Genomic DNA, 40954 nt, shown 5'->3' on the forward strand with positions numbered 1-40954 from the left:
GCCGTCACAAACACATCGATCCGTCGCAAAAGATGATTCTGCGGAATGCGATCATCGAGGCGGAACTCATAGAATAGCTTGCCCTGGTCCCGCCTCTGCCGACCCATCATCGCCCAGTCCTCCGTCGCCAACCCTCAGCAGACGGAATCACCGTTCGGCGCCACTCTCAACGCCTTTATCGACAGCATCGGTCATTAGCAGACATGGCAGCGAGCATGACGAATGTCTGCTCCTGGACTGAATCCAGAACAACTCGGCCAGCCCGTGTTTGCAATTGGTTTGCAATCCGCTGTAGGAGCGGCCTTATGCCAGCCCGGCAGAAGAGTCCCTGCCGTTCAGAAATCGCTTGGAACGCAAGAAATTCTTGGCGGAGAGGGAGGGATTCGAACCCTCGGAACGCTTGCGCGCTCAACGGTTTTCGAGACCGTCCCGTTCAACCACTCCGGCACCTCTCCAAGGGGGCTCATGTAGCTTGCCCCGAAGCCGGCGGCAACCCGTGACCATCCCTCCCTATCCCCGCCATACCGGCGAGCCGCTATCCAGAAACGGGTCCACAGGCGTGTTTTCCTGGAGTCCGGCTTGCACCGGAATCACGCTAGACGGCGAACTTATGCCCGCCCTCGAAACTCGGCGTACAATGCGATCACCTCGTCCTTTCGAAGGGGCGTTCTCGCGAGGCGTTCAAGAGAGCGGGACGAGGTGCGGCGCCTGCGGGTCTCTTCCGCAATGAGACCTCCGGGCGGCGCCGGAGCCACCCCCCGGGGCTACTACGAGCCCCCGCGAGAAGCTCGCTGGGATTTGCTCTCGCGCGACTAGCCGCTCGGCCGAAGCGCACATCACGCTCAAGTAGGCCGGAGGCCGGTAGCGCAGAGATCAATGAGAAGCGGGGCCCGGCGCCGTAACCGTCGCAAAATAGCATGCGCGAGGGTTCGCGGATTGGGCGCATTTTAGATGCGCTATCGCTTCGCTACTTGAGCGCGTGTGGCGCGCCGGAAGGCGCCTGCGCATCCTTTGGATGCGACACCTGTTACGGACTGCGCTTTTCGGCGCGCCATCCCCTTCATGCCTCGCGGGCTTGGGCCCGGCGAGACATCTTGGCGTGCCCTAAGAGGGGAGCCGTCTAGAGAGGAAATGGGTGGGAACAGGAGCAGGCGGTGACAAGTCCGCGAGAAACGGCCGGTTTCAGGGTCCTAGGGCGGCCCGCAAGGAATTGACTTATCGGCTTTCGCCTCTATATTGCGCCGCTTATCGCTCCTTTAGAGGCTCTGTCTGCGCGCCTAGTCGCTGGCAATTCAAGCCGCAAGAGACGGATTAAAAGACATGTTCGCGGTCATTCGCACGGGCGGCAAGCAATATCGCGTGGCGCCGAACGACATTATCGAGATTGAGAAAATCGCGGGCGAGCCCGGCGATATCGTCCAGCTTGGCGATGTTCTGCTGCTCGGCGGCGAGGGTGACCCCAAGGCGGGCAGCCCCGTGGCCGGCGCGACCGTGGCCGCCGAGGTCCTGGAGCAGAAGCGCGCCGACAAGATCATCGTCTTCAAGAAGAAGCGCCGCCAAGGTTATCGCCGGACCAGGGGGCATCGGCAGATGCTGACGGCGCTGCGCATCACCGAAATCCTGACCGACGGCAAGAAGCCGTCCAAGGCAGCGGCCAAGCCGGCCCCGGTGAAGACCGAGACGAAGGCGGCGGATAAGCCGGCCGAGACAAAGGCCGAGACGAAGAAGGCGGAGACAGGAACAGCGGCCAAGAAGGCTGAGACGAAGCCCGCCGCCAAGAAGCCCGCCGCCAAGACCGCGGCGAAGAAGGCTCCGGCCAAGGCTGCCGAGAAGGCGCCTGCGAAGAAGGCAGCGGCTAAGAAAGCGCCGGCCAAGAAGGCCACGGCGAAGAAGAAGAGCTAAAGGAAGACCACCATGGCACATAAGAAAGCAGGCGGCTCCTCGCGTAACGGCCGCGACTCAGCTGGACGGCGTCTCGGCGTCAAAAAGGCCGGCGGTCAGAGCGTCATTCCGGGCAACATCATCATTCGCCAGCGCGGCACCAAGTGGCACCCGGGCGACGGTGTTGGCATCGGTAAGGATCACACGATCTTTGCCGTCCGTGACGGTCAGGTCGAGTTCGCGACCAAGCACAAGGGCCGGGTCTACGTATCCGTGAAGTCGAACGAGGCGTAAGCCCGCCTCCCTCACCCTTCGTCCAAACCGACTCCCCGCGCGCGCTATGGCGCGTGTAGCCTCTCATCCCGTGCAGATCAGAACGCAAAGGCTCATCTTGCGGCCGCCGGCCCTCGCCGACGCGGCGCGCGTCAGCTTGCTCGCCGGCGATTACGACGTGGCGTGCATGACCGGCACGATTCCGCATCCTTATAGCGAGCAGATGGCGGGCGAATGGCTCGCAGGCGCGCGCGCGGGGGAGGAGGGTGTGGTGTTCATGATCCAGCGCGACGGCACGCTGATCGGCTGCACCGGCTACCGGGCCTTCGACGCCGATCATGCCGAACTCGGCTACTGGATCGGCAAGCCCTATTGGGGCAACGGCTACGCGACCGAGGCTGTGCGGGCCTTGATCGCGCACGCCTTCGACGCGGATGGGTTCGCCTATCTCAAGGCCGGACATTTCGCCGATAACCCACGCTCCGAGCGCATTCTCCGCAAACTCGGCTTCTCGGCGCTCGGGCGCGATCTTCGGGAGTGCGCCGCCCGGGGCACGTCGACCGACTGTCTCACCTACTGGCTCGACCGGGCCGAGGCGCTCGCCAATCTCCGATGGCCGTAGGCCGGTTCTCAAGGCTCGTTGCCGTGGCTAGTGCAACGGTAAGACCTCTGGTGCTAAGCACGTCCCATGCAGTTCCTCGATGAAGCCAAGGTCTTTGTTCGTTCCGGCAACGGCGGCAACGGGTGCGTCAGCTTCCGGCGGGAGAAGTTCATCGAGTTCGGCGGCCCGAACGGCGGCGATGGCGGCAAGGGCGGTGACGTCATCGTCGAGTGTGTGGCGAACCTCAACACGCTGCTCGACTTTCGCTATCAGCAGCACTTCAAAGCCAAGAAGGGCGGCAACGGCATGGGCCAGAACCGCACCGGGGCGGGCGGGGCCGACGTGGTGCTGAAAGTGCCGCCGGGAACGCAAATTCTCGACGAGGACGGGGAAACGATGATCGCCGATCTGACCGAACCCGGCCAGCGCATCGTGCTGCTGGAGGGAGGGAACGGCGGCTTCGGCAATGTCAAATTCAAAACCTCTACGAACCGGGCGCCCCGCCGCGCCAATCCCGGTCAGCCGGGCGAGGAGATGTATATCTGGCTGCGGCTGAAGCTGATCGGTGACGCCGGAATCATCGGCCTCCCCAACGCCGGGAAGTCGACGTTCCTGGCGACGGTCAGTGCGGCCAAGCCCAAGATCGCCGACTATCCCTTCACCACGCTCATTCCCAATCTCGGCGTGGTGCGCATCGATGGCTTCGACTTCGTGCTTGCCGATATCCCTGGGCTGATCGAAGGGGCGCATGAAGGCGCCGGCATCGGCGACCGCTTCCTCGGCCACGTGGAGCGCACGGCCGTGTTGCTGCATCTGGTGGATGCGACCGGCGAAGATCCGGTGGAGGCCTATGAGATCGTGCGCGGAGAGGTCGAGGCCTACGGCGCGGGGCTCGACGAGAAGCCCGAGGTACTCGTGCTGTCGAAGGCCGACGCGGTCCCGAGGGATGAGATCAAGAAGAAGGCGCGCGCTTTGAAGAAGGCGTCGGGAGTCACGCCGCTGATCGTCTCCGCCGCGACCGGCGAAGGCGTGCAGGAGGTGCTGCGCGCGCTGGCGACGGAGATCCAAGAGGAGCGGGCGCGAGAAAAAGCGGCGCCGGTAACCGCGGCGGGGTGGCGGCCATGAGATCCGAATGGACGGACGCCCGCCGCATCGTCGTGAAGATCGGCTCGTCGCTCTTGGTTGACAGCGCCGCCGGTGCCTTGCGCCGGGAGTGGCTCAGTGCCCTGTGCGAGGACATCGCGGATTTGCGGGCGCAGGGCAAAGAGGTGATCGTCGTTTCCTCCGGCGCCATCGCGCTTGGCCGCAATGTGCTCAAGCTGCCGAAGGGACCGCTCAAACTCGAAGACAGCCAGGCAGCCGCGGCCGTCGGTCAGATCGATTTGGCGCATGCTTACGAGGATGCCTTCCGTGCGCGCGGGCTCGTAGCGGCGCAAGTTTTGGTGACGCTCGGCGACACCGAAGAGCGCCGCCGCTACCTCAATGCGCGCAGCACCATCACGACGCTGCTCAAGCTCGGTGCGGTGCCGGTCGTGAACGAGAACGACACGGTGGCGACGAACGAGATCCGCTATGGCGACAACGACCGGCTCGCGGCGCGTGTCGCCTCGATGATGAGCGCCGATTGTCTCGTGCTCTTGTCCGACGTGGAGGGTTTCTTCACGGCGCCGCCCGGCTCGTCGTCGGACGCGCGGCGTCTCGACGAGGTGCCGGAGATCACGCCTGAGATCGAGGCGATGGCCGGCGACGTGGGCTCGGAACTGTCACGCGGCGGTATGGTCACCAAAATCGAGGCGGCCAAGATCGCCGTGCAGGCGGGAACCGACATGGTGATCGCCAGCGGCAAGGTGATGAACCCCTTGCGGGCTCTCGCGACCACCGGCGTCTGCACCTGGTTCCTGGCGCGCTCGGACCCCACCACGGCGCGCAAGCGCTGGATCGGCGGCACGCTCGAGCCACGGGGCGCGGTGGTCGTGGATAGCGGCGCCGCGGCGGCGCTCGGCTCGGGCAAGAGCCTCTTGCCGGCCGGCGTCACGCGCATCGAAGGTCATTTCGAACGCGGCGACGCCGTCGTCATCCGGAACGGCGAGGGCGTAGAGATCGGCCGCGGCCTCACGGCCTATGGGCATGCCGAAGCGGAGGCCCTCATCGGCCGCAAGAGCAGTGAAATCGCCGCCATTCTCGGTTACCTTGGCCGCCCGGAATTGATCCATCGCGACGACATGACCCTCCACCGGAAAGGCCAGTAAACGTGCCCCTTCCTGCCCAAGACCCGGCCGTCAGCCTGGAGCCGATGATGCTCTATATGGGCCGGCTCGCGCGCGAGGCGGCGGCGGCGCTGGCGGTCGCCTCGACCGAGACGAAGAACGCGGCTCTCGGTCGCATGGCAGCGCGACTCGAAGCGGGCACCGAGACCATTCTCGAAGCCAACCGGCAAGACTTGGAAGCGGCCGAGAAAAAGGGACGCGATGCCGCCTTTCTCGATCGGCTGCGGCTGGACGGTCAGCGTGTCGCTGCCATGGCCAGGGGCTTGCACGAGATCGCCGCGCTACCCGACCCCGTGGGCTCGACCATCGCATCGTGGACGCGGCCGAACGGGCTCGAGATCGCCCGCGTCCGGGTGCCGCTGGGCGTCATCGGCATGATCTATGAGAGCCGCCCCAACGTGACAGCGGACGCGTCCGGCCTGTGCCTGAAGGCCGGGAATGCCGTGATCTTGCGCTCGGGCTCCGAGAGCTTTCTCACCTCGCTGGTCATCGCCAACCTTCTCACCGAGGCGGTCACGGCGGCCGGCTTGCCGGCTTCAGTGATCCAGCTCGTGCCGACCGTGGATCGCTCGGCGGTTGGCTTCATGCTCGGCGGCCTCGAGGGCGCGATCGACGTGATCGTGCCGCGCGGCGGCCGGAGCCTCGTGGAACGCGTGCAGGAAGAGGCGCGCGTGCCGGTGTTCGCGCATCTCGAGGGTGTCTGCCATGTCTATGTGGATGAGAACGCCGATCTCGATATGGCGCGGAATGTGGTCGTGAATGCCAAGATGCGGCGCACGGGAATTTGTGGCGCGGCGGAAACATTGCTCGTTTCCCATGCCGCCGTGCCGACGCACCTCACGCCGATCGTCGATGCACTGATCGAGGCAGGCTGCGAAGTGCGCGGCGACCCGGAGACACAGCGCACCGATAGCCGCGTCAAGCCTGCCACCGACGAGGATTGGGGCGTGGAGTATCTCGCGCCGATCATCGCCGTGAGGGTGGTCGGCGGGCTCGACGAGGCGATCGCGCATATCGCCGAGTACGGCTCGCAGCATACGGACGCGATCGTTACGAACGATCAGGCCGCCGCCGACGCCTTTCTCGGGCGCGTCGACAGCGCGATTGTTTTGCACAACGCCTCGACCCAGTTTGCCGATGGCGGCGAGTTCGGCATGGGGGCTGAGATCGGCATCGCCACGGGGCGCTTTCATGCGCGTGGGCCGGTCGGCGTCGAGCAACTCACCACGTTCAAATATGTGGTGCGCGGGCAGGGCCAGACCCGGCCTTGAGCGCAAGCGGTCCTTCGCATTTCAGCGTCCCGATGGCCGCACCCGGCATGCGCATCGGGTTGCTCGGCGGCTCGTTCGACCCGGCCCATGAGGCCCATCGCGAGATTAGCCTCACGGCACTGAAGCGGTTGGGGCTCGATCAGGTCTGGTGGCTGGTGACACCGGGCAATCCGCTCAAAGACGTCTCGCGGCTGCCCGGCGTGGCGGACCGTATGGCGGACGCCGAGAAAATCGCGCGGCATCCGCGGATCAAGGTCACCGGCTTCGACGGCGGAACCGGCTCGGGTTACACGGTGGATTTGCTGCTTGCGCTGAAGCGGCGCTTTCCCGGCGTCCACTTCGTCTGGCTGATGGGGGCGGACAATCTCGCGGGCCTTCACCGCTGGAGAGCCTGGCCCGAGATCTTCGGCCTGGTGCCCATTGCCGTCCTGGACCGTCCTGGATATCGGCTCAAGGCCCGCGCGGGCCAAGCAGCGCAACGCTTTGCGCCCTATTACGTGGACGAGACCGATGCGGCGGGGCTTCCTCTCCTGGAGCCGCCGGCCTGGACCATTCTCAGCCGCAAGCTGTCGGGGCTCTCTTCCACGGCTGTTCGCAAAACTGTCTCGAAATCAGGCTAGACCGCTAGATAAGAGCAAGAAGACGCGAGCGAATACTACCTATTGAAACAAAGCCAGACGGCACTTATCCTAAAGGAGCGAAGCGGCGACCTAGGGGCTCTCTCAAGCATTGTGCGCGAGACATTGCCAGTCCGCTTCCGGGAGCAATGACAGAAGGATACCCACGCAAACATGCGCTCACCTAGAGAGGCTACCGATCACGGTGCGCCTCTGACCGGATTAGCGTCATTTCGCGCCGATTCGGGGAGACTGCTCAAGATCGTGCTCGACACGCTCGACGGCTCAAAGGCCGAAGATGTTGTCGCCATCGATTTGAAAGGAAAGACCTCAATTGGCGATCACATGGTTGTCGCCTCGGGTCGTTCTCAGCGGCATGTCGGCGCCGTCGCCGACCACCTCATCAAAAAACTGAAGGATGAAGGCTATGGCCGCGCCCGCATCGAAGGACTGCCCCAGGGCGACTGGGTGCTGATCGATGCCGGCGATGTCATCGTCCATCTCTTCCGTCCCGAGGTTCGCGAGTTCTACAACCTCGAGAAGATGTGGTCCGCCGACCGGCCCATGGAGCGAATGGTGGTCTGAGAGACGGCTGACCGCCACCGGCGGCGTTTGCGGCAAAGGTGAGCCATGCGGCTCCTGATCGCCGCCGTCGGAAAGCTGAAACAGGGACCTGAGCGAGAGCTCTGCGCCCACTATCTCGCCCGCGCCGAGGCGCTCGGCCGGAGTTTGAGCCTGTCACCCCTCGCGGCCGTGGAGCTGGCGGAAGCGAAGGCCGCCGAGGCGAACGCCCGGCGGGTGGCCGAAGCCGAAACCCTTCTCGCCAAGGTCCCCTCCAACCACACGCTGATCTCCCTGGACCCGGCCGGCGAGATGCTGCCGAGCGAGGATTTCGCCGGGATCCTGGCCAAGACGCGCGATGAAGGCGCGGGCGGCCTCGCCTTCCTCATTGGCGGCGCGGATGGTCTCGGTCAGGCGGCCTTGGAAAAGGCGAATTTGTCGCTGTCTCTGGGGCCTATGACGCTGCCACACGGGCTCGCACGGATCGTGCTGGCCGAGCAAATCTACCGGGCCATGACCATCCTTGCCGGTCATCCTTATCACCGGGCCTGACGCGGACTCCTAAGGTTAAGGATTCGTAAGCGTTTTGCCTTGATTCTGCCGCTTCCCTCCGGTGCCATCGACTGAACGGCCAGAGCGTATGGCGCAACCTGATCGATTGGCTTTCACCAGACGAAGATTTCGGTTCGCGCTGCTTCTTGCCGGGCTGCTCGCTGTTCCCATAGGGCACGTCCTCGCCGAGGACGACCTGTCCCGGGATGAGGCGAAGAAGCGTCTCGATGCGACCGAGCAGGAACTGAAGTCGAGCCGGGTCAAAGCGGAGGGCCTCACCAAGGATCTCGCCGCCCTGGCAGAAGAGCGAGCGCGGCTCAATAGCGAGCTGATCGAGGCCGGTGAGCACGTGCAGGCGAGCGAAGCAAAGCTGTCGGAGACCGAAGGCAAGCTCGCCGAGCTGACCGAGCAGGTCACGGTGATCCGGACCTCCATCACCGAGCGGAAGACCGCCATCGTGAAAATGCTAAGCGCCATGCAGAGGATCGGCCGCACGCCGCCGCCAGCCATCGTGACGCGGCGCGACGACGCGCTTGCCGTGGTGCGCGGCGCGATGCTGCTCGCCGAAGTATTCCCGGAGCTCAAATACCAGGCCGACAATCTTTCAGAGAGCCTCCAAGGGCTCGTGACGATCGAGAACAAGATTCGCGCGCAGCGCGACGAGCAAAAGCGCGAGGCCGACAAGCTCGCAGGCGAGCAGGCACGGCTCGACCGGTTGCTCGCGGAGAAGAGATCGAAGCAGGCGCAAGGCGAGGTGGAACTCACCCAGCTCGATCAATCCGCGACGCAGCTCGCGGCCGAGGTCACCAATCTGAGCGACCTGATCGCGCGCCTCGACGTCAAGATCTCCAAGGCGGAAGTAGCCCAATACGACGCCGAGATCGCCGCCGAAAAGGCCTTGAGAGCCCGGCTCCAGCAGGAGGTCATGGCGACCCCGGCCAATGAGAACGTCATCGAGATCAAGCCGGAATCGACCAAAGTGGCGTTCGCCAGCCCGGACCGGCTGAAACCCGCCATGCCGTTCGAGCAGGCCAAGGGCACACTCAGGCTGCCGGCCCAAGGACGCCAAACCCACGGATTTGGCGAGGACGACGCTACCGGGACCGCGCTCCAGGGCGTTTCCCTGGAAACCCGCGAAGAAGCGCGGATTACCGCGCCCGCGGACGGCTGGGTGGTCTATTCTGGGCCCTTCCGGTCCTATGGCCAACTCTTGATCATCAATGCGGGCGGGGGCTATCATATCTTGCTTGCGGGAATGAACCGCATTGACGTGAGCCTCGGCCAATTCGTTCTTGCTGGCGAGCCCATCGCCGTGATGGGTAGCTTGGAAGCGTCGAGCATCAGCGGCGACGAAAATTTACGCCCCGTCCTCTATGTGGAATTCAGGAAGGACGGCAGGCCAATAGACCCCGGCCCATGGTGGGCCGAGACATCCGGGAAGGTGCAAGGATGATGCGGAGATCCGAATACGCGCTCTGGGCGCTTCTGGTGCTGGCTGTGCTCGCTGCCGGTTCGACGATGGTGAGCTTGGCCCGAAGCCAGTCGGCTTCCGCGGCGAACTCGGAAATATATAAGCAGCTCGACCTCTTCGGCGAGGTGCTGGAGCGGGTGCGCGCCGACTATGTCGAGGAGCCCGAGGATGCCAAGCTGATCGAGTCTGCGATCAACGGCATGTTGACCGCGCTCGACCCGCACTCGGCCTATCTCAATCCGAAGCACTTCCGCGACATGCAAGTACAGACCCGCGGCGAGTTCGGTGGGCTCGGTATCGAGGTCACCATGGAGGACGGCGTGGTCAAAGTCGTGGCACCCATCGAAGACACGCCCGCCGACCGCGCCGGATTGATGAGCGGTGACTTAATCACCCATCTGGACAAGGAGCAGATTCTCGGGCTCACGCTGCAAGAGGCCGTGGAAAAGATGCGGGGGCCGGTCAATTCGCCGATCGGGCTCACGATCGTGCGCAAGGGCGTCGAAGATCCCTTCGAAGTGAAGGTCGTCCGCGACATGATCCACATCAACCCGGTGAAGTACAACGCCGAGGGTGAGGATGTGGGCTATATCCGGGTGACGACGTTCAACGAGCAGACCACCGAGAACCTGCAGCAGGCCGTCGACGATCTGAAGAAAAAGCTCGGGCCCAATCTCAAGGGCTACATCATCGACTTGCGCAACAACCCGGGCGGCTTGCTCGACCAGGCCATCTCGGTGTCGGATGCCTTCCTCGACCAGGGTGCCATCGTGCTGACGCGCGGCCGCAATCTCGAGGAGACACAGCGCTCAAATGCGCGGCTGGGCGACATCACTGACGGCAAGAAGATCGTGGTCTTGATCAACGGCGGCTCGGCTTCGGCTTCGGAGATCGTCGCCGGTGCGCTCCAGGATCACGAGCGCGCGACGGTCGTCGGCACCCGTTCCTTCGGCAAGGGCTCCGTGCAGACCATTATCCCGCTCGGTTCCAACGGCGCGCTGCGGCTCACCACGGCGCGCTACTACACGCCTTCGGGCCGCTCGATCCAGGCCAAGGGCATCGATCCCCAGATCGTGGTTGAAGAAGAGCTCCCGGAGGAGCTCAAGAAGAAGCAGGATGTCCAGGGCACGCGCGGTGAGTCCAATTTGCGCGGCCACCTGAGGGGCGAGCTCGAAGATGATGAGGAGGAATCCGGAAGCTCGTCCTACGTGCCTCAGGACAAGGAGAAGGACACGCAGCTCAATTACGCCCTCGATCTGTTGAGAGGCATCAAGTCGGTCGACACGGATTCCAAGAAGAAGGCGGAAGCCAACTAGATCTGTCGGCTCTGAACGCGGTGGCCTCGAGGCGGTGGCGCTAGCCCCAGACTACGGCCGGGAAGCGGGGAGGACAATGAGATGAAGGCGCTGGCCGTCGCTGCGGGAATCGTGTTCTGGACCTTGGTGCTCGGCGTTGCCGTGCTGATGTTCTTTCCTGCCGGCGAGGAAGGCGAGCCTGTCGCGGTTCTCCAGGTCGACGCTGCGCCTCCGGCACCGGCAGCCCCTTCGGGGGCCGTGGGAGTCGATCTTCCTCCAGGCTTTTCCGTCACGGGGCCCTCCATGGCACCCAATGCACCGCCGCCGCGCCCAGCCGCGCCGGTGCTGGCGCCTCCCGGCCAGGGCACGACCATGATGCCTGTCACGCCCAACGCGCCCCCATTGGCGCCACCAGGGCCTAGCGGGGCGCTGGAGACCCCTGAGCGGCATGGTGCCGCGCCCGGGGGAGACAGTGGCACCAAAATGGCTGCCTCCGAGCTGACGGCCGGCATCGACCAGACCGGTTCGGTGCCGCTTGCACCGGTGCCGGTACCGGCGTTGATCGAGGAATCGCCCTATGGGCCGCTGCCGAAGATCGCCATCGATGGGCGCCGCCCGGCCGAGGTTTACGCTCGCCCATCGAATTACGCGAAGGTGGCGGGAGGGCCGCCGCGGGTCGCGGTGCTGCTCAACGGGCTCGGCGTGCCCGGCGCGCCAGACGGAGACATCATCAAGGGTCTTCCGCCACCGATCAGTATCGCTTACGGCGCCTACGGGCGCAGCCTCCAGGAGCGGGTAACCCAAGCCCGCGCGGAGGGCCACGAGGTTCTCCTCGCGATCCCCCTGGAGCCGAACGACTACCCGGCCGAAGACCCCGGCCCACACACTCTCCTCACCACCCTCCCCACAACCGACAACATCAAGCGGCTTCATTGGCTGATGTCGCGCTACACCGGCTATGTCGGCGTGACGAATTACATGGGCGCGAAGTTCGAGACGACGTCGGCTTCGCTCAAGCCGGTCCTCGAAGAAGTGAAGCGCCGCGGCCTCATCTATTTCGATGACGGCAGCGTCGAAGGCTCGACCGCCGGCCAGATCGCCAAGGATTTGGAGCTCGAATATTCCACGGCGCAGGTCCGGCTCGATGCCGCCACCTTGGACAAGGCGCTGGCCGAGTTGGAAGCCGCCGCCAAAGCGCAAGGCGCGGCCATCGGCGTCGCCAAGGCAGAGCCGGCGACAGCCAAGCGGATCGCCGATTGGGCCGGCTCGCTGGAAGAAAAAGGCCTCGTGCTCGTGCCCGTCAGCACCGCCATGCGGTCTCCGCGGCAAAGTTGATCTCCGCTTCATGATGGATCCATCCTCGCTGCCCTACCGGCCTTGCGTCGGCGTGATGCTGCTCAACACCGAAGGTTTGGCGTTTGTCGGCCGACGCTCGGAGCGCGAAGGCGCCTCCGAAGGAGCAGGCCATTGGTGGCAAATGCCCCAAGGCGGTGTGGACCCGGGCGAGACGGCAGAGGAGGCGGCACGGCGCGAACTCTGGGAGGAGACGGGCGTCCGCCGCGCGGAATTCATCGCCCAAACGGAGGATTGGCTGCTTTACGACCTGCCGCCTGAATTGGTCGGCGTTGCCTGGCAGGGGCGCTTTCGCGGGCAAAAACAGATGTGGTTCGCCGCACGCTTCGAGGGCACGGAAAGCGAGGTCAACCTTCGGCCGCGGCCCGACCATAAGGCGGAGTTCGACGCGTGGCGCTGGGTGCCGGTGGCGGGACTGCCGGACCTGGTGGTGCCGTTCAAGCGTGAGGTCTACACCGCTATCGTCGCGGCATTCGCCCCTCTGATCGAAAAGAGCTGAGCTTAGAGGTGGAGAGTCGCCTGGACTTGGCGGAGGTGCTCCAGCTTGGTCTGGGCGCGGTCGCGTGCGTCGTCGGTTAAATCGGCGACGTCTTCCTCGGCGTCCTTGATCGCTTGCACCAGTTGCTCGGCCTTCAGCTCATCGAGATCGATGGCTGTCTCGGCCAATACGGTGAGTCCCGCCGGGTTCACCTCGGCGAAGCCCCCCCGGATGAAGAAGCGCTGGTTCTTGCCGCCGGGAAAACCGATGTCCAGCAGGCCGGGGCGCAGCGTGGTGAGAACGGGCGCGTGGTGTGCGAGCACGGTCATGTCGCCTTCCGCGCCCGGCACCAGCACCTGCTCCACCTCGTCGGAGACGAGAAGCCGCTCCGGCGATACCAACTCGAATTTGAACGGATCGGGCATTGCTACGCGGCCTCGGCGGCAAGCTTCTCGGCCTTGGCCACGGCTTCGTCGATGGTGCCGACCATGTAGAATGCCGCTTCCGGCAGGTGGTCGTAGTCGCCTTCGCAAAGGCCCTTGAAGCCCTTGATCGTGTCGGCGAGATCGACGAACACGCCGGGTGAGCCAGTGAAAATCTCGGCCACGTGGAAGGGCTGGGACAGGAAGCGCTCGATCTTGCGGGCGCGGGCCACGGCGATCTTGTCCTCTTCCGACAACTCGTCCATGCCCAGAATGGCGATGATGTCTTGCAGGGCCTTGTAGCGCTGCAGGATTTCCTGCACCCGGCGGGCCACCGCATAGTGCTCCTCGCCAACCACGAGCGGCGAGAGCATGCGGGAGGTGGAATCGAGCGGGTCCACGGCGGGGTAAATGCCCTTCTCGGCGATCGACCGCGACAACGTGGTGGTCGCGTCAAGATGGGCGAAGGAGGTGGCCGGGGCCGGGTCGGTCAGATCGTCGGCCGGCACGTAAATCGCCTGCACCGAGGTGATTGAACCCTTGTTTGTCGTGGTGATCCGCTCCTGCAGCGCGCCCATGTCGGTGGCAAGCGTCGGCTGATAGCCCACCGCCGAGGGGATACGACCGAGCAACGCCGACAACTCCGAGCCGGCCTGGGTGAAGCGGAAGATGTTGTCCACGAAGAACAGCACGTCCTGACCTTGGTCGCGGAAATACTCGGCGACGGTCAGGCCGGACAGAGCCACGCGGGCGCGGGCGCCGGGCGGCTCGTTCATCTGGCCGTACACCAACGCGCATTTGGAGCCCTCGACGGAGCCTTCCTTTGGGTCCTTGTTCACGCCGGACTCGATCATCTCGTGGTAGAGGTCGTTGCCCTCGCGGGTCCGCTCGCCCACGCCGGCGAACACGGAGTAACCGCCGTGCGCCTTGGCGACGTTGTTGATCAGTTCCATGATGAGCACGGTCTTGCCCACGCCGGCGCCGCCGAACAGGCCGATCTTGCCGCCCTTGGCGTAAGGCGCGAGCAGGTCCACGACCTTGATGCCCGTGACCAGGATCTCCGACTCCGTCGACTGATCGACATAAGCGGGAGCCGGGGCATGGATCGGCCGCGTCTCCTCGGTCTCGATGGGACCGGCTTCGTCCACGGCCTCGCCGACCACGTTCATGATGCGGCCCAAGGTCCCCTCGCCAACCGGCACCGCGATAGGCTTGCCGGTGTCGGTCACCTCCTGGCCGCGCACCAGGCCGTCGGTGCCATCCATGGCGACCGTGCGGACGGTGTTTTCGCCGAGATGCTGAGCGACCTCGAGGATGAGGCGGGAGCCGCCATTATCGGTTTCAAGCGCGTTCAAGATCTCCGGCAGATTGTCGTCGAACTGCACGTCGACCACGGCGCCGGTCACCTGGCGGATATGGCCTTTCGCGCCTTTGCCTGCGGCGACCTTCTTCGCTTGCTTTTTGGTCTCTGCGACCATGGGTTTATTTGCCATCGTTCCGTTCCTTCGAGTGACTAGAGCGCCTCGGCGCCGGAGATGATCTCGATCAGCTCCTTGGTGATCTGGGCCTGGCGGGTACGGTTGTAGTTGAGCGTCAGCTTGCCGATCATATCGCCGGCATTGCGGGTGGCGCTGTCCATGGCGCTCATGCGCGCGCCCTGTTCGGAAGCTGCGTTCTCGAGCAGCGCCTTGAAGATCTGCACGGTGATGTTGAGCGGCAGAAGATCGGTCAGAATTTCGTCCTCGTCCGGCTCGTATTCGTAGACGGCGCCGCCGAGGTCCACGCCGGCCTCGCTCTCCGCCGGGATCGACGCCGGAATGATCTGCTGCGCGGTCGGAATCTGGCTGATCACCGACTTGAAGCGCGAGAAGAACAGTGTGGCGACGTCGAAACCGCCTTCATCGAACAGGGACAGAACTTTCTGGCTGACCTGTTCGGCATGTTCGAAGGCGAGCTGGCGCACGCCGCGGAACTCGATCGTATCGACGATCATCCCTTGGTACTGGCGGCGCAGCTGGTCGTAGCCCTTCTTGCCGACGCAGAGGATCTTCACCTCTTTGCCGTCAGCCAGAAGACGATTGATGTGCTCGCGGGCGAGCCGCACGATCAAGGAATTGAAGCCGCCGCACAGGCCGCGCTCGGAAGTGCATACGACAAGGAGGTGGACGTTGTCCTTGCCGGTGCCGGCCATCAGCGGCGATCCGCCCTCCCGGCCTTCCAGGGCCTTGGCGAGGTTCGCAAGCACCGATTCCATCCGCTCCGCATAAGGCCGCGCGGCTTCAGCCGCGGTCTGCGCACGGCGCAGCTTCGCCGCGGCCACCATCTGCATGGCCTTGGTGATCTTCTGGGTCGCCTTGACCGAGGCGATACGGTTGCGGAGCTCCTTCAGGGACGCCATGGATCAACTCACGCGAAAGCCTTGGTGAACTTCTCGGCGGCGTCCTTCAGCTTCTTGCCGGTCTCATCGGAGATGGCTTTCTCGTCACGAATGGTGTCGAGAATGCCCTGATGCTCGGTGTGCATGAAGCGGAGGAACTCCTCCTCGAAGCGGCTTACGTCGGGCACTTTGACGTCATCGAGATAGCCGTTCACGCCCATGTAGATCACGACGACCTGATCCTCGACCTTGAGTGGTGAGAACTCCGGCTGCTTTAAAAGCTCGGTGAGGCGTGCGCCGCGATTCAAGAGGCGCTGTGTGGTGGCGTCGAGGTCGGAGCCGAACTGGGCAAAAGCCGCCATCTCGCGATACTGGGCGAGTTCGCCTTTAATCTTGCCGGCGACCTGCTTCATAGCCTTCACCTGGGCGGCTGAACCCACGCGCGACACCGACAGGCCCACGTTCACCGCGGGCCGGATGCCCTGATAAAACAAGTCGGTCTCGAGGAAGATCTGGCCGTCGGTGATGGAGATCACGTTGGTGGGGATATAGGCCGACACGTCGTTGGCTTGCGTCTCGATCACGGGGAGCGCGGTCAAGGACCCCGAGCCGTTCTCCTTGTTCAGCTTTGCAGCGCGCTCCAGAAGGCGTGAATGGAGATAGAAAACGTCGCCCGGATAGGCCTCGCGTCCGGGAGGACGGCGCAGCAGGAGCGACATCTGGCGGTAGGCCACGGCCTGCTTGGATAGATCGTCGTAGGCGACGAGCGCGTGCATGCCGTTGTCACGGAAATATTCGCCCATGGCGCAACCGGTGAACGGCGCCAGGAACTGCATTGGCGCCGGGTCTGAGGCGGTGGCGGCAACCACGATGGAATAGGGCAGCGCGCCGTTGTCTTCGAGAATCTTCACGAACCGCGCCACGGTCGAACGCTTCTGGCCGATCGCGACATAGATGCAGTAGAGCTTGGCGCCCTCATCGTCACTCTCGTTGATCGACTTCTGATTGAGGATGGTGTCGAGAATGATGGCGGTCTTACCGGTCTGGCGGTCGCCGATGATGAGCTCGCGCTGACCGCGGCCGATCGGGATCAGCGCGTCGATGGCTTTCAGGCCCGTCTGCATGGGCTCGTGCACGGACTGGCGGGGAATGATGCTCGGCGCCTTCACGTCCACGCGGCTCCTCTCTTCCGCCTCGATCGGGCCCTTGCCGTCAATCGGGTTTCCAAGTGCGTCGACCACGCGGCCGAGCAGGGCTTTGCCTACTGGCACTTCCACGATGGCGCCGGTCCGCTTGACGATGTCGCCTTCCTTGATGTGGCGGTCGTCGCCGAAAATCACGATGCCGACATTGTCGACCTCGAGGTTCAACGCCATGCCTTGCGTGCCGTCGGCGAACGCGACCATCTCGCCGGCCTGGACCTTGTCGAGGCCGTAGACGCGGGCGATACCGTCACCGACGGAGAGCACCTGGCCGACTTCGGCGACTTCGGCGTCCTGCCCGAAATTCTTGATTTGGTCCTTGAGGATCGCGGAGATCTCGGCGGCCCTGATATCCATTAGCCAACCTCTTTCATGGCGTGCTTGAGACTAGTGAGTTTGGTGCGAAGCGAGGAGTCGATCATGCGGCTGCCCACCTTGACCATGAGGCCGCCGATGAGGCTCGGATCGACTTGCTGATCGAGCATGACGTCCTTGCCGAGTGCGGCCTTCAACGCCTGCTTGAGCGCGGTGACTTGCGTATCCGTCAGTTTCGCCGCTGCGGTGACCGTGGCGCTCATCTCGCCGCGATGGGCGGCGAGCAGGGCACGGAAGGCGCGGATCATGTCGGGGGTCGCGAACAGGCGCCGGTTCTTGGAGACGAGCAGCAGGAAATTCTTGGTGATCCCCTCGACCTCGAGTTCGTCCAGGACGGCGCCGAGCGCGCGGCCCTGCTCTTCGGCCGAAAACATGGGGCTCTTTACCAGCCGCTGGAGGTCCTCGACGGCGTCGAGCGCTTCGCCGAAGCGGTTCAGATCGCTCTCGATCTGCTCGAGCGCCTTCTCTTCGAGACCCAGCTCGAACAGGGCGGTGGCATAGCGGCCTGCAACGCCCGATACGATATGATTCTCGCTTGCCACTTTCGCTCAACGCCTCTTGCTCAAGGGCGGGCGCTTCATGAGCCGTCCCACCCTCGGACCCCGGTAAATTCTGGGATTAGAGCCTCCGCGTCGACGGGAGAAATCCCCCGAAAACGGCCCCTTCGGAAGCCCCGCGGAGCCTGTAACACAGGGGGAAAGAGGGCGCAATATCGGGGGCGCATAGTGCGGCCGTGTGTGCGCTTTTGGGGGAACTCAGAGGAAACTATATGGGTCGATATCGACGCCGAGGCGGGTATCGCCGCGGGCTTTGGGCACGTTCCCGAGCCATACCCGCAAATAGGCCTGGAGGTCGGCCTCGCGCGTGGCCTTCACCAGCAGGCGATAGCGATAGCGCCCCCGGATCACCGATAGCGGCGCTTCCGCCGGTCCCAGAACCTGGATTTTTTCTGCAGGCGGCGCGGCGCGGGCCACCTCCCGGGCATAGCCTTCCGCCACCGCCCGGTTCCCCGCCGTCACGAGGATCGACGCCAGGCGCCCGAAAGGCGGCATGCCGGCCTCCCGGCGGGCCTCGATCTCCTGAGCGTAGAAGGCGTCACGGTCGCCGGCCACCAATGCTGCGATCACCGGGTGCTCGGGCATATAGGTCTGGATCAGGCCCCGGCCCGGAATCGCCTCCCGGCCGGCGCGGCCCGTGACCTGGCTCAGGAGCTGGAAGGTGCGCTCGGCGGCGCGCGGGTCGCCTTGGGCGAGGCCCAGATCGCCGTCGATCACGCCCACCAGCGCCAGCCCGGGGAAGTGGTGGCCCTTGGCCACGAGCTGGGTGCCGATGACGATGTCCACCTCCCGCTCTTCGATCTCGCGCAAGGTCTCGCGCAGATCGGCGATGCTCGGCGTCAGATCGCTCGACAACAGCGCGCGGCGCGCTTCGGGAAACAGCTCGGCCACCTCCTCGGCGATGCGCTCGATGCCCGGGCCGCAGGCCACGAGCGACTCCTCGGTGCTGCAGCTCGGGCACTCATGGGGGAGGGGTACGAACTTGCCGCAATGGTGGCATTCGAGGCGGTGGCGGAATCGATGCTCGACCAGCCACGCCGAGCAGTTGGGGCATTCGAAGCGAAATCCGCATTTCCGGCAAAGGGTTACGGGGGCGTAGCCGCGGCGATTGAGGAACAGCAGAACCTGCTCGCCCCGCTCCAACGTCTCCGCCATGACCTCGGTCAGTGCAGGCGACAGCCAGCGCCCGCGCTCCGGCGGGCTCTTTCGCATGTCGACGGCCTGAAGGGCCGGCAGCGCCGCCGCCTTGTAGCGGGTGCCGATGCGGATGTGCCAGTAGCGGCCTTGCTCGGCGTTCACCAGGGTCTCGATGGAGGGCGTGGCCGAACTCAAGACGACGGGACAATGGCCCAGATGCCCGCGCACCACCGCCATGTCGCGCGCCTGATAGGCGACGCGGTCCTCCTGCTTGTAAGCCTGGTCGTGCTCCTCATCGACGACGATAAGGCCGAGATCGGGGAAGGGCAGGAACAGCGCCGAGCGGGCGCCGACCACGAGCTTCGCCTTGATCTCGGCCACCGCGCGCCAGACACGCCCGCGGGTGGAGGGGCTCACGCCCGAGTGCCACTCGGCGGGCTTCGCCCCGAAACGCTCCTCGCAGCGGGCGATGAACTGGCTGGTCAGCGCGATCTCGGGCATGAGGACCAGCGCCTGCTGGCCGCGTTCGAGACATTGGGCGATGGCCTCGAAATAGACCTCCGTCTTGCCGGAGCCGGTGACGCCGTCGAGCAGGGTCACGGCGAAGCCGTCTCTTGTGTATTCGAGAAGCTCCTTTGCAGCTTGCGCCTGCTCCTCGTTGAGGGTGGCGCGCTCGCGCGAGGGGTCGAGCGGCATGGCGTGCCAATCGGGCAGCGGCTCGGTCGTAAGCGTGCCCGCATCGACCAGCCCGTCGATCACGCCGGGGCTGACGCCCGCCGCTTCCGCCAGGCTCGACTTCACCCAGATCAGCCCGTTCCTCGCCGCCTCCAGGACGCGGGCACGCGCCGGCGTCATGCGTTCGGGGGGCGGCCCTTCGAGGCGCACGCCATAGCGCGGCGCCGGAGGCTGGAAGGCGGAGCCCGCGCTCATCATCATGCGGAGCACCATGCCGAGGGGGGCGAGCGTGTAGTTCGCGACCCACTCGGCGAAGTCCATGGAGACCTTCGGAAGCTTCGGCACGTCGTCGAAGATCTCGAGGATCTCGCGCAGCTTCTTGCGCGGGATCGAAGGTGCCTCGTCGCCTTCCGGGCGCCGCCACACGGCGGCGAGATATTTCACGGGTCCGAGCGGCACCACCACGAACGCGCCCGGCTCCACATGGTCGCCCTTGGGCACCAAATAGTCGTAAGGCGCGGGGAGCGCGAGCGGCACCAGGACGGGCACGGTCTCCGGGGTGGCCTTCGTCGTCTTGGGGCTGGTGGAAGTCTTGGCCAGAGCGGGCTCTTCGAGGTTAAGTGGGGGTTAACGACTCACCGACCCATAGTAGCGCGCACGGGGCCAAGTCGAGGGACGGATGGCAGCCAAGGCGAAATCCAAGAAGGCGCAAGCAATCGGCGCGGCGCCGGAGGTAGACCGGGCGGTCAACGCCTGGTTCGTGTATCTCGTGACCGAGCGCCAGCTCGCCGCCCACACGGTCGAGGCCTACCGGCGCGACCTCTCGCAGTTTCTCGGGTTTCTGGCCGGGCATCTCGGTACGCAGCCCGATCTCAAGCTGCTGTTCTCTTTATCGGCGCGGGACGTGCGCGCCTTTCTTGCCGCGCGCCGCGCGCAAGACGTCGGCAGCCGCAGCCTGTCGCGGACTTTGAGCGCGCTGCGCATGTTCTACCGCTTCCTGGAGCGGCGCGGGTTCGGCAAGAACGACGCCATCCGCGCGGTTTCTCTGCCGAAGCTGCCGCACTCGGTGCCGAAGCCGCTCACCGCGCAGAAGGCGACGGCCTTGATAGACGGCGCCGACATCGCGCAGCCGGATGCGGAAGAATGGATCCTCGCCCGCGACACCGCCGTGCTGACGCTGCTTTACGGTTCGGGGCTTCGCATCTCCGAGGCCTTGTCACTGCGCGTGAAAGAGGCGCCGATCAAGGGCCGCGACATGCTGCGGGTCACGGGCAAGGGCAACAAGACGCGGGTGGTGCCGGTGCTGCCGGTGACGCGGCAGGCCATCGAGCATTATCTGAAGCTCTGCCCGGCGAAGCTCGGCGCGGACGATCCGCTATTCATCGGCGCGCGCGGCAAGCAGCTCTCGCCCCGCATCATCCAGCTCCGCATGGCGAGGGCGCGCGCCGCGCTCGGGCTGCCCGACACCGCCACACCGCACGCGCTACGCCATTCCTTCGCCACGCATTTGCTGGGCGCCGGCGCCGATTTGCGCGCGATCCAGGAACTGCTCGGCCACGCCAGCCTGTCGACGACGCAGGGCTATACGGAGGTCGACCGGGCGCATCTCTTGAAGACCTATGAGGCCGCCCACCCGCGGGCTTGAGGTCAATTCCGCGCGTCACATATGGATGGGGCGCTTGTCGACGGCGAGCGCCGCCTCTTTCACCGCTTCGTTCAGGGTCGGGTGCGCGTGGCAGGTGCGCGCCAAATCCTCGGCCGAGCCGCCGAACTCCATCAGCACCGCGGCCTCGGCGATCATGGTGCCCGCGTCCGCACCGATGATGTGGACGCCGAGCACCCGGTCAGTCGTCTCGTCCGCCAGCACCTTCACGAAGCCGTCGGTGGTGCGGTTGACCTTGGCGCGGCCGTTGGCGGTGAAGGGGAACTTGCCGACCTTGTAGTGGACGCCTTCTTGTTTGAGCTGTTCCTCGGTCTTGCCGACGCTCGCCACTTCCGGCGCGGTGTAGACCACGGACGGGATCACGTCGTAGTTCACGTGTCCTGCTTGACCGGCGAGATCCTCGGCGACGGCGATGCCCTCTTCCTCGGCCTTGTGGGCGAGCATGGGGCCGGCGATGACGTCGCCGATGGCGTAGATGCCTGGCACCGTCGTCTGGAACTTATGATCGACGACGATGCGGCCGCCGTCGTGAACTTCCACGCCGATATCGGAGAGGCCTAAACCTTTCGTGGTGGGCACGCGTCCGATGGATACGAGCACCACGTCGGCCTCAAGCTCCTCCGCCTTGCCGCCATCGACGGGCTCGACCGTGAGCTTCACCGACTTGCCTTTGGAATCGACCTTGGTGACCTTGGCGCCGAGCATGAAGGTCAGCCCCTGCTTCTGAAGAATGCGCTGAAGCTGCTTGGCGAGCTCGCCATCGAGGCCGGGCGTGATGGTGTGCAGCATCTCGACCACGGTGACCTTAGACCCGAGCCGCGACCACACGGAGCCGAGCTCGAGCCCGATATAGCCGCCGCCGATCACCACCATGCGCTTGGGCACTTTCGGCAGATCGAGCGCGCCGGTGGAAGACACGATGCGCTTCTCGTCGACCTCGATGCCCGGCACATGGGCGACCTCGGAGCCCGTGGCGAGCACGATGGCCTTGGTCTCCAGAACTTGCGCCTTGCCCTTCTCGGGCGTGACCTCGACCTGATGCGGCGCCAGGATGCGGCCCGTGCCCTGAAATGCGTCGATCTTGTTCTTCTTCAAGAGATAGGCGACGCCGTCCACGTTGCCCTTCACCCCTTCGTCCTTGAAGGCGAGCATCGCGGCCAGATCGAGCTCCGGCTTCACCTTGATGCCCATGCCGGCGAAGTCATGGGCGGCTTCCGCATAAGCCTCGCTCGCATGCAGCAGCGCCTTGGAAGGGATGCAGCCCACATTGAGGCAGGTGCCGCCATGGGTCGCGCGCTTCTCGACCACGGCAACCTTCATCCCGAGCTGCGCGGCGCGGATGGCGCAGACATAGCCGCCGGGGCCGGTGCCGATGACAATCAGATCGTACGTGCTCATGCTTGAAGTCTCAGAGATCGAGGACGAGGCGGGCGGGATTCTGCAGCGACTCCTTGACGTTCACCAGGAAGGTGACCGCCTCTTTGCCGTCCACCACGCGGTGGTCGTAGGAGAGCGCGAGATACATCATTGGCCGGGCGACGATGGCGCCATCGCGCACCACGGCACGTTCCTCGATGCGGTGCATGCCGAGAATGCCGGATTGCGGCGCGTTCAGGATCGGCGTGGAGAGCATCGAGCCGTAGATGCCGCCGTTGGAGATGGTGAAGGTGCCGCCTTGCATTTCGCTCAAGGCCAGCTTGCCGTCGCGGGCGCGCGCGCCGAAATCGGCGATCGCCGCTTCGATCTCGGCGAGGCTCTTCTCGTCCGCATCGCGGATCACGGGCACTACAAGGCCGCGCTCGGTGCCGACCGCGACGCCTATGTGGTAGTAGTTCTTGTAGACGGTGTCCTCGCCGTCGATCTCGGCATTGACCGCGGGGATGTCCTTCAGCGCTTGCACGCAGGCCTTCACGAAGAAGCCCATGAAGCCGAGCTTCACGCCGTGCCGCTTCTCGAAGTCCTCGCGATAGTCCTTCCGCATTTGCAGGATGGTGCTCATGTCCACGTCGTTGAACGTGGTGAGCATGGCGGCGGTGTCTTGCGCTTGCTTGAGGCGTTTGGCGATGGTCTGGCGCAGCCGCGTCATGCGGACGCGTTCCTCGCGGGCCTCGTCCTCCGGCGTGATGGGCGCGCGCGGCGGAGCGGCAGGCTTCGGCGCCCGCTCGCGGGTCAGCAGCGTCTCGGCGGCTTGCGCGATCACGTCGCCCTTCAGCACCTGACCGCGGCGGCCCGAGCCTTTCACGTCGCTTTGGTCCAGGCCCCGCTCGGCAAGCAGCTTGCGGGCCGCGGGCGACGGCGGCATCGCATCCGACCCGACTTCCTCGCGGATATGGGGCTCGCGTTTCAGCGCCTTGAGTTCGGGCTCCGGTTGCGGCTCGGGCTCAAGCTCGTCGGGCTCGTCGCCAGTCTTGGCTTTTGCCTTCGCTTTGGCGTTCGGCTTGGCGTTCGACTTGGCTTGTTGCTTGGCAGGCGGCGCCTTGCCGTCTCCGTCGGCGATGGCGCCAAGCAGCGCGCCGACCGCGACCGTATCGCCCGCATTCACGATGATCTCCGACAGCACGCCGGAAGCGGGCGCCGGCACCTCGACGGTGACCTTGTCGGTCTCGAGCTCGACCAGAGGCTCGTCGGCGGCGACCGCGTCGCCGGCCTGCTTGAACCACTGGCCAACCGTCGCCTCAACGACGGACTCTCCCAAGGTCGGCACCCGGATTTCTGTCGCCATCGGTTCTTTCGCCCGTTCCTTTCCGGCCTAGCCCAGCGCTTCGTCTAGTAAGGACTTCACCTCGCGCGCATGCTTGCTCGCAAGCCCCGTCGCCGTCGCTGCCGAGCTTGGGCGCCCAGCATAGCGCGGGCGCTCGTGCTTGGCATCGATATGGTCGAGCACCCAAGCGAGATTAGGCTCCAGGAAGCTCCAGGCGCCCATGTTCTTCGGCTCCTCCTGGCACCACACCATCTCTGCGTCCTTGAAGCGGCCGAGCTCCTGGATGAGAGCGCGGGCCGGGAAGGGATAAAGCTGCTCGAGGCGCAGAAGATAGAGGTCTGTGATGCCGCGTTGCTCGCGCTCCTCATAGAGGTCGTAATAGACCTTGCCCGAACAGATGACCACGCGCCTGATCTGGTCGTCCGGAACGAGCGCGACGGAGTCGCCGGGCTTCGCCTCGGCGTCGTCCCAGAGGAGACGGTGGAAGCTCGACTCCGCGCCAAACTGCTCAAGCGTCGATACCACCTTCTTGTGACGGAGCAGCGACTTCGGCGTCATGAGCACCAGCGGCTTGCGGAACTCGCGATGCAGTTGGCGCCGGAGCACATGGAAATAGTTGGCCGGCGTGGTGCAGTTGACCACCTGCCAATTGTCCTCGGCGCAAGACTGGAGATAGCGCTCGAGCCGGGCCGAGGAGTGCTCCGGGCCCTGACCCTCGTAGCCGTGGGGCAGCAGGAGCACGAGGCCCGACATGCGCAGCCATTTGCGCTCTCCGCTCGAGATGAACTGGTCGATGACGACTTGCGCCCCATTGGCGAAGTCGCCGAACTGCGCCTCCCAGAGCACGAGCGCGTTGGGCTCGGCGAGGCTGTAGCCGTATTCGAAGCCCAGCACGGCCTCCTCGGAGAGCATGGAGTTGATGACCTCGAAGTCGCCCTGCTCCTTGGAAAGGTGCATGAGCGGGGTGTATTTCATCTCTGTCACTTGATCCATGAGCACCGAGTGGCGCTGGGAGAAGGTGCCGCGCTCGGAATCCTGCCCCGACAGGCGGACCTTGAAGCCCTCGACCAGGAGGGTGCCGAAGGCGAGCGACTCCGCCGTGGCCCAGTCGATGCCTTCGCCCTCGTCGATCATCTTGCGGCGGCTCGCCATGATGCGCGCAATGGTCTTGTGCGGCGTCAAAGTCTCGGGGATGGCCGTGAGCCTGCGGCCGACCTGCCGCAGCAGGTCGAGGTCCACGCCGGTCAGGCCGCGGCGTGCGCCTTCGTCGGCGAAGCCGATGCCGGACCATCGGCCGTCCAGCCAGTCGGCGCGGTTGGGGCGGTAGGTTTCGCCGGCCAGGAACTCCTCTTCGAGATAGGCGCGGAACTGCGCCTGGAGGTCCTCCACCTCGTCGGCGGTGAACAGGCCTTCCTTGATCAGCCGATCGGCATAGATCTCCACCACGCGCGGATGCTTGGCGATGCGCTGATACATCAGCGGTTGGGTGAAGGCCGGCTCGTCCGCCTCGTTATGGCCGTGGCGCCGGTAGCAGAACATGTCGATGACGACAGGCTTGCCGAAACGCTGCCGGAACTCCGTGGCGATCTTGGTGACGTGGACCACCGCCTCCGGGTCGTCGCCGTTCACATGGAAGATCGGCGCGTCGATCATCTTGGCGACGTCGGACGGGTAGGGCGATGAGCGCGAGAAGCGCGGCGCCGTGGTGAAGCCGATCTGATTGTTGACGATGAAGTGGATCGAGCCGCCGGTGCGGTGGCCGCGTAAGCCCGACAGGCCCAAGCATTCGGCGACCACGCCCTGGCCGGCGAAGGCGGCGTCGCCATGCAGCAGGAGCGGCAGCACCTCTTTCCGCTCCTTGTCGCCCATCTGGTCTTGCTTGGCGCGCACCTTGCCGAGGACCACGGGATCGACGATCTCCAGATGCGAGGGGTTGGCGGTCAGCGACAGGTGGACGCGGTTGTCGTCGAACTCGCGGTCCGACGAAGCGCCCAGGTGATATTTCACGTCGCCGGAGCCCTCGACGTCGTCGGGCTGGGCCGAGCCGCCGCGGAACTCGTTGAAGATGGCGCGGTAGGGCTTCGCCATGACGGTGGAGAGCACGTTCAGCCGGCCGCGATGGGGCATGCCGATGACGATCTCGCGCACGCCGAGCTGGCCGCCGCGCTTGATGATCTGCTCCAGCGCCGGGATCATGGATTCGCCGCCGTCCAGGCCGAAGCGCTTGGTGCCCGTATATTTGACGTTGAGGAAGCGCTCGGAGCCTTCCGCCTCGATCAGCTTGGTGAGGATGGCGCGCTTCCCCTGTTCGGTGAAGCTGACCTCCGCGCTCTCGATGCGGTCCTGCATCCAGGCGCGCTGCTCGGGATCGGAGATGTGCATGTACTCGAAGCCGATGCTCGCGGCATAGGCTTTGTTCAGGACATCGAGCACTTGGCGCAGATTGGCGAACTCGAAGCCGAGCGCGCCGCCGATATAGATCGGTTTCGTGTAATCTGCCTTGGTGAATCCGTAAGTGGCGGGATTGAGCTCGGGATGCTCGCCGCGATCGGTGAGCCGGAGCGGGTCGAGCTGGGCGATGAGATGGCCGCGGGTGCGATAGGCGCGGATCAGCATGCGCGCGCCGAGCGTGTCGCGTGCCGCATCGAGCGCTTGCTGCTGGGTCAGCGCGCCGGACGGCGCTGCCGCCATGGGCAGCGTGGTGCGGCCAGTCCCCCAGGAGGGGCCTTGCGCATCGGCAAGCACCTCGGCCGCGTCGTCACCGAGACCAGCGAAGAAGCTCTGCCATTCCGGGCCCAGGGAGGAGGGGTCCGCCTCGTAGAGCGCGTATAGCTCGGCGAGATAGGCGGCGTTCGCGCCATCCAAGAACGAGGTGTGGGCGAACACCTCGTTCAGTTCGTGTCGTGTCATTGCACCAACCTGCCGGTCCGTAACTGGAACACCGGCCTGAAGGGCAATCAAGGCGACCGTTAGGCGCCCGGCGCTCCGTTACTTGAAAATTCCTGCAAGGGTCGTTCCAAGGGCCGCAGGGGATTGCGCGACCACGATGCCAGCCTCTTGCATTGCCTCAATTTTACTCTTTGCGTCGCCTTTGCCGCCTGAGATGACGGCACCGGCATGACCCATGCGGCGCCCGGGCGGTGCCGTGGCGCCCGCCACGAAGCCCACGATCGGCTTCTTGCTGCCCGCCGCGATGAGGAACTCTGCCGCCTCTTCCTCGGCGCTGCCGCCGATCTCGCCGATCATGATGATGGCCTCGGTGGCGTCGTCCTCCAAGAAGAGCGAGAGCGAATCGACGAAGTTCGTGCCGTTGACCGGATCGCCGCCGATGCCGATGCAGGTCGTCTGGCCGAGGCCCACGGCCGTGGTCTGGGCGACGGCCTCGTAGGTCAGGGTGCCGGAGCGTGAGACGATGCCGACCCGGCCGGGCGTGTGAATATGGCCCGGCATGATGCCGATCTTGCATTCGCCCGGCGTGATGATGCCCGGGCAGTTCGGCCCAATCAGGCGGCTGCCCGATTCGCACAGCGCCCGCTTGACCTTGACCATGTCGAGCACGGGCACGCCCTCGGTGATGCACACCACGAGGCGCACGCCGGCGTCGATCGCCTCCAGAATGGCGTCCGCGGCAAAGGGCGGCGGCACGTAGACGGCGGAGGCGTCGGCGCCGGTCGTCTCGACCGCCTCGCGAACCGTATCGAAGACCGGCAGGTCGAGATGAGTGGTCCCGCCTTTGCCGGGCGTGACGCCGCCGACCATCTTGGTGCCGTAGGCAATCGCTTGCTCGGTGTGGAAAGTGCCTTGCGAGCCGGTGAAGCCCTGGCAGATGACGCGCGTGTTCTTATCGACGAGTACGGACATGATGTGAAATTGGGCCGGTTAGCGGAAGGATTGGTGACAAAGGCGGAAAGTACGAAAGGTGGAAAGTTCGTTTTGCAAGGATCGGGCCGCGAAGATCAAGCCGCGGCCTCCACGGCAGCGACGGCCTTCTTGGCGGCGTCGTCGAGGTCGTCGGCGGGAATGATGGCGAGGCCGGAATTGGATAGCAGCTCCTTGCCGCGCTCCACATTAGTGCCTTCGAGGCGCACGACCAGCGGCACGGCGAGATTGGTTTCCTTTGCCGCAGCGATGATGCCTTCGGCGATGGTGTCACAGCGCATGATGCCGCCGAAGATGTTGACGAGCACGCCCTTCACGTTGGGATCGGAAAGGATGATCTTGAATGCCTCGGTGACGCGCTCCTTGGTGGCACCGCCGCCGACATCGAGAAAGTTCGCCGGCTCGCCACCATAGAGCTTGATGATGTCCATGGTGGCCATGGCGAGCCCGGCCCCGTTGACCATGCAGCCGATCGAGCCGTCGAGCTTGACGTAGGAGAGGTCGTGCTTGGAGGCCTCGACCTCAGCCGGGTCCTCCTCGTGGATGTCGCGCAAGGCCTCGATGTCGGGATGGCGGAACAGCGCGTTGTCCTCGAAGCCGATCTTGGCGTCGAGGCAGACGAGCCTGTCGTCACCGGTCACCACGAGCGGATTGATCTCGATGAGGCTCGCGTCCTTCTCCATGAAGAGCGTGTAGAGCGTCTTGATCAGCTTGGCGCATTGCTTGGCGAGATCGCCCTTGAGCTTCAGGGCCGAGGCGATGACGCGGCCATGGAAGCCGCTCAAGCCCGAGGCGGGGTCCACGTCGATCGTGGTGATGAGCTCGGGCGTGTTGGCCGCGACTTCCTCGATGTTCACGCCGCCCTCGGTGGAGGCGACGAAAGCCACGCGGCCGGTGGCCCGGTCCACCAGCAGCGAGAGATATAGCTCGCGCGCGATGGAGGTATCCTCGACCACATAGACGCTGCGCACCACGCGGCCCTTCGGCCCGGTCTGCGGCGTGATCAGCGGCTTGCCAAGCATGCGGTCGGCTTCGGCGTGAAGCTCCTCAAGCGTCTTGACCAGCTTGATGCCGCCGCCCTTGCCGCGCCCGCCGGCGTGGATCTGCGCCTTCACGACGAAGACCTCGCCTTCGAGATCCTTGGCCTTCTCGGCCGCCTCTTCCGCCGTGGCGGCAATGTGGCCCTTGGCGACAGGGGCGCCATAGGCCTTAAGGAGGTCCTTGGCCTGGTACTCGTGAATGTTCATTGGTTCGGCTTCGTGTTTGAACGTCCAGGCGGGATGCCTAGGCGAGGTTGGGTGCGATCCGCTGGCAGAGTTCGACGAGCGCCTTCACCGACTCCACCGAATGCATGAAGGCATCCTTCTCGGCCGATGACAGATCGAGTTCAATGACGCGCTCGACGCCCTTGGCACTGATGATGACGGGCACGCCGGCATAAATACCCTTCACGCCGTACTCGCCGTTGAGATAGGCGGCGGCGGGCAGCACCCGCTTCTCGTCGTTGAGGTAGGACTCGGCCATGTCGAGCGCGGCGCTCGCCGGCGCATAATAGGCAGAGCCGGTCTTGAGCAGGCCGACGATCTCGGCGCCGCCGTCGCGGGTGCGCTGGACGATCTCATCGAGGCGCTTCTGGGTGATCCAGCGCATCTTGACGAGGTCGGCAAGCGGGATACCGGCCACCGACGAATAGCGGATCAGCGGCACCATGGTGTCGCCGTGGCCGCCCAGCACCATGGTGTGGATGTCCTGCGGGCTCACGTCGAACTCCTCGGAGAGGAAGAAGCGGAAGCGGGCACTGTCGAGCACGCCGGCCATGCCGACCACCTTATTGCGGGGCAGGCCGGAGGTCTTCTGGAGCGCCCAGACCATGGCGTCGAGCGGGTTGGTGACGCAAATGACGAAGGCCTCGGGCGCGTATTTGCGAAGGCCCGCGCCCACCTGCTCCATCACTTTCAGATTGATCTCGAGCAGGTCGTCGCGGCTCATGCCGGGCTTGCGCGGCACGCCGGCGGTGACGATCACCACGTCGGCGTCCTTGATCTCGGCGTATTCGTTGGCGCCTTTGACCTTGGGCACGAAGCCGTGGACGGGGGCGGAGTGAGAGAGGTCCAGTGCCTTGCCTTGCGGGACCCCGTCGACCACGTCGAACAGGATGATGTCGCCGAGCTCCTTGATGCCGGCAAGATGGGCGATGGTGCCGCCGATCTGGCCTGCGCCAATCAATGCAATCTTACTCCGCGCCATGAAAACCCCCTTTTTAGAAAAGGCTACCTAAAACGGCCGCATCGTCCGCATTTCCGGCCCTGAATGAACTCGGAGGTTGGTTAAATGCAATCGGGCGTTCGCGCAAGGTGCCGTTTTGGGCAGTGGCGTGCGGGCCCGTCTCCCCCCACCGGAGATGGACCGTGGCCCGCGCAATCGGATAGGGTCGGTAAGGAAGGGATCCCAAGGACGAGGTTTCACATGGCGGAGAAAGGGCCGGTCAAGGCCGCAGAACGGCTTGCGCCGACGGACGAGGAGCTCGACCGCACCCCGCCGCTGCCGCTCGTGGTGTGGGCCGCGCGCTGTGCCGCCTATTTCCTGGCGCTCGGCGGCATCATGCTCGTTTCCTTTTTCTTCTACGGCTTCGACACCGATCCTCAGAGCTTCCCGCCGGGTTTTCGCCTGAACCCGCTCCAAGCCGGGGTCAATTTCATCTGGGGGGCGGTCGGGACGGCCATCGGCTTTTTCCGGCCGCGCTTCGCCACCGCCTTCGTGCTGGCCTTCGCCGCGTTCTACACGCTGGTGGCGAGCCTCGGCACCTTCGCCGGCTCGGCGCTCGGCATGGAATTGGGCACGCCCGCCAAAGTGTTCTACTGGGTGGTGGTGGCCGGCGCCTGGGCCGTCGGCCTGCGTGCCCTCTTGAAGAAGCCGCGCCGGGCCGTCTGATATCAAGGGTTCAAGGCCTAAGCCCGGGATAGGCGTCCGGCGCCGGGCCATCGGATGCCTCTTCATCCGCCGGAGGCTTCACCACCTTTGCGAGCGGCGCTCCCACCGGCTTGATGCGAACCACATAGACCTTGGCCGGCTCGGTCTTGCTTGGGTTCCAGCCGCGATGCACGACGTCGGGCGCGAGATGATAGGTTTCGCCCGCCTTCAAGGCGTGGGGCGGCTTGCCGTTTTCCTCGATCATGAGCGTGCCCTCGAGCTCGTACTCGAACTCCTGAGCGCCCGGATGAATGTGCCAGGGCACGGCGGCGCCCGGCGGGAAGGTGTAGACCTGGATGTCAACCTCCTTGCCGGGATCGCCGGCGACCGGCGCGGTCAGTACATGGTGCGCTTCGACCTTGGCTGGCGCCTGCTCCTCGCGCGCATTGAGCAGGCCGGCCCCAACCAGGCCCGCGAACAGCACGGCGCAGAGGACGGCGGCGAACTTTCGTTTGGATGTGCTTGCGATCATTGGCGCAGTCTAGCGCGGCGCCGCAGCAAAAGGATAGCGTAGCGCCGACAAGGCTCGCAGCATGGAGACCTCTATGACCTACACCTGGACAGGCGCGCAGTATGGGATCGGCTTCGGCACGGCGCTCGCTATCGCCATCTCGTACGACAACAACCAGTCAATCCTGTGGGCCATCATCCACGGCTTCTTTAGTTGGCTATACGTGATCTATTTCGCGATCGCTTACTAGCGGGGTTGGGCGGACCCTCGGCGCGATCGTCTGGCGGTAATTGCGTCTCGCGCTTCTGGGGTTCGGGCTCGCGTTTTCGCGGAAAGGTGGGCGGTGCGATTACGGCAAAGCCGCCTGCCATGCTCAGACAAATCGCTTGCTCGAGTCGCAGTCCCATCGAAACCTCCTCATGGCTCGGACCCGCGTCCTTGAGAAGGTCAACGTGGGAGGTATGGCTCCCGTTCCCTTTCGCGCATGGGGAAACCCCCTCCGTTTGAGGAGGGGGCTCACAATACTCACTTCTTGTCAGGCTTAGCGGATGGTGATGCTGAAGCCCGGGCCGCGATCGTAACCGTAGCCGTACGGAGCGCGGGAGCCGTAGCGATAGCGATTGCCGTAATAGCTGTAGCGCGGACCATAGTAACTACGGTTGTAACCATAGTTGCGGTGATGGCGCTTCACATAACGGTTGTTCTTGGGGCCGATTGGGCTCCAGGTGCCGCCGAAATAGCCGTCGCGCTGAATAGACTTCGCTTCGGCCACGGAAACAGGTGCTGCGATCAGAGCGGCACCGGCCATCAGCGACAATGCCAGGGCGCTATGACGAATCATGTTCTTCATTAGAAGCTTTAAGTTGGCTTTTTCCATGATGGTAGAACGGATGAGCGGGGCTGCGGGTTCCGGTTGCCGCCAACATGTCGCAGTTCTGTGAAGCCGGCGTTCTGGTCCGCAAACAAAGAAGGACGAAGCGTCATGCTCCGTCGCCCGGCTGGAGCGCCAGGGGAACCCTCCGCCGGCGTTTCGGCGAAGGGTTCGCACATGGTCGCTTGGCGCGTGGCGCTATCGGATATGGATGGAGAATCCCGGCGCGCCGTAGAACCAGCCGTAAGCCGGACGGCGATAACCGTACCGGTCATGTCTGTGACCGTATCTCCGATCCCAGCCGTAACGGTTGTTCCAGCCACGGCCTTTGCGGGCATGCCCGCGATGCCGGTTGTGCTGGTAGTACTTCTTGTTCCACGACTTGCCCCAGGATCGATCGTGGTGACCGCGATCGGCCATGGCCGGCGCGGCGGTCATCACAGTCCCGGCAAGCAGCGCGAGCGCAAGCGCGCCGGTGCGGAGCGCAATATTCATTTCGGACCTCCTTACGTTGGTCCTCGGCAGGCGGGGACTGTACCCGTTGCATTTGTCTCGCCGATTTCCGCGCGTGACAAAACGTGTCCGGCGGGCACGCGTTTGTTTCGCTTTGTGAAAGTGTGACTGTATGGCCGCATTTCATGCCTTGGGTGCATGCACGCAGCCAGTTGCCCCTGCCCCAAAAGCCGCGCAATCTGGCGTTAGGGCCTTCTCAGGCTTATGAAAAGGTATGGATTTGCGCGGAAACTCCCAGCAGGCGAGTGGCGGGCATAGAGCGGGTCCCGGGGTCGGCGCGGCGGTTGCTTTGGGCGTGGCGGTCGGACTTTTGCTTTCGGGTTGCGGAGGGGGCTCCGGCCCGGAGGACGCTATCAAGCAGCTCAGCCGGGTCGATTACGGCCAGCCCTATATCGGCATGAGGAAGGACGAGGTCCTGCGCTGCGCCGGCCAGCCGCGTTCGCGCATCCCGGCCGGTAGTACCGCCGAGACGCTGGTCTATCACTATAGCGGCGGCGGCCCCGTGCCCTCGAGCGGCGAGAAGAAGGAGAAGGCGACTTGCACGGCGAGCCTCACCTTCGAGAAGGAGACGCTGGTGCGCGTGAGCTACGCGCATATGGACGTGCGCAGCCCTTATGCCTGGCAGAGCGAGGACGACCCGAAGAAAGCCGAGGAGATGCGCAGGTCGGAGGTGCCGTCTTGCGTGTTCTCGCTGCCGCGCTGTCCGCGGACGTAATAGTGTTTTCTTGACGCGCTACCGCTACGCTACTTGGGCGCAGTTATTGATGCGCTATCGCTTCGCTACTTGAGCGCTTTCTTTGATGCGCTACCGCTACGCTATTTGAGCGCTTAGGCCGGCGCGTGGCAGACGGCTTCGATGTTGTTGCCGTCCGGGTCGAGCACGAAGGCTCTGTAATAATTGGCGTGATAGATAGGGCGCAGCCCCGGCGCGCCATTGTCCGTTCCGCCTGCTGCCAACGCCGCTTGGTAGAACGCGTCGACCTCGGCGCGGGACTGAGCGGCGAAAGCCACATGGACGTGGTCTCCCGCCTTCTCGCCTTCTCCGATCCAGAAGAACGGCTTTCCTTCTGCTCCGAAGCCGACGGCCGCGCCGTGGCCTGTCTGCTCGGCGGAGATCTGCATGATCATCGCGATGCCGAGAGGCGCGAGCGCCTTCATGTAGAAGTCGGTGGCGCGGGCGATGTCGCTAACCGGCATACCGATGTGGTCGAGCATGCTCTCGCTGGCTCCTCTTTTAGTGTCCCTACCGCTTCGCTGCTTGAGCACTTTAGTGATGCGCTACCGCTACGCTACTTGAGCGCTTTAAGTCCTCTCGACCATCTTGCGCTTAAGGTTGGCGATGGCGGCCGCCGGGTTCAGCCCCTTGGGGCAGGCCTTGGTGCAATTGAGAATGGTGTGGCAGCGATAGAGCCGGAACGGGTCTTCGAGATCGTCGAGGCGTTCGCCGGTCCGTTCGTCGCGTGAATCCTCCACCCAGCGATTGGCCTGCAGCAGGATGGCCGGGCCGAGATAGCGCTCGCTGTTCCACCAATAAGACGGGCAGGCGGTGGAGCAGCAGGCGCAGAGGATGCACTCATAAAGGCCGTCTAGCTTCTCGCGGTCGTCGTGGGACTGCCGCCATTCCTTCTGCGGCGTGGGGCTGTCGGTCTTCAGCCAAGGTTCGATCTCGCGGAGCTGCGCGTAGAACAGCGTCATGTCCGGCACGAGATCCTTGATGACCGGCATGTGCGGCAGCGGATAGACGGCGATCGATCCCTTGGCATCGTCGGCGTGCATGGTGCAGGCAAGCGTGTTGGTGCCGGCGATGTTCATGGAGCAGGAGCCACACACGCCTTCGCGGCAGGAGCGGCGGAAGGTCAGTGTGGCGTCGATGTTGTTCTTGATCCAGATGAGGGCGTCCAGAATCATGGGCCCGCAATCGTTCATGTCGACCCAATAGGTATCGACGCGCGGGTTGTCGCCGGTCTCCGGGTCGTAGCGATAGATGCGGTACTCGCGCCAGCGCCCGGCGTCCGCGTCCTTGGCCGGCGGGTTCCAGACCTTGCCCTTCTTGATCTTGGAGTTCTTGGGAAGCGTGAATTGGACCATTTCAATCGATTCCTCATGCCCAGGCCGGCTTTGACCGCCATTTTTCTTAGTTCGTAGCCAGTCAAAGCGGTCTGGGCAAGGGAGAGATAGCCGCATCAGGCCCGGATGCGCGCCTCCCAAAGCAGCCGATCGATGCGCCGTTCCGCCTCGGCGATAGCGTCATCCAAAGTGGGCGCGTCCACGCTGCCGCGGCTGAGGATCGGCACGCCCGGCCGCGATGGCCGGACTCGCACCTGCCAGCCCGGGCGGGCGGCTTGCCCTTGTAGAATGTACCCCCGGTAACGTGTGTACATCGATGACCTCGCTTCCCTGCGAATTTGGCTCGAATTGTCGAGCAATTGTCGAGGTTCAACGCCAAGGGCTGCCAAAAGGATCAAAATCAGTTCTGATGTTGGTTAGCGCCGGGTTAACGGCTCATGCGCGGTCGAGCAGTTCGCGGATCTTTCGCGCAAGATCCTGCTCGGTGTAGGGCTTGTTCAGGAGATCGACATCGGCGTCGAGACGTCCCTGGTGGACGATGGCGTTGCGCGTGTAACCGGTGGTGAACAGCACGGGGATGCCGGGATAAGTCCGCCTGACCTCGTTCGCCAGCGTGCGTCCGTTCAGGCCGCCCGGCAGGACCACGTCGGTGAATAAAAGGTCGATCGGGGGCTTGTTGCCCAAGAGCTCGATGGCCGACGTGGTGTCGGATGCTTCCAGCACGGCATAGCCCAGCCCATGGAGCACAGTCGCGGCGTACTCACGGACGCCGTCGTTGTCTTCCACCAAAAGGATGGTCTCTTGCGGCTCCGCGCGCGGCGGGGGCGACACGCCCTCGGCCTTCCCGACAGGCGCGGCGGTCCGATCCTCGGCGGTCATCATGCGCGGCAGGTAGAGCTTCACGGTCGTGCCATGATCTTCCTCGCTGTAGATACGCACGTGGCCGCCGGACTGCTTCACGAAGCCGTGGACCATGGACAGACCGAGCCCCGATCCTTCGCCGGGAGGCTTGGTCGAGAAGAACGGCTCGAACACGTGATCGATGACATCGGCGGGGATGCCGGTGCCGGTGTCGGTCACGCAGAGCACGATATATTGTCCGGGCTCGATGTCGCCGAAGCGGCGCGAATAGCCATCGTCGAGATAGGTGTTCGCGGTCTCGATCGTGAGGCAACCGCCCTCGGGCATGGCGGCACGGGCGTTGAGCGCGAGATTGAGCAGCGCATTTTCCAGTTGATTGGGATCGATGAAGGCGGGCCAAAGGCCTGCACCGAGCACCGTCTCGACACTGATCTGCTCGCCGAGACTGCGCTTCAACAGGTCCGTCATATCGGTGATGAGCCGGTTCATGTCGACGCGCACCGGGTCCAGTGCCTGGCGGCGCGAGAAGGCGAGGAGGCGCTGCGTCAGCTGCGCGGCACTGCGCGCGCCGTACATGGCGGCATCGACCGGCTTCTCCAGCTTGGCGACGATCGTCTTGCTGTTATTATCCTTCTTCGCGTCGGCGATGCGCCGCATCAGGGTGTCGAGATTGCCCATGATGATGGTTAAGAGATTGTTGAAGTCGTGGGCGATGCCGCCGGAGAGCTGGCCGACGGCTTCCATCTTCTGCACCTGCCGCAGCGAATCTTCCGCGTCCTGGCGGCGCAAGGATTCTTCCTCGAGTTCGCGGGTGCGCGCGATGAGATCGGCGACCGCGTGACGTGTGGCGATGGCGAGGAGGGTGGTAAGTACCATCGCCGTGAGCAGGGCTACGCCGATCAACGCCGCCAGCCAGCGGCGGAGGTTGGACACCTCTTTCTCGCGCATGTTGAGGAGCGCGCGCTCGGCGTTGAGGAACGCGAAGAGCTCTGCGCGGATCGACTTGGTGAGCCCCTCGACGTGGGCTGATTCTATCGTTTTGAGCGCTTCGGTGCGCTCCCCCCGCTGATCGAGCTCCAGGGTTTGGTCCATCTCGGCGAGCTTGGCGTCGACGAGCGGTCCGAGTGTCTTGAGACGCGAACCCTGGTCGCTGTCATCAGGGACAAGATCGCTCAACTCCTCAAAAAGGCGCGGTATGGCGCCCGTGGACTGGTTGAACTCGATCATATAGTCGCTGGCCTGCGTGAGCAGGTAGCCTCGCTTGGCACCCTCCGCCAGCTGAATCTCGCTCAGCAGCGCTTCACCCGCCTGCTGGACTTTGATGCTGCGCGCCAGCCAGAAATCGGCCTCGCTCGATCGCACCACAAGCAGGGCCACGGCGATCACGGCCGCGGCCACCAGAGCCAAGCCGACGAAGATGATAACCCTGGAATTTTGGAGGAGGCGGTTGGCTTTGAGGAGGCGATGAGGCACTGCGATGATCCGTTGGCCTAAGGCACAGCAAAAGCCGGTCATAGCTAGCCGGCCATCCCCCTGATACAATTAGGTTCCGGCGGGTAATGTAAGGGTCATTCCGGTGCCGCGCATCTTGGTCGTCGACGACGAGCCCCTAATTTCAATGATGGTCGAGGATTGGCTGACCGAGCTCGGCTGCGAGGTCGTCGGTCCGGCACGGTCGGTCGCGGACGGGATCGAGTTCGCCACGGCGGCCGCCCTAGACGGGGCAATCCTCGATATTTGTCTTGGCGACGGCGATTCCTACCCGCTTGCGCGCGCCCTTCTCAGCCGTGGGATTCCCTTCGCTTTTGCCACGGGACAAGGGGACGGCAGCCTAGACGCCGACTTCGAGAACCAGCTCGTCCTCATGAAGCCGTTCGATTTCGCCTCGGTTCAGGACGTGGTGGGAAAGCTGCTGGCGAGCCGGGTCACCCCGTGACGTTGTAGGTTATCTGCCCCCAATCCACGTCCGGAACGCGCGTGAACGAGGAACAGCCAGACAGCATGCCAGGCGCGCCGCCTCAATACACCCGCTCCTTGGGCTCGATATAGGCGACCTCGTTGGACAGCGTGTAGGTGTGTACGGGCCGGAAATCGAGCTTCACCGTGTGCGTGCCGTAGTCCGCGTAGGATAGGGTGTGTTTCATCCAGTCGGTGTCGTCGCGCTTGGGGAAGTCCTCGCGGGCATGCGCGCCTCTGGATTCCTCGCGGGCGAGCGCGCCTTGCACGGTGACGGCGGCTTGGCTGATCAGATTGTCGAACTCCAGTGTCTCGATCAGGTCGGTGTTCCAGATCAGCGAGCGGTCGGTGACGTCGATATCCGCCGCGTCGTCCCACACCTGCTTGACGCCCTTCACGCCTTCGGCAAGCACGTCCTTGGTGCGGAACACGGAGCAGTCGCGCTGCATGGTCTTCTGCATGCGCAAGCGCAGCTCGGCGGTCGGCGTGCCGCCGTCGGCGTAACGGAAGCGGTCGAGACGGGCGATCGCCTCATCGCCCGCGCCCTTGGGCAGCTCGGGAATGGCCTTGTCCTTGCCGACGACCTCGGCGCAGCGCATGGCCGCGGCGCGGCCGAACACGACGAGATCGATCAGCGAATTGGAGCCGAGACGGTTGGCGCCGTGCACCGAGACGCAGGCCGCCTCGCCGAGCGCCATGAGGCCCGGCACGATCGCGTCCTTGTCGTCGCCGCGCGGTGCGATCACCTCGCCATGCATGTTAGTGGGGATGCCGCCCATATTGTAGTGGCAGGTCGGGATGATCGGGATCGGCGCGTGGCGCACATCGACGCCGCCGAAGATGCGGGCAAGATCGGTGATGCCCGGCAAGCGCTCGGCCAACATGTCCTCGTCGAGGTGATCGAGATGCAGGTGCATGTAGTCTTTGTCGGGACCGTGGCCGCGGCCCTCGCGGATCTCGATAGTGATGGCGCGGGAAACCACGTCGCGCGAGGCGAGGTCCTTGGCGGAGGGCGCGTAGCGCTCCATGAATTTCTCGCCTTCGGAATTGCGCAGGAAGCCGCCTTCGCCACGCGCGCCCTCGGTGATGAGCACGCCGGCGCCGTAGACGCCGGTGGGATGGAACTGCACGAACTCCATGTCCTGAAGCGGCAGGCCGGCGCGCAAGACCATGGCGTTGCCGTCGCCGGTGCAGATATGCGCGCTCGTGCAGGAGAAATAGGCGCGGCCATAGCCGCCGGTGGCGAGGATGGTCTGGTGGCCGCGGAAGCGGTGGAGCGAGCCGTCGGCCATGTTGAGGGCGATGACGCCGCGGCAGCGGCCCTCGTCGTCCATGATCAGGTCGATGGCGAAATATTCAATGAAGAACTCGGCCGACTGGCGCAGGGCTTGGCCATACATGGTGTGCAGCATGGCGTGGCCGGTGCGGTCGGCGGCCGCGCAGGTCCGCTTGGCCGGGCCCTTGCCGTAATCCATGGTCATGCCGCCGAAGGCGCGCTGGAGGATCTTGCCGTCGTCGGTGCGCGAGAAGGGCACGCCCCAATGTTCGAGCTCGTAGACGGCTTGCGGCGCGTTGCGGCAGAGATATTCGATGGCGTCCTGATCGCCGAGCCAGTCCGATCCCTTGACGGTGTCGTACATGTGCCAGCGCCAGTCGTCGGGGCCCATATTGCCGAGCGCCGCGGCGATACCGCCTTGCGCCGCCACGGTATGGGAGCGCGTGGGGAACACCTTGGAGATGCAGGCCGTGCGAAGACCGGCTTCGCTGGCGCCGACCACGGCGCGAAGCCCTGAGCCGCCGGCGCCGACGACGATGACGTCATAGGCGTGGTCGGTAATCTCGTAGGCGCGGCCGTTCACTTGGACGGCGTTGTGCGGCGTGGTTGGTGGCGTGGCGTCTTGAGGCATTAACGGTCAGCTTCCGAGACTGATTTTCACAATGGCGAGCGTGCTGGCGATGGCGACGAGGCCCGCGAAGAACGTGGTCGCCACGAGGGCGAGAACCTTGCAGCCTTCGCCGTGAACATAGTCCTCGATGATCTCCCGCAGGCCGATGCGCATATGGATGGCGGCGGAGATGATGAGCGCCAGCATGAGCACTGCGACAACCGGATTGGCCAGATAGGCCTTCACGTCCGCATAGCTCGCGCCGATAAGGCTGACGATCGAGAGCACCAAGAAGATGACGAGCGGAATGTTGGCCATGGCCGTGACCCGCTGGCGCCAGAAGGTCTCGGTGCCCTCATGGGCGGCGCCGAGGCCGCGAACGCGCTTTAAGGGCGTCGCCATGCTACGGGCCTCCCATCAGCGCGTAGCCCGCGACCCAGATCAGGACCGTGAGCACGACGGAGGAGATGATGGTCGCCCAGGCGAACACTTCGATGCTGACCTTGTCGAGGCCGTGGCCCGTGTCCCAGATCAGGTGGCGGATGCCGCCCAGCATGTGGTGGATCAGCGCCCAGGTGAACAGGAAGAGCAGGACGCGCCCGATGAGGCTGCCGAAGAACGCGTCCACGGTTGCATAAGCTTCCGGCCCGATGCTGATGGCGACCAGCCACCAGGTCAGAAGCGCGAAGCCGACGGCCAAGGATGCGCCGGTGATGCGATGCGCGATCGACATCATCATCGTCAGCATCGGCCGATAGATTTGCAGATGCGGGGAGAGCGGACGCTCTGCCTCTAGCTTATTTATCATTGGTATTTTGCAGTGTTGCCCAGACGAGCTTTCTCATAGCCCAGTCGCCGGGCAGGGGCAATCTCGCGGCCTGCTTCCTTTGGTCCGGGCCCTTATCGGGCCGCAGGCGCGAGCTGTGCGAGGCGGGGTCGTAAGAGACGGGGCGGCTTAAGCAGGCGCGGCGATCTCGTAGCAGGCTTCGACGTCGTCGGCGAATTTGGACATGATCCAGGTTTGGCCGCCGTCCACGGATTCCCAGATATGCGAACCCACGATATAGGCCACGCCGCCCATCATGCCTTCAAAAGGGCCTTCCCAAGCCATCGGCTACTCCCCACAGCGTCCGAATCGTGGGGGTTAGGATGGGTCTCAAACCTTTGACAGAAGGTTTATTTTGGCCGCAAGGGCGGCTTCGGAGGTCTTGCGCCTACTTCGTGATGACGCCGCAGGCGATGCGCGGTCCGGCGTCGCCGGCGGGGTCCGACACGTAGTCGTCCGGGCCTTCGTGGATGACGATGGCCGAGCCGTCCTTGTCCAGCAGGCCCCGGCTCAGACTCACCATTTGATTCAGCACCTCAATATGGAGCTTGCCGTTCTCGGGGACGTGGATGTTGGGCATATCGCCGGCATGCGGGCCGGCCTTGTTCATCAGCCCGTGCTCGTCTTCCTCGGGGTTGAAGTGGCCACCCGCCGATTTGAAGTCGGGCGCCTCGCACTTGCCGAACTCGTGGATGTGGAAGGCGTGGTCGCCCGGCGGCAGCGCCGTCAGGTCGGCATCGAGCAGCACGCCGGTAGGCACGGCGGTGAGCGTCACCTTGCCGACCTCCTTGCCGTCGGGGTCCATCAGAACCGCAGTTGCCTGATCGGCGGCGAACGCCGGGATGGCAAAGGTCAGTCCAGCAGTAAGGACGCTTGCGCGCCAAAAAGTTCTGGGAGTCATAGTCCGCCTCCTGGTCCGTGTTTCCTCTCGCCAACCCAACGCAC

General features: G+C 64.6%; 42 protein-coding genes and 1 tRNA gene. 18 read left to right on the forward strand and 25 right to left on the reverse strand.

Annotated features, from left to right (window positions below):
• Nucleotides 1-365: 365 nt before the first annotated feature.
• A tRNA-Ser gene (locus ACSLE4_RS05470) sits at nucleotides 366-455 on the reverse strand.
• A gap of 865 nt (nucleotides 456-1320) precedes the next feature.
• Between ACSLE4_RS05470 and rplU the strand changes: the two genes are divergently transcribed.
• From rplU to ACSLE4_RS05535, 13 genes are all read left to right on the forward strand, one after another.
• Nucleotides 1321-1902, forward strand: coding sequence for a 50S ribosomal protein L21 (rplU, locus tag ACSLE4_RS05475; RefSeq protein ID WP_435903468.1), 582 nt, complete (start codon nucleotides 1321-1323; stop codon nucleotides 1900-1902).
• 12 nt (nucleotides 1903-1914) lie between these two features.
• Nucleotides 1915-2175: a 50S ribosomal protein L27 gene (rpmA, locus tag ACSLE4_RS05480; protein ID WP_435903469.1), complete on the forward strand. Its 261-nt coding sequence runs from the start codon at nucleotides 1915-1917 to the stop codon at nucleotides 2173-2175.
• Between the two features lie 97 nt (nucleotides 2176-2272).
• Complete coding sequence (locus ACSLE4_RS05485) at nucleotides 2273-2776, forward strand: GNAT family N-acetyltransferase (protein ID WP_435903470.1); 504 nt, start codon at nucleotides 2273-2275, stop codon at nucleotides 2774-2776.
• A gap of 66 nt (nucleotides 2777-2842) precedes the next feature.
• A complete protein-coding gene (gene obgE, locus ACSLE4_RS05490; protein WP_435903471.1) occupies nucleotides 2843-3880 on the forward strand; it encodes a GTPase ObgE in 1038 nt (345 codons plus the stop codon).
• On the forward strand, nucleotides 3877-5004 hold the full coding sequence (gene proB / locus ACSLE4_RS05495) for a glutamate 5-kinase (protein WP_435903472.1): 1128 nt from the start codon (nucleotides 3877-3879) through the stop codon (nucleotides 5002-5004). The genes obgE and proB overlap by 4 nt, the downstream gene beginning before the upstream one ends.
• Before the next feature lie 47 nt (nucleotides 5005-5051).
• Entirely contained in the window at nucleotides 5052-6293 is a 1242-nt protein-coding gene (locus ACSLE4_RS05500) for a glutamate-5-semialdehyde dehydrogenase (protein WP_435903506.1), read from the forward strand.
• A 32-nt stretch (nucleotides 6294-6325) separates the two neighbouring features.
• Nucleotides 6326-6913 carry a nicotinate-nucleotide adenylyltransferase gene (locus ACSLE4_RS05505; protein WP_435903473.1) on the forward strand — a complete coding sequence of 196 codons (588 nt, stop codon included), beginning with the start codon at nucleotides 6326-6328 and terminating at the stop codon, nucleotides 6911-6913.
• 171 nt (nucleotides 6914-7084) lie between these two features.
• Nucleotides 7085-7495: a ribosome silencing factor gene (gene rsfS / locus ACSLE4_RS05510; protein ID WP_435903474.1), complete on the forward strand. Its 411-nt coding sequence runs from the start codon at nucleotides 7085-7087 to the stop codon at nucleotides 7493-7495.
• A gap of 45 nt (nucleotides 7496-7540) precedes the next feature.
• Nucleotides 7541-8023: a 23S rRNA (pseudouridine(1915)-N(3))-methyltransferase RlmH gene (rlmH, locus tag ACSLE4_RS05515; protein ID WP_435903475.1), complete on the forward strand. Its 483-nt coding sequence runs from the start codon at nucleotides 7541-7543 to the stop codon at nucleotides 8021-8023.
• Nucleotides 8024-8129: 106 nt separating this feature from the next.
• On the forward strand, nucleotides 8130-9476 hold the full coding sequence (locus ACSLE4_RS05520) for a murein hydrolase activator EnvC family protein (RefSeq protein WP_435903476.1): 1347 nt from the start codon (nucleotides 8130-8132) through the stop codon (nucleotides 9474-9476).
• Nucleotides 9476-10810, forward strand: a complete 1335-nt coding sequence (locus ACSLE4_RS05525) for a S41 family peptidase (protein WP_435903507.1) — start codon at nucleotides 9476-9478, stop codon at nucleotides 10808-10810. Before ACSLE4_RS05520 ends, ACSLE4_RS05525 begins: the two co-directional genes overlap by 1 nt.
• An 81-nt stretch (nucleotides 10811-10891) precedes the next feature.
• Nucleotides 10892-12124 carry a divergent polysaccharide deacetylase family protein gene (locus tag ACSLE4_RS05530; protein ID WP_435903477.1) on the forward strand — a complete coding sequence of 411 codons (1233 nt, stop codon included), beginning with the start codon at nucleotides 10892-10894 and terminating at the stop codon, nucleotides 12122-12124.
• Nucleotides 12125-12134: 10 nt separating this feature from the next.
• Nucleotides 12135-12641 (forward strand): RNA pyrophosphohydrolase, encoded by a 507-nt coding sequence (locus tag ACSLE4_RS05535; protein ID WP_435903478.1) that lies wholly within the window; start codon nucleotides 12135-12137, stop codon nucleotides 12639-12641.
• 2 nt (nucleotides 12642-12643) lie between these two features.
• On the opposite strand, the gene ACSLE4_RS05540 is transcribed toward ACSLE4_RS05535, so the two are convergent.
• The 6 genes from ACSLE4_RS05540 to ACSLE4_RS05565 all read right to left on the reverse strand — a co-directional run bounded on the left by ACSLE4_RS05540 (nucleotide 12644) and on the right by ACSLE4_RS05565 (nucleotide 19965).
• A complete protein-coding gene (locus tag ACSLE4_RS05540) occupies nucleotides 12644-13045 on the reverse strand; it encodes a F0F1 ATP synthase subunit epsilon (RefSeq protein ID WP_435903479.1) in 402 nt (133 codons plus the stop codon).
• Nucleotides 13046-13047: 2 nt separating this feature from the next.
• On the reverse strand, nucleotides 13048-14520 hold the full coding sequence (atpD, locus tag ACSLE4_RS05545) for a F0F1 ATP synthase subunit beta (RefSeq protein WP_435903508.1): 1473 nt from the start codon (nucleotides 14518-14520) through the stop codon (nucleotides 13048-13050).
• 35 nt (nucleotides 14521-14555) lie between these two features.
• Entirely contained in the window at nucleotides 14556-15440 is an 885-nt protein-coding gene (locus ACSLE4_RS05550) for a F0F1 ATP synthase subunit gamma (RefSeq protein WP_435903480.1), read from the reverse strand.
• A gap of 8 nt (nucleotides 15441-15448) precedes the next feature.
• Complete coding sequence (atpA, locus tag ACSLE4_RS05555) at nucleotides 15449-16978, reverse strand: F0F1 ATP synthase subunit alpha (RefSeq protein WP_435903481.1); 1530 nt, start codon at nucleotides 16976-16978, stop codon at nucleotides 15449-15451.
• Nucleotides 16978-17538: a F0F1 ATP synthase subunit delta gene (locus ACSLE4_RS05560; protein WP_435903482.1), complete on the reverse strand. Its 561-nt coding sequence runs from the start codon at nucleotides 17536-17538 to the stop codon at nucleotides 16978-16980. The genes atpA and ACSLE4_RS05560 overlap by 1 nt, the downstream gene beginning before the upstream one ends.
• Before the next feature lie 213 nt (nucleotides 17539-17751).
• Entirely contained in the window at nucleotides 17752-19965 is a 2214-nt protein-coding gene (locus ACSLE4_RS05565) for a primosomal protein N' (RefSeq protein ID WP_435903509.1), read from the reverse strand.
• 79 nt (nucleotides 19966-20044) lie between these two features.
• Between ACSLE4_RS05565 and ACSLE4_RS05570 the strand changes: the two genes are divergently transcribed.
• Complete coding sequence (locus ACSLE4_RS05570) at nucleotides 20045-21010, forward strand: tyrosine recombinase XerC (RefSeq protein ID WP_435903483.1); 966 nt, start codon at nucleotides 20045-20047, stop codon at nucleotides 21008-21010.
• 15 nt (nucleotides 21011-21025) lie between these two features.
• Here ACSLE4_RS05570 and lpdA read toward each other — a convergent pair whose 3' ends face one another.
• The 6 genes from lpdA to mdh form a co-directional block, all read right to left on the reverse strand.
• Nucleotides 21026-22426, reverse strand: coding sequence for a dihydrolipoyl dehydrogenase (lpdA, locus tag ACSLE4_RS05575; protein ID WP_435903484.1), 1401 nt, complete (start codon nucleotides 22424-22426; stop codon nucleotides 21026-21028).
• Nucleotides 22427-22436: 10 nt separating this feature from the next.
• The gene (gene odhB, locus ACSLE4_RS05580; protein ID WP_435903485.1) at nucleotides 22437-23750 is read right to left on the reverse strand and encodes a 2-oxoglutarate dehydrogenase complex dihydrolipoyllysine-residue succinyltransferase; all 1314 of its coding nucleotides are present in this window, start codon (nucleotides 23748-23750) and stop codon (nucleotides 22437-22439) included.
• Nucleotides 23751-23777: 27 nt separating this feature from the next.
• Nucleotides 23778-26639, reverse strand: a complete 2862-nt coding sequence (locus ACSLE4_RS05585) for a 2-oxoglutarate dehydrogenase E1 component (RefSeq protein ID WP_435903486.1) — start codon at nucleotides 26637-26639, stop codon at nucleotides 23778-23780.
• A gap of 78 nt (nucleotides 26640-26717) precedes the next feature.
• Entirely contained in the window at nucleotides 26718-27590 is an 873-nt protein-coding gene (gene sucD, locus ACSLE4_RS05590; protein WP_435903487.1) for a succinate--CoA ligase subunit alpha, read from the reverse strand.
• 95 nt (nucleotides 27591-27685) lie between these two features.
• Nucleotides 27686-28855 carry an ADP-forming succinate--CoA ligase subunit beta gene (sucC, locus tag ACSLE4_RS05595; RefSeq protein WP_435903488.1) on the reverse strand — a complete coding sequence of 390 codons (1170 nt, stop codon included), beginning with the start codon at nucleotides 28853-28855 and terminating at the stop codon, nucleotides 27686-27688.
• Nucleotides 28856-28892: 37 nt separating this feature from the next.
• A complete protein-coding gene (gene mdh, locus ACSLE4_RS05600; RefSeq protein WP_435903489.1) occupies nucleotides 28893-29855 on the reverse strand; it encodes a malate dehydrogenase in 963 nt (320 codons plus the stop codon).
• A gap of 219 nt (nucleotides 29856-30074) precedes the next feature.
• Here mdh and ACSLE4_RS05605 point away from each other — a divergent pair, with 219 nt between their 5' ends.
• Nucleotides 30075-30539: a hypothetical protein gene (locus ACSLE4_RS05605; RefSeq protein ID WP_435903490.1), complete on the forward strand. Its 465-nt coding sequence runs from the start codon at nucleotides 30075-30077 to the stop codon at nucleotides 30537-30539.
• A 10-nt stretch (nucleotides 30540-30549) separates the two neighbouring features.
• Here the strand turns inward: ACSLE4_RS05605 and ACSLE4_RS05610 are convergent, their stop codons facing one another.
• A complete protein-coding gene (locus tag ACSLE4_RS05610) occupies nucleotides 30550-31050 on the reverse strand; it encodes a cupin domain-containing protein (RefSeq protein ID WP_435903491.1) in 501 nt (166 codons plus the stop codon).
• A gap of 73 nt (nucleotides 31051-31123) precedes the next feature.
• Here ACSLE4_RS05610 and ACSLE4_RS05615 point away from each other — a divergent pair, with 73 nt between their 5' ends.
• Complete coding sequence (locus ACSLE4_RS05615; protein WP_435903492.1) at nucleotides 31124-31279, forward strand: hypothetical protein; 156 nt, start codon at nucleotides 31124-31126, stop codon at nucleotides 31277-31279.
• Between the two features lie 291 nt (nucleotides 31280-31570).
• Here the strand turns inward: ACSLE4_RS05615 and ACSLE4_RS05620 are convergent, their stop codons facing one another.
• On the reverse strand, nucleotides 31571-31879 hold the full coding sequence (locus ACSLE4_RS05620; RefSeq protein WP_435903493.1) for a hypothetical protein: 309 nt from the start codon (nucleotides 31877-31879) through the stop codon (nucleotides 31571-31573).
• Nucleotides 31880-32098: 219 nt separating this feature from the next.
• The gene (locus ACSLE4_RS05625; RefSeq protein ID WP_435903494.1) at nucleotides 32099-32395 is read right to left on the reverse strand and encodes a hypothetical protein; all 297 of its coding nucleotides are present in this window, start codon (nucleotides 32393-32395) and stop codon (nucleotides 32099-32101) included.
• A gap of 232 nt (nucleotides 32396-32627) precedes the next feature.
• Here ACSLE4_RS05625 and ACSLE4_RS05630 point away from each other — a divergent pair, with 232 nt between their 5' ends.
• Nucleotides 32628-33128 carry a hypothetical protein gene (locus tag ACSLE4_RS05630; RefSeq protein WP_435903495.1) on the forward strand — a complete coding sequence of 167 codons (501 nt, stop codon included), beginning with the start codon at nucleotides 32628-32630 and terminating at the stop codon, nucleotides 33126-33128.
• 113 nt (nucleotides 33129-33241) lie between these two features.
• On the opposite strand, the gene ACSLE4_RS05635 is transcribed toward ACSLE4_RS05630, so the two are convergent.
• The 4 genes from ACSLE4_RS05635 to ACSLE4_RS05650 all read right to left on the reverse strand — a co-directional run bounded on the left by ACSLE4_RS05635 (nucleotide 33242) and on the right by ACSLE4_RS05650 (nucleotide 36814).
• Nucleotides 33242-33628, reverse strand: a complete 387-nt coding sequence (locus ACSLE4_RS05635; protein WP_435903496.1) for a VOC family protein — start codon at nucleotides 33626-33628, stop codon at nucleotides 33242-33244.
• 87 nt (nucleotides 33629-33715) lie between these two features.
• Nucleotides 33716-34501 carry a succinate dehydrogenase iron-sulfur subunit gene (locus tag ACSLE4_RS05640; protein ID WP_435903497.1) on the reverse strand — a complete coding sequence of 262 codons (786 nt, stop codon included), beginning with the start codon at nucleotides 34499-34501 and terminating at the stop codon, nucleotides 33716-33718.
• A 95-nt stretch (nucleotides 34502-34596) separates the two neighbouring features.
• The gene (locus tag ACSLE4_RS05645; protein WP_435903498.1) at nucleotides 34597-34794 is read right to left on the reverse strand and encodes a hypothetical protein; all 198 of its coding nucleotides are present in this window, start codon (nucleotides 34792-34794) and stop codon (nucleotides 34597-34599) included.
• A 121-nt stretch (nucleotides 34795-34915) separates the two neighbouring features.
• The gene (locus ACSLE4_RS05650; protein ID WP_435903499.1) at nucleotides 34916-36814 is read right to left on the reverse strand and encodes a CHASE3 domain-containing protein; all 1899 of its coding nucleotides are present in this window, start codon (nucleotides 36812-36814) and stop codon (nucleotides 34916-34918) included.
• A 103-nt stretch (nucleotides 36815-36917) separates the two neighbouring features.
• Between ACSLE4_RS05650 and ACSLE4_RS05655 the strand changes: the two genes are divergently transcribed.
• The gene (locus ACSLE4_RS05655) at nucleotides 36918-37277 is read left to right on the forward strand and encodes a response regulator (RefSeq protein ID WP_435903500.1); all 360 of its coding nucleotides are present in this window, start codon (nucleotides 36918-36920) and stop codon (nucleotides 37275-37277) included.
• An 82-nt stretch (nucleotides 37278-37359) separates the two neighbouring features.
• Here the strand turns inward: ACSLE4_RS05655 and sdhA are convergent, their stop codons facing one another.
• The 5 genes from sdhA to ACSLE4_RS05680 all read right to left on the reverse strand — a co-directional run bounded on the left by sdhA (nucleotide 37360) and on the right by ACSLE4_RS05680 (nucleotide 40910).
• Complete coding sequence (gene sdhA / locus ACSLE4_RS05660; RefSeq protein ID WP_435903501.1) at nucleotides 37360-39204, reverse strand: succinate dehydrogenase flavoprotein subunit; 1845 nt, start codon at nucleotides 39202-39204, stop codon at nucleotides 37360-37362.
• Nucleotides 39205-39210: 6 nt separating this feature from the next.
• Nucleotides 39211-39585, reverse strand: a complete 375-nt coding sequence (sdhD, locus tag ACSLE4_RS05665) for a succinate dehydrogenase, hydrophobic membrane anchor protein (protein WP_435903502.1) — start codon at nucleotides 39583-39585, stop codon at nucleotides 39211-39213.
• Nucleotide 39586: 1 nt separating this feature from the next.
• On the reverse strand, nucleotides 39587-39991 hold the full coding sequence (sdhC, locus tag ACSLE4_RS05670) for a succinate dehydrogenase, cytochrome b556 subunit (protein ID WP_435903503.1): 405 nt from the start codon (nucleotides 39989-39991) through the stop codon (nucleotides 39587-39589).
• Between the two features lie 147 nt (nucleotides 39992-40138).
• Nucleotides 40139-40294: a hypothetical protein gene (locus ACSLE4_RS05675; RefSeq protein ID WP_435903504.1), complete on the reverse strand. Its 156-nt coding sequence runs from the start codon at nucleotides 40292-40294 to the stop codon at nucleotides 40139-40141.
• 103 nt (nucleotides 40295-40397) lie between these two features.
• Nucleotides 40398-40910 (reverse strand): superoxide dismutase family protein, encoded by a 513-nt coding sequence (locus tag ACSLE4_RS05680; RefSeq protein ID WP_435903505.1) that lies wholly within the window; start codon nucleotides 40908-40910, stop codon nucleotides 40398-40400.
• Between the last annotated feature and the right edge of the window lie 44 nt (nucleotides 40911-40954).

It is taken from the genome of Methyloceanibacter sp. (assembly GCF_051306395.1).
GTDB lineage: Bacteria > Pseudomonadota > Alphaproteobacteria > Rhizobiales > Methyloligellaceae > Methyloceanibacter.

Excerpts from the sequence above, each read along its gene's own strand:
- sdhD (WP_435903502.1), bottom strand. The coding sequence starts at position 39,585 with ATGGCGACGCCCTTAAAGCGCGTTCGCGGCCTCGGCGCCGCCCATGAG.
- obgE (WP_435903471.1), top strand. The coding sequence starts at position 2,843 with ATGCAGTTCCTCGATGAAGCCAAGGTCTTTGTTCGTTCCGGCAACGGC.
- ACSLE4_RS05525 (WP_435903507.1), top strand. The coding sequence starts at position 9,476 with ATGCGGAGATCCGAATACGCGCTCTGGGCGCTTCTGGTGCTGGCTGTG.
- sdhC (WP_435903503.1), bottom strand. The coding sequence starts at position 39,991 with ATGATAAATAAGCTAGAGGCAGAGCGTCCGCTCTCCCCGCATCTGCAA.
- odhB (WP_435903485.1), bottom strand. The coding sequence starts at position 23,750 with ATGGCGACAGAAATCCGGGTGCCGACCTTGGGAGAGTCCGTCGTTGAG.
- ACSLE4_RS05675 (WP_435903504.1), bottom strand. The coding sequence starts at position 40,294 with ATGGCTTGGGAAGGCCCTTTTGAAGGCATGATGGGCGGCGTGGCCTAT.
- ACSLE4_RS05645 (WP_435903498.1), bottom strand. The coding sequence starts at position 34,794 with ATGTACACACGTTACCGGGGGTACATTCTACAAGGGCAAGCCGCCCGC.
- ACSLE4_RS05530 (WP_435903477.1), top strand. The coding sequence starts at position 10,892 with ATGAAGGCGCTGGCCGTCGCTGCGGGAATCGTGTTCTGGACCTTGGTG.
- rsfS (WP_435903474.1), top strand. The coding sequence starts at position 7,085 with ATGCGCTCACCTAGAGAGGCTACCGATCACGGTGCGCCTCTGACCGGA.
- ACSLE4_RS05635 (WP_435903496.1), bottom strand. The coding sequence starts at position 33,628 with ATGCTCGACCACATCGGTATGCCGGTTAGCGACATCGCCCGCGCCACC.
- ACSLE4_RS05630 (WP_435903495.1), top strand. The coding sequence starts at position 32,628 with ATGGATTTGCGCGGAAACTCCCAGCAGGCGAGTGGCGGGCATAGAGCG.
- ACSLE4_RS05640 (WP_435903497.1), bottom strand. The coding sequence starts at position 34,501 with ATGGTCCAATTCACGCTTCCCAAGAACTCCAAGATCAAGAAGGGCAAG.
- ACSLE4_RS05550 (WP_435903480.1), bottom strand. The coding sequence starts at position 15,440 with ATGGCGTCCCTGAAGGAGCTCCGCAACCGTATCGCCTCGGTCAAGGCG.
- mdh (WP_435903489.1), bottom strand. The coding sequence starts at position 29,855 with ATGGCGCGGAGTAAGATTGCATTGATTGGCGCAGGCCAGATCGGCGGC.
- ACSLE4_RS05535 (WP_435903478.1), top strand. The coding sequence starts at position 12,135 with ATGATGGATCCATCCTCGCTGCCCTACCGGCCTTGCGTCGGCGTGATG.
- ACSLE4_RS05620 (WP_435903493.1), bottom strand. The coding sequence starts at position 31,879 with ATGAAGAACATGATTCGTCATAGCGCCCTGGCATTGTCGCTGATGGCC.
- sdhA (WP_435903501.1), bottom strand. The coding sequence starts at position 39,204 with ATGCCTCAAGACGCCACGCCACCAACCACGCCGCACAACGCCGTCCAA.
- atpD (WP_435903508.1), bottom strand. The coding sequence starts at position 14,520 with ATGGTCGCAGAGACCAAAAAGCAAGCGAAGAAGGTCGCCGCAGGCAAA.
- ACSLE4_RS05585 (WP_435903486.1), bottom strand. The coding sequence starts at position 26,639 with ATGACACGACACGAACTGAACGAGGTGTTCGCCCACACCTCGTTCTTG.
- ACSLE4_RS05570 (WP_435903483.1), top strand. The coding sequence starts at position 20,045 with ATGGCAGCCAAGGCGAAATCCAAGAAGGCGCAAGCAATCGGCGCGGCG.
- sucD (WP_435903487.1), bottom strand. The coding sequence starts at position 27,590 with ATGTCCGTACTCGTCGATAAGAACACGCGCGTCATCTGCCAGGGCTTC.
- ACSLE4_RS05500 (WP_435903506.1), top strand. The coding sequence starts at position 5,052 with ATGCTCTATATGGGCCGGCTCGCGCGCGAGGCGGCGGCGGCGCTGGCG.
- ACSLE4_RS05605 (WP_435903490.1), top strand. The coding sequence starts at position 30,075 with ATGGCGGAGAAAGGGCCGGTCAAGGCCGCAGAACGGCTTGCGCCGACG.
- sucC (WP_435903488.1), bottom strand. The coding sequence starts at position 28,855 with ATGAACATTCACGAGTACCAGGCCAAGGACCTCCTTAAGGCCTATGGC.
- lpdA (WP_435903484.1), bottom strand. The coding sequence starts at position 22,426 with ATGAGCACGTACGATCTGATTGTCATCGGCACCGGCCCCGGCGGCTAT.
- rpmA (WP_435903469.1), top strand. The coding sequence starts at position 1,915 with ATGGCACATAAGAAAGCAGGCGGCTCCTCGCGTAACGGCCGCGACTCA.
- proB (WP_435903472.1), top strand. The coding sequence starts at position 3,877 with ATGAGATCCGAATGGACGGACGCCCGCCGCATCGTCGTGAAGATCGGC.
- ACSLE4_RS05680 (WP_435903505.1), bottom strand. The coding sequence starts at position 40,910 with ATGACTCCCAGAACTTTTTGGCGCGCAAGCGTCCTTACTGCTGGACTG.
- rlmH (WP_435903475.1), top strand. The coding sequence starts at position 7,541 with ATGCGGCTCCTGATCGCCGCCGTCGGAAAGCTGAAACAGGGACCTGAG.
- ACSLE4_RS05615 (WP_435903492.1), top strand. The coding sequence starts at position 31,124 with ATGACCTACACCTGGACAGGCGCGCAGTATGGGATCGGCTTCGGCACG.
- ACSLE4_RS05540 (WP_435903479.1), bottom strand. The coding sequence starts at position 13,045 with ATGCCCGATCCGTTCAAATTCGAGTTGGTATCGCCGGAGCGGCTTCTC.
- atpA (WP_435903481.1), bottom strand. The coding sequence starts at position 16,978 with ATGGATATCAGGGCCGCCGAGATCTCCGCGATCCTCAAGGACCAAATC.
- rplU (WP_435903468.1), top strand. The coding sequence starts at position 1,321 with ATGTTCGCGGTCATTCGCACGGGCGGCAAGCAATATCGCGTGGCGCCG.
- ACSLE4_RS05625 (WP_435903494.1), bottom strand. The coding sequence starts at position 32,395 with ATGAATATTGCGCTCCGCACCGGCGCGCTTGCGCTCGCGCTGCTTGCC.
- ACSLE4_RS05610 (WP_435903491.1), bottom strand. The coding sequence starts at position 31,050 with ATGATCGCAAGCACATCCAAACGAAAGTTCGCCGCCGTCCTCTGCGCC.
- ACSLE4_RS05505 (WP_435903473.1), top strand. The coding sequence starts at position 6,326 with ATGGCCGCACCCGGCATGCGCATCGGGTTGCTCGGCGGCTCGTTCGAC.